The sequence below is a fragment of the Rhizobium subbaraonis genome, assembly GCF_900220975.1.
GTDB classification, from domain to species: Bacteria; Pseudomonadota; Alphaproteobacteria; order Rhizobiales; family Rhizobiaceae; genus Mycoplana; species Mycoplana subbaraonis.
In genome coordinates this window covers 108,795-162,861 of sequence record NZ_OBQD01000013.1, presented here as the reverse complement: position 1 = coordinate 162,861, position 54,067 = coordinate 108,795, and the positions used below count along the sequence as shown (strand labels likewise).

The 54,067-nt window shown below is 62.2% G+C and carries 62 protein-coding genes, 3 tRNA genes, 4 pseudogenes and 1 riboswitch (2 of these 70 only partly in view); of the genes and pseudogenes, 36 read left to right on the top strand and 33 right to left on the bottom strand.

What is annotated here, in order from left to right; translation table 11 throughout:
- On the bottom strand, positions 1–2,472 hold the 5' portion of the coding sequence (locus CRO48_RS20410; protein WP_097141700.1) for a hybrid sensor histidine kinase/response regulator. 915 nt of this gene lie to the left of the window's left edge; only the first 2,472 of its 3,387 coding nucleotides appear in the window; it begins with the start codon at positions 2,470–2,472; its stop codon lies off the left edge, out of view.
- Between the two features lie 84 nt (positions 2,473–2,556).
- Complete coding sequence (locus tag CRO48_RS20405; RefSeq protein ID WP_097141699.1) at positions 2,557–3,435, bottom strand: LysR substrate-binding domain-containing protein; 879 nt, start codon at positions 3,433–3,435, stop codon at positions 2,557–2,559.
- Positions 3,436–3,615: 180 nt separating this feature from the next.
- On the opposite strand from CRO48_RS20405, the gene CRO48_RS20400 reads away from it, so the two are divergent.
- The 18 genes from CRO48_RS20400 to ureG all read left to right on the top strand — a co-directional run bounded on the left by CRO48_RS20400 (position 3,616) and on the right by ureG (position 18,876).
- Complete coding sequence (locus CRO48_RS20400; protein ID WP_097141698.1) at positions 3,616–4,947, top strand: MFS transporter; 1,332 nt, start codon at positions 3,616–3,618, stop codon at positions 4,945–4,947.
- Between the two features lie 219 nt (positions 4,948–5,166).
- Positions 5,167–6,459 carry an urea ABC transporter substrate-binding protein gene (urtA, locus tag CRO48_RS20395; RefSeq protein WP_097141697.1) on the top strand — a complete coding sequence of 431 codons (1,293 nt, stop codon included), beginning with the start codon at positions 5,167–5,169 and terminating at the stop codon, positions 6,457–6,459.
- 149 nt (positions 6,460–6,608) lie between these two features.
- The gene (gene urtB, locus CRO48_RS20390; RefSeq protein ID WP_245423592.1) at positions 6,609–8,240 is read left to right on the top strand and encodes an urea ABC transporter permease subunit UrtB; all 1,632 of its coding nucleotides are present in this window, start codon (positions 6,609–6,611) and stop codon (positions 8,238–8,240) included.
- Complete coding sequence (gene urtC / locus CRO48_RS20385; RefSeq protein WP_097141696.1) at positions 8,237–9,400, top strand: urea ABC transporter permease subunit UrtC; 1,164 nt, start codon at positions 8,237–8,239, stop codon at positions 9,398–9,400. Before urtB ends, urtC begins: the two co-directional genes overlap by 4 nt.
- A 6-nt stretch (positions 9,401–9,406) precedes the next feature.
- Positions 9,407–10,159, top strand: a complete 753-nt coding sequence (urtD, locus tag CRO48_RS20380) for an urea ABC transporter ATP-binding protein UrtD (RefSeq protein WP_097141695.1) — start codon at positions 9,407–9,409, stop codon at positions 10,157–10,159.
- A gap of 190 nt (positions 10,160–10,349) precedes the next feature.
- Positions 10,350–11,045, top strand: a complete 696-nt coding sequence (urtE, locus tag CRO48_RS20375) for an urea ABC transporter ATP-binding subunit UrtE (RefSeq protein ID WP_097141694.1) — start codon at positions 10,350–10,352, stop codon at positions 11,043–11,045.
- A 99-nt stretch (positions 11,046–11,144) separates the two neighbouring features.
- Complete coding sequence (locus CRO48_RS20370) at positions 11,145–11,981, top strand: urease accessory protein UreD (protein ID WP_245423591.1); 837 nt, start codon at positions 11,145–11,147, stop codon at positions 11,979–11,981.
- Between the two features lie 127 nt (positions 11,982–12,108).
- Complete coding sequence (locus CRO48_RS20365; RefSeq protein ID WP_097141692.1) at positions 12,109–12,411, top strand: urease subunit gamma; 303 nt, start codon at positions 12,109–12,111, stop codon at positions 12,409–12,411.
- A gap of 3 nt (positions 12,412–12,414) precedes the next feature.
- Positions 12,415–12,669, top strand: a complete 255-nt coding sequence (locus tag CRO48_RS20360) for a DUF1272 domain-containing protein (RefSeq protein WP_097141691.1) — start codon at positions 12,415–12,417, stop codon at positions 12,667–12,669.
- A 13-nt stretch (positions 12,670–12,682) separates the two neighbouring features.
- Positions 12,683–12,988, top strand: coding sequence for an urease subunit beta (locus CRO48_RS20355; RefSeq protein WP_097141690.1), 306 nt, complete (start codon positions 12,683–12,685; stop codon positions 12,986–12,988).
- A 1-nt stretch (position 12,989) separates the two neighbouring features.
- Positions 12,990–13,346 carry a GFA family protein gene (locus CRO48_RS20350; RefSeq protein ID WP_097141689.1) on the top strand — a complete coding sequence of 119 codons (357 nt, stop codon included), beginning with the start codon at positions 12,990–12,992 and terminating at the stop codon, positions 13,344–13,346.
- Between the two features lie 25 nt (positions 13,347–13,371).
- On the top strand, positions 13,372–13,794 hold the full coding sequence (locus CRO48_RS20345; protein ID WP_097141688.1) for a lysozyme inhibitor LprI family protein: 423 nt from the start codon (positions 13,372–13,374) through the stop codon (positions 13,792–13,794).
- A 28-nt stretch (positions 13,795–13,822) separates the two neighbouring features.
- Positions 13,823–14,470 carry a Urease operon accessory protein gene (locus tag CRO48_RS20340; protein ID WP_176526832.1) on the top strand — a complete coding sequence of 216 codons (648 nt, stop codon included), beginning with the start codon at positions 13,823–13,825 and terminating at the stop codon, positions 14,468–14,470.
- A gap of 3 nt (positions 14,471–14,473) precedes the next feature.
- Positions 14,474–16,183, top strand: coding sequence for an urease subunit alpha (gene ureC / locus CRO48_RS20335; RefSeq protein WP_097141686.1), 1,710 nt, complete (start codon positions 14,474–14,476; stop codon positions 16,181–16,183).
- Between the two features lie 32 nt (positions 16,184–16,215).
- A complete protein-coding gene (locus CRO48_RS20330; protein WP_097141685.1) occupies positions 16,216–16,887 on the top strand; it encodes a TIGR02117 family protein in 672 nt (223 codons plus the stop codon).
- Positions 16,888–16,900: 13 nt separating this feature from the next.
- A complete protein-coding gene (gene ureE, locus CRO48_RS20325) occupies positions 16,901–17,416 on the top strand; it encodes an urease accessory protein UreE (protein ID WP_097141684.1) in 516 nt (171 codons plus the stop codon).
- A 5-nt stretch (positions 17,417–17,421) separates the two neighbouring features.
- The gene (locus CRO48_RS20320; RefSeq protein WP_097141683.1) at positions 17,422–18,093 is read left to right on the top strand and encodes an urease accessory protein UreF; all 672 of its coding nucleotides are present in this window, start codon (positions 17,422–17,424) and stop codon (positions 18,091–18,093) included.
- Between the two features lie 168 nt (positions 18,094–18,261).
- Positions 18,262–18,876 (top strand): urease accessory protein UreG, encoded by a 615-nt coding sequence (ureG, locus tag CRO48_RS20315; RefSeq protein ID WP_097141682.1) that lies wholly within the window; start codon positions 18,262–18,264, stop codon positions 18,874–18,876.
- 285 nt (positions 18,877–19,161) lie between these two features.
- Here ureG and CRO48_RS31625 read toward each other — a convergent pair whose 3' ends face one another.
- Both CRO48_RS31625 and CRO48_RS33500 read right to left on the bottom strand, forming a co-directional pair.
- Positions 19,162–19,809, bottom strand: a complete 648-nt coding sequence (locus CRO48_RS31625) for a M10 family metallopeptidase C-terminal domain-containing protein (protein ID WP_407071944.1) — start codon at positions 19,807–19,809, stop codon at positions 19,162–19,164.
- A gap of 11 nt (positions 19,810–19,820) precedes the next feature.
- A pseudogene (locus CRO48_RS33500) lies at positions 19,821–19,967 on the bottom strand (hypothetical protein); the annotation flags it as partial.
- A 116-nt stretch (positions 19,968–20,083) separates the two neighbouring features.
- Positions 20,084–20,300: riboswitch (cobalamin riboswitch) on the top strand.
- 250 nt (positions 20,301–20,550) lie between these two features.
- Here CRO48_RS33500 and nrdH point away from each other — a divergent pair.
- The 5 genes and pseudogenes from nrdH to CRO48_RS20285 all read left to right on the top strand — a co-directional run.
- On the top strand, positions 20,551–20,772 hold the full coding sequence (nrdH, locus tag CRO48_RS20305; RefSeq protein ID WP_097141681.1) for a glutaredoxin-like protein NrdH: 222 nt from the start codon (positions 20,551–20,553) through the stop codon (positions 20,770–20,772).
- 12 nt (positions 20,773–20,784) lie between these two features.
- Positions 20,785–21,192, top strand: a complete 408-nt coding sequence (nrdI, locus tag CRO48_RS20300; RefSeq protein ID WP_097141736.1) for a class Ib ribonucleoside-diphosphate reductase assembly flavoprotein NrdI — start codon at positions 20,785–20,787, stop codon at positions 21,190–21,192.
- Complete coding sequence (gene nrdE / locus CRO48_RS20295) at positions 21,189–23,393, top strand: class 1b ribonucleoside-diphosphate reductase subunit alpha (RefSeq protein WP_097141735.1); 2,205 nt, start codon at positions 21,189–21,191, stop codon at positions 23,391–23,393. The genes nrdI and nrdE overlap by 4 nt, the downstream gene beginning before the upstream one ends.
- A gap of 14 nt (positions 23,394–23,407) precedes the next feature.
- On the top strand, positions 23,408–24,397 hold the full coding sequence (gene nrdF / locus CRO48_RS20290; RefSeq protein WP_097141680.1) for a class 1b ribonucleoside-diphosphate reductase subunit beta: 990 nt from the start codon (positions 23,408–23,410) through the stop codon (positions 24,395–24,397).
- 66 nt (positions 24,398–24,463) lie between these two features.
- Positions 24,464–24,802, top strand: a pseudogene (locus CRO48_RS20285) (hypothetical protein); the annotation flags it as partial.
- 106 nt (positions 24,803–24,908) lie between these two features.
- Here CRO48_RS20285 and CRO48_RS20280 read toward each other — a convergent pair.
- The 6 genes from CRO48_RS20280 to CRO48_RS20255 all read right to left on the bottom strand — a co-directional run bounded on the left by CRO48_RS20280 (position 24,909) and on the right by CRO48_RS20255 (position 26,699).
- Positions 24,909–25,139, bottom strand: a complete 231-nt coding sequence (locus CRO48_RS20280) for a hypothetical protein (RefSeq protein ID WP_097141679.1) — start codon at positions 25,137–25,139, stop codon at positions 24,909–24,911.
- Positions 25,140–25,241: 102 nt separating this feature from the next.
- Positions 25,242–25,499, bottom strand: a complete 258-nt coding sequence (locus tag CRO48_RS20275; protein ID WP_097141678.1) for a hypothetical protein — start codon at positions 25,497–25,499, stop codon at positions 25,242–25,244.
- Between the two features lie 89 nt (positions 25,500–25,588).
- Positions 25,589–25,810: a hypothetical protein gene (locus CRO48_RS20270; RefSeq protein WP_097141677.1), complete on the bottom strand. Its 222-nt coding sequence runs from the start codon at positions 25,808–25,810 to the stop codon at positions 25,589–25,591.
- 16 nt (positions 25,811–25,826) lie between these two features.
- Positions 25,827–26,069: a 30S ribosomal protein S21 gene (gene rpsU / locus CRO48_RS20265; protein WP_097141676.1), complete on the bottom strand. Its 243-nt coding sequence runs from the start codon at positions 26,067–26,069 to the stop codon at positions 25,827–25,829.
- 25 nt (positions 26,070–26,094) lie between these two features.
- Positions 26,095–26,382, bottom strand: a complete 288-nt coding sequence (locus tag CRO48_RS20260) for a cold-shock protein (RefSeq protein WP_141402083.1) — start codon at positions 26,380–26,382, stop codon at positions 26,095–26,097.
- Positions 26,383–26,489: 107 nt separating this feature from the next.
- A complete protein-coding gene (locus CRO48_RS20255) occupies positions 26,490–26,699 on the bottom strand; it encodes a cold-shock protein (protein ID WP_097141674.1) in 210 nt (69 codons plus the stop codon).
- A 404-nt stretch (positions 26,700–27,103) separates the two neighbouring features.
- Between CRO48_RS20255 and CRO48_RS20250 the strand changes: the two genes are divergently transcribed.
- Entirely contained in the window at positions 27,104–27,448 is a 345-nt protein-coding gene (locus CRO48_RS20250) for a hypothetical protein (protein WP_097141673.1), read from the top strand.
- Between the two features lie 144 nt (positions 27,449–27,592).
- Here the strand turns inward: CRO48_RS20250 and CRO48_RS20245 are convergent.
- The 3 genes and pseudogenes from CRO48_RS20245 to CRO48_RS33265 form a co-directional block, all read right to left on the bottom strand.
- Positions 27,593–27,668, bottom strand: a tRNA-Thr gene (locus tag CRO48_RS20245).
- Positions 27,669–27,719: 51 nt separating this feature from the next.
- Complete coding sequence (locus tag CRO48_RS33270; protein WP_280952685.1) at positions 27,720–27,938, bottom strand: type 2 periplasmic-binding domain-containing protein; 219 nt, start codon at positions 27,936–27,938, stop codon at positions 27,720–27,722.
- 125 nt (positions 27,939–28,063) lie between these two features.
- Positions 28,064–28,666 (bottom strand): annotated as a pseudogene (locus tag CRO48_RS33265) (LysR family transcriptional regulator); the annotation flags it as partial.
- 132 nt (positions 28,667–28,798) lie between these two features.
- Here CRO48_RS33265 and CRO48_RS20235 point away from each other — a divergent pair.
- Positions 28,799–29,422, top strand: coding sequence for an FMN-dependent NADH-azoreductase (locus tag CRO48_RS20235; protein ID WP_097141672.1), 624 nt, complete (start codon positions 28,799–28,801; stop codon positions 29,420–29,422).
- Positions 29,423–29,582: 160 nt separating this feature from the next.
- Positions 29,583–29,858, top strand: coding sequence for a hypothetical protein (locus CRO48_RS20230; protein ID WP_097141671.1), 276 nt, complete (start codon positions 29,583–29,585; stop codon positions 29,856–29,858).
- A 90-nt stretch (positions 29,859–29,948) separates the two neighbouring features.
- On the opposite strand, the gene CRO48_RS20225 is transcribed toward CRO48_RS20230, so the two are convergent.
- Positions 29,949–30,824, bottom strand: a complete 876-nt coding sequence (locus CRO48_RS20225; RefSeq protein WP_097141670.1) for a TrmH family RNA methyltransferase — start codon at positions 30,822–30,824, stop codon at positions 29,949–29,951.
- Positions 30,825–31,041: 217 nt separating this feature from the next.
- Between CRO48_RS20225 and CRO48_RS20220 the strand changes: the two genes are divergently transcribed.
- The 3 genes from CRO48_RS20220 to CRO48_RS20210 all read left to right on the top strand — a co-directional run bounded on the left by CRO48_RS20220 (position 31,042) and on the right by CRO48_RS20210 (position 33,285).
- A tRNA-Tyr gene (locus CRO48_RS20220) sits at positions 31,042–31,126 on the top strand.
- Between the two features lie 26 nt (positions 31,127–31,152).
- Positions 31,153–31,226 (top strand) — tRNA-Gly (locus CRO48_RS20215).
- A 226-nt stretch (positions 31,227–31,452) separates the two neighbouring features.
- On the top strand, positions 31,453–33,285 hold the full coding sequence (locus CRO48_RS20210) for a tyrosine-type recombinase/integrase (protein ID WP_097141669.1): 1,833 nt from the start codon (positions 31,453–31,455) through the stop codon (positions 33,283–33,285).
- A 40-nt stretch (positions 33,286–33,325) separates the two neighbouring features.
- On the opposite strand, the gene CRO48_RS20205 is transcribed toward CRO48_RS20210, so the two are convergent.
- Both CRO48_RS20205 and CRO48_RS20200 read right to left on the bottom strand, forming a co-directional pair.
- The gene (locus tag CRO48_RS20205; RefSeq protein ID WP_210202008.1) at positions 33,326–33,985 is read right to left on the bottom strand and encodes a hypothetical protein; all 660 of its coding nucleotides are present in this window, start codon (positions 33,983–33,985) and stop codon (positions 33,326–33,328) included.
- 86 nt (positions 33,986–34,071) lie between these two features.
- Positions 34,072–34,695 carry a DsbA family protein gene (locus CRO48_RS20200; protein ID WP_176526830.1) on the bottom strand — a complete coding sequence of 208 codons (624 nt, stop codon included), beginning with the start codon at positions 34,693–34,695 and terminating at the stop codon, positions 34,072–34,074.
- 556 nt (positions 34,696–35,251) lie between these two features.
- On the opposite strand from CRO48_RS20200, the gene CRO48_RS32945 reads away from it, so the two are divergent.
- Positions 35,252–35,416 carry a DUF1403 family protein gene (locus CRO48_RS32945; RefSeq protein ID WP_407071943.1) on the top strand — a complete coding sequence of 55 codons (165 nt, stop codon included), beginning with the start codon at positions 35,252–35,254 and terminating at the stop codon, positions 35,414–35,416.
- Positions 35,417–35,565: 149 nt separating this feature from the next.
- Here CRO48_RS32945 and CRO48_RS20190 read toward each other — a convergent pair whose 3' ends face one another.
- The 4 genes from CRO48_RS20190 to CRO48_RS32935 form a co-directional block, all read right to left on the bottom strand.
- On the bottom strand, positions 35,566–36,384 hold the full coding sequence (locus tag CRO48_RS20190) for a DsbA family protein (RefSeq protein WP_245423590.1): 819 nt from the start codon (positions 36,382–36,384) through the stop codon (positions 35,566–35,568).
- A 28-nt stretch (positions 36,385–36,412) separates the two neighbouring features.
- On the bottom strand, positions 36,413–36,898 hold the full coding sequence (lspA, locus tag CRO48_RS20185; protein ID WP_097141666.1) for a signal peptidase II: 486 nt from the start codon (positions 36,896–36,898) through the stop codon (positions 36,413–36,415).
- Positions 36,899–37,025: 127 nt separating this feature from the next.
- Entirely contained in the window at positions 37,026–37,349 is a 324-nt protein-coding gene (locus tag CRO48_RS32940) for a hypothetical protein (protein ID WP_245423589.1), read from the bottom strand.
- Positions 37,319–37,591, bottom strand: a complete 273-nt coding sequence (locus tag CRO48_RS32935) for a hypothetical protein (RefSeq protein WP_245423588.1) — start codon at positions 37,589–37,591, stop codon at positions 37,319–37,321. Before CRO48_RS32935 ends, CRO48_RS32940 begins: the two co-directional genes overlap by 31 nt.
- Before the next feature lie 88 nt (positions 37,592–37,679).
- Here CRO48_RS32935 and CRO48_RS20175 point away from each other — a divergent pair.
- Positions 37,680–37,820, top strand: a pseudogene (locus tag CRO48_RS20175) (L,D-transpeptidase); the annotation flags it as partial.
- Positions 37,821–37,891: 71 nt separating this feature from the next.
- Here CRO48_RS20175 and CRO48_RS20170 read toward each other — a convergent pair.
- The 4 genes from CRO48_RS20170 to CRO48_RS20155 form a co-directional block, all read right to left on the bottom strand.
- Positions 37,892–38,500, bottom strand: coding sequence for an SCO family protein (locus tag CRO48_RS20170; RefSeq protein ID WP_176526829.1), 609 nt, complete (start codon positions 38,498–38,500; stop codon positions 37,892–37,894).
- Complete coding sequence (locus CRO48_RS20165; protein ID WP_245423587.1) at positions 38,484–39,041, bottom strand: copper chaperone PCu(A)C; 558 nt, start codon at positions 39,039–39,041, stop codon at positions 38,484–38,486. The genes CRO48_RS20170 and CRO48_RS20165 overlap by 17 nt, the downstream gene beginning before the upstream one ends.
- Positions 39,042–39,129: 88 nt before the next feature.
- Complete coding sequence (locus CRO48_RS20160) at positions 39,130–40,323, bottom strand: ZIP family metal transporter (RefSeq protein ID WP_097141664.1); 1,194 nt, start codon at positions 40,321–40,323, stop codon at positions 39,130–39,132.
- The gene (locus tag CRO48_RS20155; protein WP_176526828.1) at positions 40,320–41,465 is read right to left on the bottom strand and encodes a multicopper oxidase domain-containing protein; all 1,146 of its coding nucleotides are present in this window, start codon (positions 41,463–41,465) and stop codon (positions 40,320–40,322) included. The genes CRO48_RS20160 and CRO48_RS20155 overlap by 4 nt, the downstream gene beginning before the upstream one ends.
- A 188-nt stretch (positions 41,466–41,653) precedes the next feature.
- Between CRO48_RS20155 and mntR the strand changes: the two genes are divergently transcribed.
- From mntR to CRO48_RS20135, 4 genes are all read left to right on the top strand, one after another.
- Entirely contained in the window at positions 41,654–42,124 is a 471-nt protein-coding gene (gene mntR, locus CRO48_RS20150; RefSeq protein WP_097141663.1) for a manganese-binding transcriptional regulator MntR, read from the top strand.
- 58 nt (positions 42,125–42,182) lie between these two features.
- A complete protein-coding gene (locus CRO48_RS20145) occupies positions 42,183–42,623 on the top strand; it encodes a disulfide bond formation protein B (protein ID WP_097141662.1) in 441 nt (146 codons plus the stop codon).
- Positions 42,620–43,267 (top strand): DsbA family protein, encoded by a 648-nt coding sequence (locus CRO48_RS20140; protein WP_097141661.1) that lies wholly within the window; start codon positions 42,620–42,622, stop codon positions 43,265–43,267. Before CRO48_RS20145 ends, CRO48_RS20140 begins: the two co-directional genes overlap by 4 nt.
- Before the next feature lie 69 nt (positions 43,268–43,336).
- Positions 43,337–43,753, top strand: a complete 417-nt coding sequence (locus CRO48_RS20135; RefSeq protein ID WP_097141660.1) for a MerR family transcriptional regulator — start codon at positions 43,337–43,339, stop codon at positions 43,751–43,753.
- Between the two features lie 261 nt (positions 43,754–44,014).
- Here CRO48_RS20135 and CRO48_RS20130 read toward each other — a convergent pair whose 3' ends face one another.
- Entirely contained in the window at positions 44,015–44,341 is a 327-nt protein-coding gene (locus CRO48_RS20130; protein WP_245423600.1) for a MerR family DNA-binding protein, read from the bottom strand.
- Positions 44,342–44,574: 233 nt separating this feature from the next.
- On the bottom strand, positions 44,575–46,317 hold the full coding sequence (mobH, locus tag CRO48_RS20125; RefSeq protein WP_455363840.1) for a MobH family relaxase: 1,743 nt from the start codon (positions 46,315–46,317) through the stop codon (positions 44,575–44,577).
- 472 nt (positions 46,318–46,789) lie between these two features.
- On the opposite strand from mobH, the gene CRO48_RS20120 reads away from it, so the two are divergent.
- On the top strand, positions 46,790–47,158 hold the full coding sequence (locus tag CRO48_RS20120; RefSeq protein WP_097141658.1) for a DUF3742 family protein: 369 nt from the start codon (positions 46,790–46,792) through the stop codon (positions 47,156–47,158).
- Positions 47,159–47,177: 19 nt separating this feature from the next.
- Here CRO48_RS20120 and CRO48_RS20115 read toward each other — a convergent pair whose 3' ends face one another.
- The 7 genes from CRO48_RS20115 to CRO48_RS20085 all read right to left on the bottom strand — a co-directional run.
- The gene (locus tag CRO48_RS20115) at positions 47,178–48,680 is read right to left on the bottom strand and encodes a conjugal transfer protein TraG N-terminal domain-containing protein (protein ID WP_097141657.1); all 1,503 of its coding nucleotides are present in this window, start codon (positions 48,678–48,680) and stop codon (positions 47,178–47,180) included.
- Positions 48,681–48,693: 13 nt separating this feature from the next.
- A complete protein-coding gene (locus CRO48_RS20110; protein ID WP_097141656.1) occupies positions 48,694–49,044 on the bottom strand; it encodes a hypothetical protein in 351 nt (116 codons plus the stop codon).
- Entirely contained in the window at positions 49,041–50,453 is a 1,413-nt protein-coding gene (locus tag CRO48_RS20105) for an integrating conjugative element protein (protein ID WP_210202007.1), read from the bottom strand. The genes CRO48_RS20110 and CRO48_RS20105 overlap by 4 nt, the downstream gene beginning before the upstream one ends.
- 13 nt (positions 50,454–50,466) lie before the next feature.
- Entirely contained in the window at positions 50,467–51,399 is a 933-nt protein-coding gene (locus CRO48_RS20100; protein ID WP_455363839.1) for a TIGR03756 family integrating conjugative element protein, read from the bottom strand.
- Positions 51,399–51,842, bottom strand: a complete 444-nt coding sequence (locus CRO48_RS20095) for a TIGR03757 family integrating conjugative element protein (RefSeq protein WP_097141654.1) — start codon at positions 51,840–51,842, stop codon at positions 51,399–51,401. The genes CRO48_RS20100 and CRO48_RS20095 overlap by 1 nt, the downstream gene beginning before the upstream one ends.
- A 464-nt stretch (positions 51,843–52,306) precedes the next feature.
- Positions 52,307–54,016, bottom strand: a complete 1,710-nt coding sequence (locus CRO48_RS20090) for an ABC transporter permease (protein ID WP_097141653.1) — start codon at positions 54,014–54,016, stop codon at positions 52,307–52,309.
- A gap of 44 nt (positions 54,017–54,060) precedes the next feature.
- Positions 54,061–54,067 carry the end of a Fe(3+) ABC transporter substrate-binding protein gene (locus CRO48_RS20085; RefSeq protein WP_097141652.1) on the bottom strand. The gene runs 1,016 nt beyond the window's last position, so the window shows 7 of its 1,023 coding nt (coding positions 1,017–1,023); its start codon lies off the right edge, out of view; its stop codon occupies positions 54,061–54,063.

The following is a 54,067-nucleotide window of genomic DNA, read 5'->3' as shown; positions in this document are numbered from 1 at the left end:
GACCTGGCTGCGATAGGCGACGTCGAGGCGGATATGCCCGCTGTCGGTGAATTTCAGCGCGTTGGAGACGAGGTTGACGAGGATCTGCCGCAGCCGCTTTTCGTCGGTGCGGACGAACTGGGGCAGGGAAGGGCTGCGGACATGCTCGAAGGCAACGCCCTTCGCCTGCGCCTGCGGCCGGAACATGTCGACGATCTGGTCGAGGAAATCGTGGATGTTGATCTCGTTGGAATAGACCTGCAGCTTGCCGGCCTCGATCTTCGAAATGTCGAGCAGCCCGTCGATCAGCCCGGAGAGGTGCTCGGCGCTGCGCCGGATCACCTTGATCGCCGACTGGCGCGGCGGGGGGATGCTGTCATCGCGTTCCAGCACCTGCGCATAGCCAAGAACGGCATTCAGCGGCGTGCGCAATTCGTGGCTGAGGCCCACGACGTATCGGCTCTTGGCGCGGTTCGCCGCCTCGGCGGCCTCCTTGGCGTCCTGCAGCGCTGCATCTGTCTTCTTGTGGGCGGCGATCTCCTTCAACAGCAGTGTGTTCTGCCGAGAGGATTCCTCCTCCGCGACCACCCTGCTGTCGTGGGCGAGCACGTAGAACCAGCAGGCGACGCCGGCGACGACGGCAAAGACGAAGAAGACGATCGCGACCGTCTGTTCCACCACCGTCGCAGTCTCCGGCGAAGCGCTGCCGGCCTGGTGCGCGATCATCGCGAGGATGACGCCGATGCAGGCGATCGAGAGCACAGCCGACATCGCGTAGCGGCCCAGACGCGTCGCCAGCTTGGCGATCACGGGTTCGGGCAGGACCGAGCGCGCCACGAAGGCGGCCTGCGCGTGGAAGCGTGCCTTCGGCTTGCACATGTCGTGGCAGCGGCTGTCCAGCGAGCAGCACAGCGAGCAGATCGGCGCGGCATAGGCGGGACACCAGGCCATGTCCTCCGGCTCGAACGGGTGTTCGCAGATCGAGCAGGTGATCGTGCTTTCGAGGTGCCAGTTCCGCCGCGGCTTGCGGGCCAGGTAGTATTTGCCGTCCGTCCACCAGGCGGTCAGCGGCGAGGCGGCGAACGCGGCGAAGGCGGCGATGTAGGGGGCGAGCGAGGCGGCCACATCGCCGAACGCGCCGAAATGGGCGACAAGGGCGATCGTGGCTGAGAATACCATCGCGCCGAGCCCCACGGGATTGATGTCGTAGAGGTGCGCGCGCTTGAACTCGATGCCGGGCGGCGACAGGCCGAGCGGCTTGTTGATGAAGAGATCGGCCGAGATCGTGCACAGCCACGCCATGGCGATGATCGAGAAGATGCCGAGCGTTTCCTCCAGCAGCCGGTAGATCCCCAGTTCCATCAGAAGCAGTGCGATCGCCACATTGAAGACGAGCCAGATGACGCGGCCGGGATGGCTGTGCGTCAGCCGCGAGAAGAAGTTCGACCATGCCAGCGAGCCGGCATAGGCGTTCATCACGTTGATCTTCAGCTGCGACACGACCACGAAGGCGACCATCAGCAGCATCGCCGCCGTCTCCGATGGGATCATGTAGCCGAAGGCGGTGTAGTACATCTGCGCCGGATCTGCCGCCTGCGTGGAGGGGATCCCGGCATTGAGGGCCAGCACCACGAGGAACGATCCCGCGATCAGCTTGGGCGCGCCGACGACGACCCAGCCGGAACCGGCAAGAAAGACGGCGATGCGGTGACGGAGCTTGCGCTGACCGTCCGGCGGCAGGAAGCGCAGGAAGTCGACCTGCTCTCCGATCTGCGCCATCAGCGCGAAGATGACGGCTGAGGCTGCTCCGAACTCGATCAGATGAAAGGGCGCGATCGTGCCGGGCGGTCCGGAGGTGTGATGGATGCCCGCATAGGCGAGCCACTCGCCGAAGCTGTTCCAGTCGGCGAAGGCGATGAAGACGAACGGCAGGATGTTGAGCACGATCCAGAAGGGCTGTGTCACGAGCTGAAACTTCGAAATCAGCCGGACGCCGTAGGTGACGAGCGGGATCACCGCCACGGCGCTGATGATGTATCCCATCCACAGGGGGATGCCGAGCGCCAGTTCGAGCGCGCCCGACATGATCGACGCCTCGATCGCAAAGAGGATGAAGGTGAAGCTCGCATAGATCAGCGAGGTGATTGTGGAGCCGATATAGCCGAAGCTGGCGCCGCGGGTGAGGAGATCGATGTCGACGCCGTGACGAATGGCGTAGCGGCTGATCGGCAGGCCCACCACCAGGATCAGGAGGCTGGCGACAAGGATTGCTGCGATGGCGTTGGTCGTCCCGTAGGACATGGTGATCGCCCCGCCGATCGCCTCCAGCGCCAGGAAGGAAATGGCGCCGATCGCCGTCTGGGATATGCGCTCGGACGAGAACCGGCGAGCGCTCTTGGCGGTGAAGCGCAGCGCATAGTCTTCGAGGGTCTGGTCGGCGACCCATCGATTGTACTGTCGGCGAACCGGAATGATGCGCTGGCGTGCTGTCATGCCTAAAAAATGGCGCCCCTGGTCAGTTGAGCAATCCGCAGGCATCTTTGCCAGAATGCGCCGCTTGGCAAGGGGCAATGCGCCTCAGATCGAACTTGCATACATTTCGTCGGTCAGCCAGCGCTCCAGCGCGACGGCATCCGGGCGGCTCGCAAGATGCTTTGCGACCCACAGAACGATCCGGCGCGGACCGGGCGTGAAGCCGAACGGTGCCACGAGGCGGCCCGAGGAAAGCTGCTCCATCACCAGCATTTTCGGTACGACCGCCATGCCGAGACCGCAGGCTGCCGCCTGGATCAACAGATAGAAGTGGTCGAAGCTCGTGCGTGGCTGCAGCGACAGATGCCCCAGGCCGAAAACGGTTTGCCAGTCCAGCCATGCCTCCGGTCTCGTGCGAGTCGCCAGGAGAGAGGCGCCTTCCAGTTTTTGGGGCGAGACGTCCCGCAGATGCTCCAGATATTCCGGTGCGCAGACCGGGCCGATGTTCTCCACGCCGAGCTGGCGGATGACGGCGTCCTGTGGCGGATCGATGATGCTCGAACGGATCGCCATGCCGATCTTGTCGCGTGCGAAGTCGACCCGATTGTAGTTCATGTTGAACTGCAGTTCGATCTGGGGGTGCTTGTCGTGGAAGTTGCTGATTCTGGGGATAATCCAGCCCATCATGATGGACGACGAGCAGGACAGCGTCAGCGGCTCGGGGCGAACGCGCTCCACGCTTTCCTGAATCAGCTTGAACGCACTTGCCAGCCCCTCGGCCAGCCGCGAGCCTTCCGGCGTCGGTTCCGTCGCCCGTGCGTTCTTGACCAGAAGCTTGACGCCGAGCGTCTCCTCGAGCGCCTTCACCTGTCGGCTCACTGCCCCGTGCGTGACGAAAAGTTCATTGGCTGCGAGCGTCATCGACCGGTGGCGGGCGGCCGCCTCGAAGGCACGCAGGGCGTTCAGGGAGGGGAGGGCTGCCATGCTGGGTTCTTTCGTGTGAGGTTTCCTCACGCGACTAGCAGATTTAATCGATTGCCGAAACCTTGGAAATTTACATAAGCCGACCGTGGAGGCACGCGTCGCAAGACAATTCGGAGGAGCAAAAGGCTCGCCTGGCGCCGCGAGCCGTCGTGTTTCATCGATGCGTGAGGAGGAGGTTTCATGACGCCTGATACGCAGACTACCGAGGTCGAACGTTCGGCCATTCGCAAGGTGACCGTAAGGTTGGTGCCTTTCATCGCCCTGATGTTCTTTATCAACTTCCTCGACCGGACGGCGATCTCGTTTGCCGGCCCGAACGGAATGACAGAAGATCTGGGCATGACCGCAGCCCAGTTCGGTTTCGCTGCCGGCATCTTCTTCTTCGGCTACATCATTCTCGAAGTGCCGAGCAATCTGGCGCTTCACAAATACGGCGCGCGCCGGTGGCTCGCCCGCATCATGGTGACCTGGGGTATCGTCGCGATCCTCTTCACATGGGTCAGCACGATCCCGCAGCTCTACGTCCTGCGCTTCCTGCTCGGCGTGGCCGAAGCGGGCTTCTTCCCGGGCGCCATCCTGTTCCTCAGCTCCTGGGTTCCGCAGCGCCACCGCAGCACGGTGCTCGCGTTCTTCTACCTGGCGCAGCCGCTCACCATCGTCGTCGGCGCGCCGCTGGCCGCATCGCTGATCCAGGCGCACGGCATGTTCGGCCTCGAAGGTTGGCGCATCATGTTCTTCGGCGTCGCTCTTCCCGCGATCATCGTCGGCATCGTCAGTTGGTTCTACCTGACCGACAAGCCGGCAGACGCGAAGTGGCTGACCGCTGAAGAAAAGGCATGGCTGACCGGCGAACTGGCCCGTGAAGACACGGCCAAGGCAACCGCGCATGGCAAGATGACCGGCCTGGCGTTGACCGATCGTCGCGTCTGGCTGTTGTCGGCGCTGTATTTCGGCCTGATCTACGGCCTCTATGCGATCGCCTTCTTCCTTCCCACCATCATCTCGGGTTTCGAGGAGAAGTTCGGCACCAAGTTCGACGTCTTCGACAAGGGCCTGATCACCGCCATCCCGTATCTGCCCGCAGCCGTATCGATCTACCTCTGGAGCAAGTTTGCCGCCAGGAAGGGCGTGAAGGGCTGGCACGTCGGGTTGCCCGCCATCATCGGCGCGATCAGCATTCCGCTTGCGCTGTTCATGGGGTCGCCCGAAACGACGATCCTGATGATCACGATCACCGCCTGCGCGATCTTCTCGGCGCTGCCGAATTTCTGGACCATTCCCTCGCGCTTCCTCACCGGCCCGGCCGCGGCCGCCGGCATCGCGCTGATCAACACCATCGGCAACGTGGCGGGCTTCGCTGCTCCCTACATCACCGGCGTGCTCAAGGACACGACGGGGCTGTACCAGCTGCCGATGTTCGTGGTCGGCGCCTTCATGCTGCTGGCTGGCGTTCTTGCCTTTTCCGTGGACTGGAAGGACCGGGCGTCGACGCCGCAGTTGCGCACGCACTGAGGCAGTCCAGGTCTTTCTGAATTTCGAGGCCGGCGTCACTGACGCCGGCCTTTCCGTTTGCGGTATTCGAGTTTTTTGCGGCCCCGTTGCGCACTCTTCCCCTCCGTCTACGACAAATGACGTATGTGCACTGCAGCGTGAACATCCGATGATCGTTTAAGCAACGGTTAAGAGACAAAACCGTCCCGTTGCCCTTACGAACTAGAGGGGTTCACCGACATGAATATCAAGGCACGCCTGACCGGCGCATTTCTTGCTGCGGTTCTTTCGACCACGGCGCTCAATGGCGCATTCGCGGCCGATGACACGATCAAGGTCGGCATTCTGCACTCGCTGTCCGGCACCATGGCGATCTCGGAAACGACGCTGAAGGACGCCATGCTGATGCTCATCGAGGAGCAGAACAAGAAGGGCGGCCTGCTCGGCAAGAAACTCGAAGCCGTCGTCGTCGACCCGGCCTCCGACTGGCCGCTGTTCGCCGAGAAGGCGCGCGAGCTCATCTCCGTAAACGATGTCTCGGCCGTATTCGGCTGCTGGACGTCGGTTTCGCGCAAGTCGGTGCTTCCGGTCTTCGAGGAACTCAACTCGATCCTGTTCTACCCCGTCCAGTACGAGGGCGAGGAAAGCCAGCGCAACGTCTTCTACACCGGTGCTGCCCCGAACCAGCAGGCGATCCCGGCCGTCGACTACCTGATGGAGAACGAGGGCGTTGAGCGCTGGGTGCTCGCCGGCACCGACTACGTCTATCCGCGCACGACCAACAAGATTCTCGAAGCCTACCTGATTTCCAAGGGTGTGAAGCCCGAGGACATCATGATCAACTACACCCCCTTCGGCCATTCCGACTGGCAGACGATCGTTTCCGACATCAAGGGCTTCGGCTCGGCCGGCAAGAAGACCGCTGTCGTCTCGACCATCAACGGCGACGCCAACGTGCCCTTCTACAAGGAACTCGGCAACCAGGGCGTGAAGGCCGAGGACATCCCGGTCGTCGCCTTCTCCGTCGGTGAGGAAGAACTCGCCGGTCTCGACACCGCACCGCTCGTCGGCCACCTTGCCGCCTGGAACTACTTCCAGTCCGTCGACAACCCGGCCAATGCCGAGTTCATCAAGACCTGGAAGGCCTACACCAAGAACGACAAGCGCGTGACCAACGACCCGATGGAAGCCCACTACATCGGCTTCAACATGTGGCTGAAGGCGGTCGAGAAGGCCGGCACCACCGACACCGACGCCGTGCTCGACGCGATGATCGGCGTCTCGGTGCCCAACCTGTCGGGCGGCTACTCGACCATGATGCCGAACCACCATATCACCAAGCCGGTGCTGATCGGCGAGATCCAGGCCGACGGCCAGTTCGAGACCGTCTGGGAGACCCCCGGCCTCGTGGTCGGCGACGAATGGTCCGACTACCTGCCGGACTCCAAGGATCTGATCTCCGACTGGCGCGCCCCGATGTCCTGCGGCAACTTCAACGTCGCCACTGGCAAGTGCGGCGGCAAGGGTTCCTGATACGCCGGGATCGATCGGACGGCTGCGAAGGTTCGCCTTCGTGGCCGGCCGGAAGCATCCCGTCATCTCCGGTGGCGGGATGCTTCCGAAATCTGAATGCGCACGCCGAGGGCCGAAACGGCCTGAAACGGCCCGGCGAGGATGAACCCATGTTGATGCGGCTAGCCTATCGATCGCTCCAGTCCCTGCTGGTGACGTTTTGCCTTTTCATCACCGTATTTGCGACCGACCTCCGCGCCGAGGACGACTTGCGGGCGATGATCAATGCGCTGGGCGAGGGGAATTTCTCGCAGACCGCGAAACAGGTCGAGGCGCTGGCCAAGACCGGCGATCCGAAGATCGTTCCCGCGCTCGAGGCGCTTGCCGCGGGCGACCTCTATCAGCGCAAGTCCGACAAGCAGGTCTTTCTCACAAAATCCTCCGCCGGCAATCTCGTCCTCATCGATCCGCTGAGCGGCGAGGAGGTCGGCACGGAGGCGTCCGGCGCGCTTGCGAAGATCAAGGTCAACAACAGTCTGCGCCGCACCGTCCGCGCCGCACTCGGCGGGCTGACGCTGATGAGCCCGGATGCCGGCGTCCGCCTGCAGGCCGCGCAAACCCTGCTGCGCGCGCCTTCGGCGGACGCGCTTGAACAGGTCGAGACCGCGCTTGCGGCGGAGACCGACGGCCGCGTGAAGACGGTGCTGGAACGCGCGCGCGCCGCAGCCCTCCTGGTTTCGGACCGTCCGGATGGTGAAAAGAAGGCTGCCATCGCGATCATCGGAAAGGCCGGCGGCCAGGACTCGCTGTCGCTGCTGAGCGCGGCTCTTGCCTCGGCCGACGACACGCTGAAGCCCGACATCGAGGCTGCAATCGCGGACATCCAGGACCGACAGGCCTTGTGGGCCGCCGGCCAGAACGTCTGGTACGGCCTGTCGCTCGGTTCCGTTCTCCTGCTCGCCGCGATCGGGCTTGCCATCACCTTCGGCGTCATGGGCATCATCAACATGGCGCACGGCGAGATGGTGATGCTCGGCGCCTACACCACCTTCGTCGTCCAGGAAGTCATCCGCACCTCGTTCCCGGGCCTGTTCGACTGGTCGCTGGCGATAGCGCTGCCGCTCGCCTTCCTCGTCACCGGCGCGGTCGGCCTTGCGATCGAGCGCGGCATCATCCGCTTCCTCTACGGCCGACCGCTGGAGACCTTGCTCGCCACCTGGGGCATCTCGCTGATCCTGCAGCAGGCCGTACGCACCATCTTCGGCCCGACCAACCGCGAGGTGGGCAACCCGTCCTGGATGTCCGGCGCCTTCGAGCTCGGTGGCCTCACGATTACCTGGAACCGCCTCTGGATCATCGTCTTCGCGCTCGCCGTCTTCGCCGCTCTCCTGTTCCTCCTGAAGAAGACGCCGATGGGCCTGCAGATGCGGGCGGTCACCCAGAACCGCCGCATGGCGTCCTCGATGGGCATCCGCACGCCCTGGGTCGATGCGCTGACCTTCGCGCTCGGCTCCGGCATCGCGGGTATCGCCGGCGTCGCGCTCTCGCAAATCGACAACGTCTCGCCGAACCTCGGCCAGGGCTACATCATCGACAGCTTCATGGTCGTGGTGTTCGGCGGCGTGGGCAATCTCTGGGGCACCCTCGTCGGCGCCTTCACGCTCGGCATCCTCAACAAGTTCCTCGAACCCTATGCGGGCGCGGTGCTCGGCAAGATCCTCGTTCTCGTGCTGATCATCCTCTTCATCCAGAAGCGGCCGCGCGGGCTGTTCGCACTCAAGGGCAGGGCGGTGGAAGCATGATCACCTCGTTTCTCCTCAAATCCTTCGACCGCACGATCGTCATTGCCGTCGCCGTCATCCTCGGGCTGGCTCTGATCGTGCCGGCGCTGAACCTGCTGACGGCCCCGGACCATCCGCTGCACGTGCCGACCTATCTGGTCTCGCTGTTCGGCAAGTACCTGACCTATGCGCTGCTGGCGCTCGCGCTCGACCTCGTCTGGGGCTTCTGTGGCATCCTCTCGCTCGGCCACGCCGCCTTCTTCGCGCTCGGCGGTTATGCCATGGGCATGTACCTCATGCGCCAGATCGGTGCGCGCGGCTCCTACGGCAACCCGCTTCTGCCGGACTTCATGGTCTTCCTCAACTGGAAGGAACTGCCCTGGTTCTGGTACGGCTTCGACATGTTCTGGTTCGCGGCCCTGATGGTGGTGCTGGTGCCGGGCATGCTCGCCTTCGTCTTCGGCTGGTTCGCCTTCCGCTCGCGCGTCAACGGCGTCTATCTGTCGATCATCACCCAGGCGATGACGTTTGCGCTGCTGCTCGCCTTCTTCCGCAACGACATGGGATTCGGCGGCAACAACGGCCTGACCGACTTCAAGGATATCCTCGGCTTCAACATCCAGGCCCAAGGCACCCGTGCCGCGCTGTTTGCTGCGTCCGCCGTGGCGCTGGCGCTCTCGCTGATCCTCACGTCCGGCATGGTCCGCTCCAAATACGGCAAGATCCTCGTCGGCGTCCGCGACGCCGAAAGCCGCACCCGGTTCCTCGGCTACCGCGTCGAGCATTTCAAGCTCTTCGCCTTCACCATTTCTGCGATGATGGCGGGCGTGGCCGGCGCGCTCTACGTGCCGCAGGTCGGCATCATCAACCCCGGGGAGTTCGATCCGGCCAACTCTATCGAAGTGGTCATCTGGACGGCGGTCGGCGGCCGGGGCACGCTGATCGGCCCGATCATCGGCGCGGTCCTCGTCAACGGCGGCAAGAGCGTCTTCACCGCCGCCTTCCCGGAGTTCTGGCTGTTCGCACTCGGCGGCCTGTTCGTCCTCGTCACCCTGTTCCTGCCGAAGGGCATCGTCGGCACGCTGCAGGGATGGCGGGCCAGGCGGAAGGAGTATCGCAAGGCCGCAGCGGACGAGGCGGCAAGAGGCCAGACCGCAGCCGAACCTGTCGCGGCGGAGTGAGGGACCATGAACGAGAAGAAACCGACCAGCCTGCTCTATCTCGACGGCGTCTCCGTCTCCTTCGACGGCTTCAAGGCGCTGAACTCGCTCTCCTTCGTGATCGAGCCCGGCGAACTGCGCGCGATCATCGGCCCGAACGGTGCCGGCAAGACGACGATGATGGACATCATCACCGGCAAGACCCGGCCCGACACGGGCGAAGTGTTCTTCAAGGGCGACATCGACCTGACCAAGCGCGACGAGGCGGAGATCGCCCAGCTCGGCATCGGCCGCAAGTTCCAGAAGCCGACGGTGTTCGAGAGCCACACGGTATGGGACAACCTCGAACTGGCGCTGAACCGCAAGCGCGGCGTCTTCGCCACCCTGTTCTACCGGATGACGCCGGAGGACAACGCCCGCATCGAGGAGATCCTTTCTACGGTGCGCCTGTCGAACCGCCGCAACGACCTCGCCGCCAGCCTCAGCCACGGCCAGAAGCAATGGCTGGAGATCGGCATGCTGCTGGCGCAGGAGCCGGAATTGCTGCTTGTCGACGAGCCGGTCGCCGGCATGACCGACGCCGAGACGGCCGAGACGGCGATCCTTCTGAAGGAGATCGCCAGGACCCGCTCGGTCGTCGTCGTCGAGCACGACATGGGCTTCATCCGTGACCTCGGCGTCAAGGTCACGTGCCTGGCGGAAGGCTCGGTACTGGCGGAAGGCTCGATCGACTTCGTCAGCGCCGATCAGAAGGTGATCGAAAACTATCTGGGGCGGTGAGGGTTCTGCGGACACGAACTTCCGTCACCCTGCCCCTCTCCCGCCTCACTGGGGAGAGGGGGCAGACAAGGGGTACCGCCGGTGTCGCGTCATCGGCGGTGCGTCACTGGGCCTTCTTCTCGTTCGCGGGGAGACGGCAGGCGGATGAGGGGCGGATGTGCCTCCGCAACGGCCATATCGAGGAACGAGCATGCTGACAGTCGAAAAAGCCAATCTCCACTACGGCGCCGCGCAGGCGCTGCGCGGCATCTCGCTGAAAGCCGAGATGGGCAAGATCACCTGCGTGCTCGGCCGCAACGGGGTCGGCAAGTCGAGCCTGCTCCGCGCGGTGACCGGCCAGCATCCGTTGTCGTCGGGCAGCGTCAGCTTCAACGGCGTGGCGCTGAACGGCATGGCCCCCTACAGCCGTGCCAAGCAGGGGATCGGCTACGTGCCGCAGGGGCGCGAGATCTTCCCGCTCCTGACGGTGAAGGAAAATCTCGAGAGCGGCTATGCGCCGCTGAAGCGGGCGGAGCGCTCCATTCCCGATGACATCTTCAGCCTTTTCCCGGTGCTGCAGACCATGCTCGGCCGGCGCGGCGGCGACCTCTCGGGCGGCCAGCAGCAGCAGCTGGCGATCGGCCGGGCACTGGTGACGCGGCCGAAGATCCTCGTGCTCGACGAGCCGACCGAGGGCATACAGCCCTCGATCATCAAGGACATCGGCCGGGCGATCAAATACCTGCGCGATTCCACCGGCATGGCGATCCTGCTTGTGGAACAATACCTTGACTTCTGCCGCGAGCTTGCCGATCACGTCTACATCATGGATCGTGGCGAGATCGTGCACGAAGGCCCGGCCGAGACGCTGGACACGCCGGAGGCGCGGCGGCACTTGACCGTATGATTGAAGCGGCGGCGAGGTCCGGTTGGCCCAGTCATTGCTTCGTCGCTCAGGATGCAGTGGATCGGGCCGGGAATTCAGAGTGCCAAGCGAAAGGCTGACGTGAGCACGCAAGCAATCATCGCCGCCGAAACCCAGGGCCGTCCGCAGCGTGCCCGTGGCGTGGGCCGGCTGAAGGCCAAGGCACGAGCCGGACGGACCCGCCTCGACACCTTCTATCAGGAAGGCTGCGCCAAGATCCGCCTGCCCGAGACCTTCGACGCCGGCATGGAGGCGGTGCTGATCAACACCTCCGGCGGCCTCACCGGCGGCGACGCCGTCGATTGGTCCTTTGAGGCCGGCGAAGGCACGCGGCTCACGCTCACCACCCAAGCCTGCGAGAAGATATACAAGGCAGCCGCCGGCACGGCGACGGTCTCGACGGCCATCACCGTCGGTGCCGGCGCGCGGGCGGACTGGCTGCCGCAGGAGACGATCCTGTTCGACCGTGCCTCGCTGACGCGCAATCTGACTGTCGATCTCGCTGGAGATGCTGAGTTCCTGGCCGTGGAGGCTGTCCTGTTCGGCCGGAAGGCAATGGGAGAGATGATGGCTGCGGGCCTTTTCCGAGACCGTTGGCGCATCCGGCGGCAGGGTCGCCTGGTCCATGCCGAGGAAGCCTGTTTTGAAGGCGAGGTCGCCAAGCTGACGGCACAGCCGGCGGTGCTCGCCGGCAACGGGGCCTTTGCCACGCTCCTCTATTGCGGCCCGCAGGCGGAGGCGCTGCTTGTCCCGGTGCGTGCTTTGCTGGGTGATGCCATGGCCGGCGCAAGTCAATGGCAGGACAAGCTGGTCGCCCGGGTCAGCGCCACCGATGGCTTCGCCTTGCGAAAAATTCTCATCCCCGTCATTTCGCACTTGCGTAACGGCGCAAGCCTGCCGAAAGTCTGGACACTCTAATGGGTGTGGCGAGCCTTCGGATTCGCCCGCTCGCTCGCTTTAGTTCTATGATTTCACGCATGTCTTTGGCGCAGAACCGCTACAAGCTCTTGCGCAACATGCTCAAATTGCAACGGAAGAGTCTTCCATGAACCTGACCCCTCGCGAAAAAGACAAGCTCCTCATCGCCATGGCGGCCATCGTCGCCCGCAGGCGGCTCGAGCGCGGCGTCAAGCTGAACCATCCCGAGGCGATCGCGCTGATCACCGACTTCGTCGTCGAGGGTGCGCGCGACGGCCGCTCCGTCGCCGACCTGATGGAAGCCGGCGCCCATGTCGTCACGCGTGACCAGGTGATGGACGGGATCGCCGAGATGATCCACGATGTCCAGGTCGAGGCGACCTTCCCCGACGGCACCAAGCTCGTAACCGTTCACGAACCGATCCGGTAAGCCATGCTGGAACTTCGTCCCAACTGCGAGTGCTGCGACCGCGACCTGCCGCCGGAGAGCCGCGAAGCGCTGATCTGCACGTTCGAATGCACCTTCTGCGCCGATTGCGCGAGCGGCGTTCTCGAGGGCGTCTGCCCGAACTGCGCCGGCGAACTCGTTCGCCGGCCGGTGCGCACGCCCGCCATGCTGGCGAAGTATCCCGCCGCGACAAAACGCGTGCTGAAGGCCGAGGGCTGCGGCCCGCTGAAGGCAGCCTAGGAGGAGAAACCCGATGATCCCCGGTGAAGTCATTGCCGCAAGCGGCGACATCGAACTGAACGCCGGTCTGCCGGTGATAGAACTGGACGTCGCCAACACCGGCGACAGGCCGATCCAGGTCGGCAGCCACTACCATTTCTACGAGACCAATGCCGGCCTGTCCTTCGACCGCGACAAGGCGCGCGGTCTGCGCCTCGACATTCCGGCCGGCACCGCGGTGCGCTTCGAGCCGGGGCAGACGCGCACGGTGCGGCTGATCCCGTTTGCCGGCAAGCGCGAGATCTACGGTTTCCGCCAGATGGTGATGGGAGGGATTTGAGATGGCGGTCGCGCACTATGGCGGCGGCTGCCAGTGCGGCGCCGTTTCCTTCGAGGCGGATGCCGACCTCGACCAGACGATCATCTGCAACTGCTCGCGCTGCCAGCGCCTCGGCTCGGTGCTGGCCTTCACCGCACGCGAGGCGTTCAACCTGAAGTCGGGCGAGGGCAATCTCTCCGAGTATCTCTTCAACAACCGGAAGGTGCATCACCTCTTCTGCAAGACCTGCGGCATTCAGAGTTTCGCTTATGGCGAGAAGCCGGACGGCTCTTCCATGGTCGCCATCAACGTCAATTGCCTTGACGGCGTGAATCCGCGGGATCTCACCCCGCACGCCTACGACGGCGCGTCCGCTTGACCGGCCGGATTGCGGGGAGACGGAGATGGTGAAGACGGCGCTGCTGACGATGCTGTGCGGCTGCGTCCTGCTGGTGGACGCCCCGAGCGACGAAGTGCTGCCGGTCGATTGCAAGCGTGCGCAGACGCAGAGCGACATGAACGCCTGTGCCGCCGAAGACTACGCGGCAGCCGACAAGGCGCTGAACGAGCAATGGCTGGCGACGAAGAAAGCCGCGACGGTCTGGGACGACCTGATCGAAGCCGACGGCGGGCCGCGCGGCGCCGAGGAGCGGTTGCTCAAGGCCCAGCGCGCCTGGCTTGCCTATCGCGACAGCCAGTGCGAGGCGCTGGGCTTTACCGCGCAGGGCGGGACGATCCAGCCGATGGTCGTTTCCAACTGCCTTGCCGAGCTGACCCGCAAGCGGACCGAAGAACTCGGACAGCTCTCCGACAGCTTCGTGAACTGACGGGCGGGGCGAGATGGGGCGGCGGATCATGATCGTGGGCAACGGGGCGGTGGCGGAAGGAGCGGGCGCGATCATCGACGCCGCCGATTTCGTCGTCCGTTTCAACCTCAGCCGCAACACGGCCCGGTCGGGCCGGCGTACCGATGCCGTCGCCGTCTGCAACACCGGGCGCCCGGCCACCGAAATGCTCGACGGCCCGGAATGGCGCGACAGCGCCCCGGTGCGGGCTGCCTGCGAGATCTGGTCGGTGCGGGATCCCGAGAAATTCGCGTCCCTTCGCCCGCAACTCGCCGTCAGCCACCCCGAACTCGATGATTTCTGTGACGACCGCACGGAAGATTTCGCCCGCTTCGCCGCGGAGAACGGCAAGCGGCACCGGGTCATCCCCGCGCTCGTGCACGCGGCGGCCGATGCAGCACTCGCGCCCCATGCGCCCGGAGCCTATGTGGTGCCGAGCAGTGGTCTCGTCACGCTCTTCCAGGTGCTTACAGAGCCTGAATTCGCAGGCGCGGAGGTCGTTATGGCCGGTTTCAGCCATGAGGGCTGGGACGGCCATCCCTTTGCCGCCGAGCGCCGGCTCGTCGCCTCCCTTGCCGCTGCGGGACGCATCCGCCTGATGGACGCCTCTTCGCCTTCGCTTTTTCCGCCTTCGCTCTCGCCCTCCCAAGGAGCCTGACTCATGTCCTACAAGATGTCCCGCAAGGCTTATGCCTCGATGTTCGGCCCGACCACGGGTGACAAGGTGCGGCTTGCCGATACCGAGCTCTTCATCGAGGTGGAGAAGGACTTCACCACCTATGGCGACGAGGTGAAGTTCGGTGGTGGCAAGGTCATCCGCGACGGCATGGGCCAGAGCCAGGCCACGCGCGGTGAAGGTGCTGTCGATACCGTCATCACCAATGCGCTGATCGTCGATCACACCGGCATCTACAAGGCGGACGTCGGCCTGAAGGACGGTCGCATCCACGCGATCGGCAAGGCCGGCAATCCGGACACGCAGCCGGGCGTGACGATCATCGTCGGCCCCTCGACGGAAGCCATTGCCGGCGAGGGCAAGATCCTGACCGCCGGCGGCATGGACGCGCACATCCACTACATCTGCCCGCAGCAGATCGAGGAGGCGCTGATGTCAGGCGTTACCTGCATGCTCGGCGGCGGCTCCGGCCCGGCGCATGGCACGCTGGCCACCACCTGCACCGGTGCGTGGCATATCGAGCGGATGATCGAGAGCTTCGATGCGTTCCCGATGAACCTTGCGCTCGCCGGCAAGGGCAACGCCTCGCTGCCGGCACCGCTGGAGGAGATGATCCTTGCCGGCGCCTCCTCGCTGAAGCTGCACGAGGACTGGGGCACGACGCCGGCTGCGATCGACAACTGCCTGACGGTTGCCGATGCCTTCGATGTGCAGGTGATGATCCACACCGACACGCTGAACGAGAGCGGCTTCGTCGAGGACACGGTGGCCGCCATCAAGGGCCGCACCATCCATGCCTTCCACACCGAAGGAGCCGGCGGCGGCCATGCGCCCGACATCATCAAGGTCTGCGGCAATCCAAACGTCATCCCGTCTTCGACCAATCCGACGCGGCCCTACACGGTCAATACGCTGGCCGAGCACTTGGACATGCTGATGGTCTGCCATCACCTGTCACCGTCGATCCCCGAGGACATCGCCTTCGCCGAAAGCCGCATCCGCAAGGAAACGATCGCGGCGGAAGACATCCTGCACGATATCGGCGCGTTCTCGATCATCTCGTCCGACAGCCAGGCCATGGGCCGCGTCGGCGAAGTGGCGATCCGCACCTGGCAGACGGCCGACAAGATGAAGCGCCAGCGCGGCAAGCTGAAGGAAGAGACCGGCGACAACGACAATTTCCGCGTCCGCCGCTACATCGCCAAGTATACGATCAACCCGGCGATCGCCCATGGCGTTTCTCACGAGATCGGCTCGGTCGAAGTGGGCAAGCGCGCCGACCTCGTGCTCTGGAGCCCGGCTTTCTTCGGCGTGAAGCCGGAGATGGTGCTGCTCGGCGGCTCGATCGCAGCAGCCCCGATGGGCGATCCGAACGCCTCGATCCCGACGCCGCAGCCGATGCACTACCGGCCGATGTTTGCCGCCTACGGCAAGCTGCGCACCAATTCCTCCGTCACCTTCGTCTCCCAGGCCTCGCTCGACGGCGGGCTGGCGCAGCGGCTCGGCGTCGACAAGAAGCTGGTCGCGGTGAAGAATGTCCGGGGCGGTATCTCCAAGGCGTCGATGATCCACAACAGCCTGACGCCGCACATCGAAGTCGATCCCGAGACCTATGAGGTCCGCGCCGACGGCGAGCTCCTCACCTGCGAGCCGGCGACGGTGTTGCCGATGGCGCAGCGCTATTTCCTGTTTTGAGGCGCAGGTCGGCACGGGATGGAGCCTGATCGTTGAAGAAGGTCGTCTTCGGTTTTCTCGGTCTGATTGCACTGGTCGGGCTTGCCGTCGCCGTCGGGACGTTCGTCCCGCGACCGCTGTTTGAAACGCAGGCCTCGACGGCCCCGGCGGGGTCGACGCGAATCTTGCTGCTGTCCAATCCCATCCACTCCGACATCGCCATTCCGCTCGGGGTCGAAACGCGCACGGCCTTTGGCTTCCTCGGCGGATCGGGCATTCCGGTGGCCGATCCGGGCGCGGAGTGGCTGGTCATCGGCTGGGGCGGTCGTTCCTTCTATCTGGAAACGCCGACCTGGGCAGACCTGAAGCCGATGCCGGTCTTGCGCGCGCTGACGATCGACCGATCGGTGATGCACGTCGATGTTGCCGGTGGGATCGACGAGGCGCACCCGGCCGTGATGTCGCTGGATGTGAGTGCCGCGGATTTCCGTAGGCTTCTCAAGTTCATCGATGAAAGTTTTGCCGAAACCGGAGGCGAGGTGGTCGCCGTGCCGAATGCGGGCTATGGTGGCCATGATCGGTTCTTCGAGGCGAACGGCCACTTCAACGCCTTCGTCGGCTGCAACACCTGGACTGCCGCGGCATTGCGGGCGGCCGGATTGCGTACGGGCCTCTGGAACCCTCTGCCGCAGACGCTTGCCGTCTCCCTCGACGTCTTCAATTGACCGGAGTATCCCCATGCAGCACGTCCATTCCTATCGCCCGGCCGGCGAGGTCTCCGATCCGCCGGCCGACACCGTCACGCTGCCCTCGCACTTGCGCCACCTGCGCCGCAAGGTGCTGCACCTGTCGAACGGCGAGATGATCATGCTCGACCTGAAGGAGGCGGTGCTGTTCCATCACGGCGACCGGCTGGTGCTCGACAACGGCGAGACCGTCGAGATCCAGGCCGCGCCCGAGAAGCTGCTCGAGGTCAAGGCGCGCGACACCCTCCACCTGATCGAGCTCGCCTGGCACCTCGGCAACCGCCACCTGACGGCGCAGATCGAGGAAGGGCGCATCCTCGTTCCGCGCGACCATGTCATCCGCGCGATGCTGGAGGGGCTGGGCGCGACGGTCACCGACGTCGAAGCTGCGTTCCAGCCGGTGCGCGGCGCCTATCACGGCCATGGCGGGCATGATCACGGGCCCACCCACGGGCACGGCCACGATGACCACCATCATCACGGCCACGACCATCATCACCACGACTGAGCGGAATGGCTGAGGGCATCGATACCCGCGCACTGCTGCGGCTGATGGCATGGCTGTCGCCGGCGTTTCCCGTGGGCGGATTCGCCTGGTCCGGCGGGCTGGAGCGCGCGGTCGCCGACCGCATGGTGAGGGACGCGGGCGGCCTCTCTGCATGGCTCGGAACGCTGCTTTCGCATGGTTCGCTCTGGAACGATGCGCTCCTGTTCGCCGAGGCCTGGCGCCGGGTCGACGACGAGGCGGGACTGGCCGAACTGGCCGAGCTCGGGCTGGCGCTCGCCGGCTCGGGCGAACGTCATGCCGAGACGCTGTCGCTCGGTCGCGCCTTCGTCACCGCTGCTTCGGCCTGGCCCGATCCTGTGTTGGCGCGCCTGCCGCAGGACGTTCCCTATCCGGTCGCCGCCGGCGCCGTGGCCGCCGCCCATCGGCTGCCGGTCGTCGAGTCGCTCGCCGCCTACCTGCACGCCGCCCTGTCGCAGTCGGTTTCCGCCGGTATCCGGCTCGGCGTGTGCGGGCAGGCGGAAGGCGTGGCGATCCTGGCGGGGCTGGAGGAGGGGATTGCCGCCGTCTCCGCCTGTGCCGCCGCCAGCACGCTCGATGATCTTGGCGCTGCCACGGTCCACGCCGACATCGCCTCGCTGCGGCACGAGACACAGCATTCGCGGCTGTTCCGGTCTTGACGTCGCGCCAGACGCGCCGGCGGATTGGGGAGAAGTCGTAAACGCGAGCAGAGGGAGTGATCCATCCTTGTCCGCCGTCAGCTGTGCACCTTGCCGCACCCCTCTTCACCATTGCGTCAGCACCCCACCACGCTATTCTCGAACAAAGGCATATCGAAAGGACATCCCATGAAATCGGCAAACGGCCCATTGCGCGTCGGCATCGGCGGCCCAGTGGGCTCGGGCAAGACGGCACTGACGGAGAAGCTGTGCAAGGCGATGCGCGAGCGCTTCTCGGTCGCGGTCGTCACCAACGATATCTATACGCGCGAGGACGCTGAGGCGCTGGTGCGCATGCAGGCGCTGTCGTCCGACCGGATCGTCGGCGTCGAGACCGGCGGCTGCCCGCACACGGCGATCCGCGAGGACGCGACGATCAACCTGCAGGCGATCGCCGACCTCAACCGCCGCTTCCCGGACCTCGACGTCGTCTTCATCGAATCGGGCGGCGACAACCTCGCGGCGACGTTTTCGCCGGATCTCGCAGATATCACCATCTATGTGATCTCCACCTGCCAGGGTGAGGAGATCCCGCGCAAGGGGGGGCCCGGCATCACCCGTTCCGACCTGCTGGTGATCAACAAGAAGGACCTCGCTCCCTATGTCGGCGCCGATCTCGACGTCATGACCCGTGACGCAAACCGCATGCGGGAGCAGAAGCCTTTCGTCTTCACCGACATGAAGCGCGGTGAGGGCGTAGAGCGCATCGTCGACTTCCTGACACTGGAGGGCGGGCTGGCGTAGAGCGCGCCTTGCCTTGCAGACGATCTTCAGGTCGGCCAGCGCCTTTGTCGGCTAGGGCAGGCGGCGCCCGGAATGCAAGATGTGGGCATGGGCCAGGTGCAGGGAGGTCGTTGCGGCAGGAGCCGTGAACGGAGGACCGTCCGGGGCAGGGGCAGGGGCAGGGGCAGGGGCAGGGGCAGGGGCAGGGGCGAGGCCACGTTCTCTGGCAGGAAATGTCACCGGGAGACGAAGCGCGATCCCGGTGACCGTGGCACTTGGCCGAATTCTACAATCCGGCCGACGCCGTCAAAGCAGGAAGTCGCCCTTCTCGAAGGTGTAGAGCTTGTCGACGTGGATGGCGAAGTCGGCCTTCTTGTCACCGTCGACGTCGGCATAGATGGAGGTGCTGCCGTTCTTCTTGCTAAAGCGCAATTCGCCGGCGTCGCCACTGAAACCCTTCGATCCGATGAAGCTGAACGCCTGGTCGCCCCATCCGTAGATGTCCCCGTCGATCGCCTTCAGGTCGATGCGGTCTCCCTTCGAGAAGTCGTAGATCGTGTCGCGGCCGGAAGACTTGACGGTCGAATCTGTCAGTTCCTTGAATACGAAGACGTCCTTGCCCTTGCCGCCATAGAGGGCGTCCGCGCCCTTGCCGCCGATCAGCGTGTCGTTGCCGCGATTGCCCTTGAGCATGTCCTTGCCGACGCCACCGCTCAGGACGTTGGACTTGCTGTCGCCGCTCAGCCTGTCGGTATGGCTGGAGCCGGTCAGGTTCTCGATGGAGTTGTAGGTATCACCCTTGGCGTCGCCCTTGTTGATGGAGGGCTTGGCGAGGCTTGCGTTAACGCCCGCTGATGCGCCTTCGTAGGAAGCCGTGTCCTTGCCCTTGCCGCCGTAGAGCTTGTCTGCGCCCGGGCCGCCGTTGAGGACGTCGTTCCCGGCCTCCCCGTACAGCGGTCCTTTCCGGCGCCGCCATAGGGGAAGTCGCTTCCGCCGCGTCCGTAGAGCTTGTCTGCGCCCTTGGCGCCGAACAGCCAGTCGGTCTTTGAACTGCCCTTCAGCGTAAAGCCGCTGCTGACGGGATTGGAAAACTCGAAGCTGGCCGCGCCCATGAACAGGCCATATCCCTCCACGGCCTTCATGATGAGCGGGACCGTCCGGTTCTCATCGGTTCGTATGAAAACGTTGATAACCAATCATAGTCGTTGACGCATTTTTCACCTCGTCTACTATATGTTGTGTTCGAGGTTCCTTCGATTCGAAAGGATCGAAGGCTAAGACGGGAATCCGGGGCGGCCATGATGGCCGCGACAATCCGGAGCTGCCCCCGCAACTGTACGCGGCGAGCGTTCGTTCAAAAATCCACTGAGGCGCAGAAGCCTTGGGAAGGGGAACGGATGCGGCGACCCGCAAGCCAGGAGACCTGCCTCGCACATGAACGTCCACGGGCGGGGTGTCCGGTTGGCGAGCGTTGGGTTGTGCATGATGCCGCCCGCCGTCTCCCCCGATATCCCGCGGAAATGCCTCGGGGTGAAGCCATGTCGATCCTGTCTCCAATACCTCCGCGCGAGTAAGCGGCGCTCCGCGTCCGGCCGTCCCTAAGGCGGTCGACCATCTCATTGCCATTCGCCGAACGGTCATCGCGGGGTGACCGGCCGACCTGTCATGTCCAATTGCCTGATCAAGAGGAAACCCATGTCCATCACCGTCTATTCCAAGCCCGCCTGCGTTCAGTGCAGCGCGACCACCCGTGCATTCGATCGCCAGGGCATCGACTACAGCGTGGTCGACGTCTCTGAGGATGCGGATGCCTTCGCGCTCGTTCAGGGGCTCGGCTATCGTCAGGTGCCTGTGGTCATCGCCGGGGAGCAGCACTGGTCGGGCTTCCGCCCGGACATGATCCGTGCGCTGGCGTGAAGGCGAATGGCGGTGGGCGGGCTCGTCTATTTTTCCACACGGTCGGAAAACACCCATCGCTTCGTCCAAAAGCTTGGCCTTGCAGCCTGCCGCATTCCCCTTCGCGCCGATGAGACGCTGAAGGCAAAGGCGCCATTTGTGCTCATCGTGCCGACCTATTGCGGCGACGACGGTCATGGGGGCGCCAGGGGTGCCGTCCCCAAACAGGTGATCCGCTTCCTCAACGATGCGGAAAACCGCGGAAACCTTCGCGGCGTGATTGCCGCGGGCAACAGCAACTTCGGCGAGACCTTCGCGATCGCCGGCGACGTCATCTCCGCCAAGTGCGGGGTGCCGTATCTCTATCGCTTCGAGCTTTTGGGGACTGCGGAAGACGTCGCCAATGTCAAAGACGGACTGGAACGATTTTGGACACGATGAATACTTTGGCGCCGCGGGATGCGGGGGAAGAACCGCTTCACACCTTCTCTCATCCCGCGGGCGACAAGTCGGCGAAGACCCCCGAGATCACGGCGCTGGATTACCACGCGCTGAACGCGATGCTGAACCTCTATGACGAGCAGGGAAAGATCCAGCTCGACAAGGACCGCATGGCGGCCAAGCAGTATTTCCTCCAGCACGTCAATCAGAACACCGTCTTCTTCCATAACCTCAGGGAAAAGCTCGATTATCTTGTCTCGGAAGGTTACTACGAGCAGGAGGTGCTCGATCAGTATTCCTTCAATTTCGTACGCGACCTGTTCGACCACGCCTACGACAGGAAGTTCCGCTTCCCGACCTTCCTCGGAGCTTTCAAATACTACACGTCCTATACACTGAAAACCTTCGACGGGAAGCGTTACCTTGAGCGTTACGAAGACCGTGTCTGCATGGTGGCGCTGGCCTTGGCGCGCGGCAACGAGGCGTTTGCGCGCGATCTCGTCGACGAGATCATTTCCGGCCGCTTCCAGCCCGCAACGCCGACCTTCCTCAATGCCGGCAAGAAGCAGCGCGGCGAGCTTGTCTCGTGCTTCCTGCTGCGCTTAGAGGACAACATGGAGAGTATCGGCCGCTCGATCAACTCGGCGCTCCAGCTTTCCAAGCGCGGCGGCGGCGTCGCGCTGTCATTGACGAACCTTCGCGAGATGGGCGCGCCGATCAAGCAGATCGAGAACCAGTCGTCCGGCGTCATTCCGGTGATGAAGCTGCTGGAAGACAGCTTCTCCTACGCCAACCAGCTCGGCGCGCGGCAGGGAGCGGGAGCGGTCTATCTGCACGCCCATCACCCCGACATCATGCGCTTCCTCGACACCAAGCGCGAGAATGCCGACGAAAAGATCCGCATCAAGACGCTGTCGCTCGGCATGGTCATTCCCGACATCACCTTCGAACTCGCCAAGAATAACGAGGACATGTACCTCTTCTCGCCGCACGACGTGGAGCGCGTCTACGGCATGCCCTTCACCGAGATTTCGGTGACGGAAAGGTACCGCGAGATGGTCGAGGACGGCCGCATTCGCAAGAAGAAGATCAAGGCGCGCGACTTCTTCCAGGTCATCGCGGAGATCCAGTTCGAGAGCGGCTACCCCTACATCATGTTCGAGGATACCGTGAACCGGGCGAACCCCATCGCCGGCCGCATTTCCATGAGCAACCTCTGCTCGGAGATCCTTCAGGTCAGCGAGGCGAGCAAGTTCAACGACGACCTCTCCTACGCGAGGATGGGCAAGGACATTTCCTGCAATCTCGGCTCGCTCAACATCGCAGCCGCGATGGACTCACCCGATTTCGGCCAGACGATTGAGACCTCGATCCGCGCGCTGACGGCCGTCTCCGAGATGAGCCACATCTCCTCGGTCCCCTCCGTCGAGAAGGGCAACGACGACAGCCACGCCATCGGCCTCGGCCAGATGAACCTGCACGGCTATCTCGCACGTGAGCGCATCTTCTACGGCTCGGAGGAAGGCATCGATTTCACCAACATCTATTTCTATACGGTGACCTACCACGTCATCCGCGCCTCCAACCGGCTGGCCGTCGAGAAGGGCGTCAGCTTCAAGGGCTTCGAGAACTCGAAATACGCCTCCGGCGAGTACTTCGACAAATACACGGAAGCCAAATGGCTGCCCGCGACGGAGAAGGTGCGCGGCATCTTCGAAGAGGCCGGCATCCACATCCCTACGCAGCAGGACTGGCAGGAGCTGAGGAAGGCGGTCATGGAAGGCGGCCTCTACAACCAGAACCTTCAGGCCGTGCCGCCGACGGGCTCGATCTCCTATATCAACCACTCGACCTCCTCGATCCACCCGATCGTTTCGAAGATCGAGATCCGCAAGGAAGGCAAGATCGGCCGCGTTTACTACCCCGCCGCTTTCATGACCAACGACAATCTCGACTACTACCAGGACGCCTACGAGATCGGGCCGGAGAAGATCATCGACACCTATGCGGCAGCCACCCAGCACGTCGACCAGGGCCTGTCGCTGACGCTGTTCTTCCGCGACACGGCAACGACCCGCGACATCAACCGGGCGCAGATCTACGCATGGAAGAAGGGCATCAAGACCATCTATTACATCCGCCTTCGCCAGATGGCGCTGTCCGGCACGGAAGTGCAGGGCTGCGTGTCGTGCGCGCTGTGACATCGGGGAAGACCATGAACATCCAAATGAAGACCAAAGCTCCGAAGGCGGCCGCCACCGTGCGCGCCATCAACTGGAACCGCATCGAGGACGACAGGGATCTCGAAGTCTGGAACCGCCTCACCGGCAATTTCTGGCTGCCGGAAAAGGTACCGCTGTCCAACGACATTCCCTCCTGGGCGACGCTGAAGCCGGAGGAGCAAAAGCTGACCATCCGCGTCTTCACCGGCCTCACCCTGCTCGACACGATCCAGAACGGCGTCGGTGCGGTCGGACTGATGGCGGATTCCGCCACGCCGCATGAGGAAGCCGTCCTCTCGAACATCGCCTTCATGGAAGCCGTGCACGCACGCTCCTATTCCTCGATCTTCTCCACGCTTTGCTTGACGCCCGACGTCGACGACGCCTATCGCTGGTCTGAGGAAAACGAGTTCCTGCAGAGGAAATCGGCACTGATCATGGAGCAGTACGCTTCGGCCGATCCTCTGAAGAAGAAGGTCGCATCCGTCTTTCTCGAGAGCTTCCTGTTCTACTCCGGCTTCTATCTGCCGATGTACTGGTCAAGCCGCGCCAAGCTCACCAACACTGCGGACATGATCCGCCTCATCATCCGCGACGAGGCCGTGCACGGCTACTATATCGGCTACAAGTTTCAGCGCGGCATCGAGCGTCTGAGTCCCCAAAAGCAGCAGGACCTCAAGGATTTCTCCTTCGATCTGCTGCTGGAGCTCTACGACAACGAGGCGAAATACACCGAGGAGCTCTATGACGGCGTCGGCCTTACCGAGGACGTCAAGAAGTTCCTGCACTACAATGCCAACAAGGCGCTGATGAACCTCGGCTACGAAGCGCTCTTCCCGCCGGAAGCCTGCAAGGTCAACCCGGCGATTCTCTCGGCGCTGTCACCCAATGCAGACGAGAACCACGATTTCTTTTCAGGCTCCGGCTCCTCCTATGTCATCGGCAAGGCGGTGGCGACCGAGGACGAGGACTGGGATTTCTAGGCGGCGTCGCATTTGCCTCCAGCGTGAAGGGGGCAAAGATTTCGGAGGCGCAGTTTCTGTCACCCCGTCGTCCAGCACTATATCGCAGAAGAAGTGTCGCCGACCTATTGCCGAATGAATTCCATCTCCGACAGCTTCACCGCTGCCGGACGCACGCAGGTCAACGTGATCTGGGAACTTGTCGCGGAGGCCATCGAAGGTGGGCGTACGCGCTACACCAACCGCGTGACGTCACATCCGACCGATGCGTTTATGAGCTTCGTAGATCAGCATGGCCAGACCTTCGAGCAGGCGGCGGCCGCCCGCCAGGCAGCCGGCGGAGACCACAATCGCCGGGAGACGCCGATGTTTGCGGCAAGTATCGCCCGCAGGGCACAGGCCCGGTTGCGGGGCAAGGCCGCCTAGTCTCGTCGCAAATCGTCGGCGTGCGGATCAACGGCGGCGCCTTCGCCAATCGAAGGGGCCGCCTTTCCTGGCTGGCGGTCCACCGCCATCCGCGGCAGCGCGCTACCTACCGCCGTTTTCGGCCGATTTTTCCTGTACGCACGGTCTTCTGGTTCTCGTAGGAGGCAAGGATATGATGATCCGCCAGCATGGCAACTGCCGTACACACCTCCACCTCATCCCAGCCCGCCTGCATCGCTTGCCACACGATCTGTTGGAACGGGCCTTCGAGCGCCTCCTCGCATTCGAGAAGCCGGTCTGACGTGCAGTCCTGGTGTGGAGGGGAAATGTGGGCCAATGACGCCTCCTTCTGGGGGAATTCCTTCCTGACCGTCCAAATGGGCTGGATGCGGCGATCTGGTGGCTGTCGCCACCTGGGAAGTTCGTTGACGGCGGCAGGCTATTGCATCGGATCCGGATAACGGCTCGAATAGAACTCGGCATGAAATTCTAGACTGAACTCCGCCAGGATTTCGCCAGTACCATCGTAAATTCGCACCGAATATGGACGCGCCTCGTCGGGAAGGCCGCCCAATGCCATCGCGGCAAGCGCTTTTCTCGCCTGCGTTACGGCCGATCCATAATCCTGCAGATCGCATATGGCATCCGGACCGGACGCGCCATCACAGTCCGTCGTGGCAAACGAGAATTGCGGCATGCGCTCTCCCACTTCTGTTCCATCAGAACGAATGCCTGGGCCCGTCGGTTTCATCGAGCAGCCAGTCTGAGGCGCGTAGATATTCGCTCTTACTTCTTTTTCGACGTGCGCGATTTCGGCTTCTGTGCGACCGGCTCATCCACCCGCTCGCCGGCTTGCGCCTCCCGAAGCAGGCGAAGGCGTTCTGTTTTCAATGCACGTTTCACCGCCTCCGCAGCGATTATGTCCCGGGCGGCGGCGTTCGTCTGAGCAGCTTTCTCTTCCGCCGACGATTTGGTCCGCTTGAAGAATTCCTCTTTGGTGGCGGCCATTCAATCCTCCTTGTCGTCAGCGGCTTGAGGCGCGGGGTTTCTTCTTGGGGGCTGGCAGCAAACCTTCGCGCTGGGCCTTCTTGCGCGCAAGCTTACGGGCACGCCGAACGGCCTCGGCCTTTTCGCGGACTCGCTTCTCGGACGGCTTCTCGAAGGAGCTGCGGGCCTTCATCTCGCGGAAGATGCCCTCGCGCTGCATCCGCTTTTTCAGGACGCGCAATGCTTGTTCGATATTGTTGTCTCTGACGATAACTTGCAAGATATCTCCTGATGCAGTCTGGCTGCTATTTCCTGGTTCTGATCGCGTTGGTCTTGACCCAGCTTCCGATTCCGCCGTTGTCTGCTACGCGGTGGGGCCGGTGCGCAGTTGTTGCCGACACGACCGTATCGATCTCGTCCTGCTCGATGCTGCGCTCAAAATTCTCGCTCGAAAACTGCACCCGATATCGGAGTGAGCCGTTCGTTTCCGGCAGTTGGGATACGATCCGTCCCGTTCCCTGCGGCTGCGTGCTTCCGAGCACTCGGGCTTTCAAAATAACGGTGTCGCCCGGACGATATTGATGTCTTGGCATGAGAACTCCCATTGCCGAAAAATAAAAGGCCGGGCGTTAACCCGACCTCTCAGTTTCACTCATCTACGCTGCCAGTACATCCGTGGTCAGCGCGACCGAGTGATAGTTCAAGCAGCCTGCAGGTTGTCAGCGGAATTCTTTCCGGACTTGCGGTCTTGAACGATGTCGAAGCGAACCTTCTGTCCGTCGACGAGCGAACCAAGACCGGCACGCTCAACCGCGGAGATATGGACAAACACGTCGGTGCTGCCGTTGTCAGGCTCAATGAAGCCGAAGCCCTTGGTGGCGTTGAACCACTTAACTGTACCAGTATTCATAACGATTTCCTTTCGAAGCAATCGCTGTTGTTCCCGACATGCCTTGCGGGATTAGATCGATGTGTTGAGAGGAAATCCGACGGGAGCGAAGCTCTGGACCGGCGTCACAAGCAATGGTCGATGGCCAATATATAAACTCAATTTGGAATATTACAATGGTGCCATCGCCTTTTATTGGGAAGCTTCGCCGCGAAAGGTTTGTAAGATCTTGGTTTTGTGAAGAAGTTTATTTCCCAGAACGCTCGCGCAGGCCCTCGCGCGCTGGACGAGGGCCACGCCGGAAGCGTCGGAAAGAAAGACCGGCGTGAATGCCGCCGACTCACCGCCGGCATGGGCACGCGCCGCTTGACGTGATCACGCATTTGGCTTGTTCTGTGGTTTCCGGCAAACCGGAGGGACACTGAATGGGCTACAGCGAGCAGGAGCGTGAAAGAGCGTTGCGCGAAGTGCCGATTTCCGTTCCAGACCCCGAGGAATGGCCCGAAGGGATTCGCCAAATCGGCATATCGGAGTTGAACAATCTCGGGATCGACAGGAAAGGCGCGTTCTATTGGAATGGTCGGTTGCTCAAGGTTCAGAAATTGCTCGTCCTGTCCTGGTGGCAGAAGGCTTCTGCTGTCATCGTGACGGTCACGGCCGCGCTTGTCGCCTTGAGCACAATCATTCAGGGGGTTGCCGCTTACAACGCTTGGGCATGCACCGTCGGATGGCTGGCGGTTTGCCCGGCCGTTCCGCCAGTTCCGAGTTGAGCCCGCTTCCCATCACTGGACGCGGGCTTTTCTGCGCCATGGAACGGCCGGAAATTCAGGAGAATCCCCGAAAAACAAGGTAATTGCGGAAAGTGATGGCGCATGAAAAAGGGGCTAGGGCTCACCCTAACCCCTTGAAATTGTTGGTGCCCCCACCAGGACTCGAACCCGGGACCCCCTGATTACAAATCAGGTGCTCTACCAACTGAGCTATAAGGGCACTCGGGGAGGGAGTAGCATATTCTTTCCGGCTGTAAAGCGAAAAATGCCCTCAGATCGTCCAGTCGAGACTGGCCGGCGTCGGCGAAACGGTTTCCTTGCACATTTGGACGGTGTGGGGCAGCGTTTCGGCGAGGAAGTCGATCAGGGCGCGGACCGCCGGCAGCATTCCGTGACGGGAGGTGAAGGCGGCATGCATGCTCGACTGCGGGGAACCCCATCGGGGGAGAACGGGGGTGAGCACGCCGGCGCGGAAACCTCTTTCGGCGATGGTGTCCGGCAGCAGCCCGACGCCGATACCTTCGATCGCTGCGCGTTCGAGGATGCCGAATCGATGCAGGAGAGGACCGGATTATGGGCGACGTCGCGAAAGGCGCCGGCGTCGTCGACGAGCGTCCAGATGGCGCGGCCCGGATTTTCCTGCATCGCGATCGTCGGCATCTGCGCCAGGTTTTCGAAAGTGATCGGGCCATGGCGCGCGATGAATGCCGGGCTTGCCGCCAATAGCTGGCGCGTGTCGCCGAATTTGCGAACCACGATCGACTGGTCGCCGTCATAGCTGGCCCGCACCCTCAGCGCGACGTCGACACGCTCCTCGATCAGATCGACGGGGCGATTGGTCATCAGGATCGCCAGGCGGATATCGGGAAAGCGCTTGAGAAACGTCGGCAGGATGTTTGCAAGGATCGGTGCAAAGCCAGGTGGCATCGCCAGCCGTACCGGACCGGCCGGTTCCGACTTGGCTGCGGCGATGACAGCTTCCGCCGCGTCCACTCCGGCAAGTATCGTCTCGCAGCGCTCGTAGAACGTCTGGCCGATATCGGTCACGCGCAGCTTGCGGGTCGAGCGCTCCAGCAGACGCACGCCGAGCTGCTCCTCAAGCTGTGCAACACGCTTGGAGATTTTGGATTTCGGCACGCCGAGGGCATTGGCGGCAGCCGTGAACCCCCTGTGCTTCACGACGGCGGCGAAAAGGGCGAGGTCGTTCAGGTCCTGCATGGGGCTTCCTTTCGGGCGATCGCCATTATTGTTTCTGCAGGGAAACAGTCAATTGGATTTGGGCCGGCTAATCGGCTGATTGTTTTCGCGACATATAGGTGTCAACCGAATTCAACACAGAGGCACCACATCATGAACGTCCTCCATATCGACTCCGGCATTCTCGGAGACCACTCCGTGTCCCGTCGCCTGACGGCAGCGATCGTGGCGCAGATCAAGGCCGACGATCCGTCCGCAACCGTCACTTATCGCGACCTCGTCGCCGAGGCGCTTCCGCACCTGACCGGCGCCCATCTGATGGCCGCCAACGCCAAGCCTGGCGAACTGGATGCGCAGGTTGCAGCCGACGTGAGGAACAGCGCCATCGTCCTCGATGAGTTCCTCGCCGCCGATACGATTGTCGTCGGCGCGCCGATGTACAATTTCTCGCTGCCGAGCCAGCTGAAGGCATGGATCGATCGCATTGCCGTGGCGGGAAAGACCTTCCGCTACACCGCGAATGGTCCGGAGGGACTTGCCACCGGCAAGAAGGTGATCGTCGTCTCCACCCGCGGCGGCCACTACAGCAGCGGGCCGGCCGCGGCCATGGACCATCAGGAAAGCTACCTGACGGCGGTGTTCGGCTTCATCGGCATCACCGACGTCGAGTTCGTCCGTGCGGAGGGCCTGAACCTCGGCGCCGACCAGAAGGCGACGGCCATTTCCGAGGCCGAAGCGACGATCTCCGGCCTCGGCTCGCTGAAGCTGGCAGGCTGAGAACTGCCGGACTGAACGCGTCGAGCGGAATTTTAGGGCCCGTGGGACAGTCGTCCGGCGGGCCTGTTGCCGTGTTCCGAGACGCGCGGCGGCTCGTTGTCTCGACAGCCGCGGGAAAGGGGCTACACTGTCGGGTGGAGAGGGTACGCGGAGGCGATCGATGCGGCTCTTGCTTTGCCTGCTGGTATTTCTGCTTGCTTTGGTGGACGCTGCCGCGTGGGCGGCGGATGCGGCGCAGCACACCGGCTGCACCTGTCGCAACCGCGATGGCAGCCGCCATCAGCTGGGAGCGGTGGCGTGCCTCAATGTCGATGGCCGGCGCTATCTCGCCCGCTGCGAGATGGCGCTGAACGTCCCCAACTGGAAGAAGGTGCAGGACGAATGCCCCGCGGCGGCTACCACGGGGCAGCCCGCGGCTACGCCTGCTGCCTTGTGAGTCCGGTTGCGTGACGCCCGCCGCTCCCACGCGAATGCGTCGGCGACGCGTATACGCTGGTCGGTCTATCCTCTGGTCGCAGGGCGGGGACTATTTTGCCAGAAACTGTCGCGCCGCATAGAGTGCGATGGCCGCGGCGTTCGAAACGTTCAGCGACTTGATCGCGCCCGGCATGTCGAGGCGGGCCAGCGCCTTGCAGGTTGCTCTCGTCTTCTGCCGCAAGCCCTTGCCCTCCGATCCGAGCACCAGCGCGACCTTGTCGCCTGAAAGCGTGGCCTCGAACGGCGCCGGTCCTTCCGAATCTAGACCGATCGACGTGAAGCCGAGCGCGTGCAGTTCCTCCAGAGCGTCCGCAAGGTTGGTGATCTGGATGTAAGGGATCAGTTCGAGCGCGCCGGAGGCCGATTTTGCGAGCACGCCCGATTCGGTGGGGGAGTGGCGCATGGTGGTGATGACGGCGCCGGCGCCAAAGGCAACCGCCGTGCGCAGGATCGCGCCGACATTGTGCGGATCCGTCACCTGATCGAGCACGAGGATCAGCGGGCTCTCCTTGAGCGCGCCAAGCCTGCGAACCGGCAGCGGTCGGGTCTCGAGCATCACGCCTTGATGGATCGCCTCCGGCCCGAGGATCTTGTCGATATCGGACGGCAAGACGTTTTCCACAGGATAGGGAAGTGTTGCCGGGTCGGGCAGGTCGAGGCGCTGGGCGGCATTCTGCGTGACCGAAAGGCGGATGATCTGCCGTTCCGGATTGTCGAGTGCGGCACGCACCGTATGAAGGCCATAGAGAAACACCTGGTCGGGCGCGAGCGCCGGCGCCTTCCAGCCTTCCGCCTGCTTGTGGCGGCGGTCGCTCTTCGGCGTCGGTATTTCGCCACGTTCGCGCTTCTGGTCGCGATGCGCGCGCCGAAGCTTTGCGTAATGGGTGTCTTTGGCGCTCTTGCCGCCAGCGTCATCTTTGCTCATAGCGCCTTATAGCTGCCGGTGCGGATTGCGCAATTCCATTGATCGTGCCGGGGGCGGGGAAGGCGATGCATTTTTTCCCAACTTTTTCCAAGGCACTGTGTTGACAGGAAGAAACGGGGCGGTCATATACCCGGCGCAGATTGAGGGGGCGCACTGCTCCGGCAGAAACAAGACTTCGATCTGAACATACTTGGTCGCTTGATCCCGACGGAATAATGGAGGGATGCCCGAGTGGTTAAAGGGGACGGACTGTAAATCCGTTGGCTCAGCCTACGTTGGTTCAAATCCAACTCCCTCCACCATTCTGTCACGAGGATCGGACCACGCCGCGGGTATAGCTCAATGGTAGAGCAGCAGCCTTCCAAGCTGAATACGCGGGTTCGATTCCCGCTACCCGCTCCATCATGGCTTCCGCCGAATTCCATGGAATTCTGCAAGCCATTGAAATTGGAAGGATAATCGCCTTATTGCAGTCCAGTGACGTCCACCGGAAACCACCCACAGCCACCCCAAAATGGTACATTAGATGGTACATCAAAGCGGGCGCTGACGGTTCCGGATTGTTGCTGGAGGTGTGAGGCGAGCGAGCCAAAAATCCGGCCCTGACCTAAAAATCAGGAGTTGGAACATGGCACTTACCGACGTCGTCATTCGACAGGCTAAGAAATCCGCCAAGGGCTACACGATCAACGATTCGGACGGTCTGTCTCTGTTCGTTGCGGCGAACGGCGTGAAATCGTGGCACTATCGCTACATCTGGGCCGACAGGCGCAGGCGTCTTTCACTCGGGACCTATCCCGAACTCAGCCTTCAGCAGGCGCGCGCTCTCCGTGACGAAGCCAACGCGGTCCTCGCGGGGGGAAACGATCCGCAGGTTCATCGCGAAGAAAAAAGGCGCGCGCTCTCAAGTTCCGATAGCAATACCTTCCGGGTCGTCTATCAACGATGGTTCGAGCGCCGGTCGCTTGCGCTCAAGGAAGGGCGTCAAACGACGCTGACCCAAATCCGGCGCATCTTCGCGAAGGACGTCCTGCCCAAGCTCGGCAAGCGGCCGATCCGCGAGATCAGGCGGCATGACCTTCTTGCCGTTGTCGACCGTATCGAGCGCCGCAAGAGTTTCTCCGTCGCGGACAAGGTACGGACATGGCTGAACCAGATGTTCCGCTATGCGCTCGTCGTGGTGCCGGATATGGAAAACAACCCCGCATCGGATCTCGATGCCGTTGCCGCTCCTCAGCCGCCGGTGCGGCACAACCCCTATCTGCGGATGGAAGAGCTTCCCGCCTTCCTGCGCATGGTGCGAAACTATCCCGGTGCGCTGCCGACACAGTTGGGCCTGCGGCTCCTGATGCTGACGGGCGTCAGAACCGGGGAGTTGCGGCTGGCGACCCCGGACCAGTTCGATCTCGGCAAGGGATTGTGGATCATCCCGCCGGAGATCGTGAAGCAGCTGCAACTGGAAATGCGCAAGCGCCGGAAGAGCCCCCGCGATGTTCCGCCCTACATCGTGCCGCTGTCGGTGCAGGCGATCGAGGTCGTCAGGCATATGCTGAAACTTGCCGCGCCAGCGCAGCGCTATCTGTTCTCCCATGCCTGGAATCCGCGAAAGCAGATGAGCGAAAACACGCTCAACGCGGCACTGAAACGCCTTGGCTATCAGGATCGACTGACCGGACACGGCATCAGGGCGACTATCTCGACAGCCCTCAACGAAATCGGCTATCCGAAAATCTGGGTCGACGCGCAGCTTTCCCATGCCGATCCCGACAAGGTCAGTTCCGCCTATAATCACGCCGAATATGTCGACCAACGCCGGCGCATGATGCAGGACTGGGCGGATCGGCTGGACCTGTTCGAGCAGGGCAGGGTCGAACAGGCGAGCCGGAACCTTCCTGGCGCGCTTGTTCTTTCCGCCCAAAAGGGATCCGATATCGTGCTGACGGGTGAGGATCCGGTATTCGCAAGCACAGCGGCTGGAAACGAACGAGACGACAGCGCTCCGACGATCAGCCGGCTCCCGGCGGTTCCGCCGCAAAAGCCTGCTCTCGGGGAGGCAATCACTGACGTCCAGCGAGAACGTCTTGAGATGCTGGAAATATTCAACGCCCCTCAGAACCTGTCGGTGGTGGATTTTGCCAAGGCAGTCGGCAAGGCCAGGCAGTCGGTCAACTACGATGTCCGGGCGGGCAAACTCCTTGCCCTCACTTTGGGCAATCTTGGCCGTCGAATTCCGGATTGGCATCTTGATCCGCTCAAGGACAGGTTCATACAGGCGATTCTGACGCACGGATGGAATTTGGATAGCTGGCAGGTCTACCACTTACTGGCGCGCCCCTGTGACGACTTGGACGGGGTTTCTCCGATCGAGGCGGTGACGCATGCGAACTTCCACGACGCGGTCATGGCCGTGTGCCTTGCGATGAGGCAGGACCAGGGGAAGAGCCTCGCCCGGACAGGATGACTGGTATCGATGCGGGAGCCGTTGGCTCCCGCAACTTTTATTATTGACCCCTGGACAAAAGGGCTACTCGCGCGTGCTCGCGCCAGAACGGATCGACCAATTGTCCCTCAAGGTTATCGGCATCAAGGTGAAGGTGCCTAGCTGTCGTGAAATTGTCCCATCCTGACTGGAAGGATCCCTCGCTGTGGAGGGTGGAGGACTGCTTGATGATGTCTCGCGCCTCTTGTTCCGAGGAGACGGGACGGCACCAGTCGATACGGCTGCCGCGCGTCCGGCCGGCAAGGACGAGCCGCTTCTGCTCGTCGCGAATATAAATCATATCGGGTGAAAAGCCGACGGCGTCCTCGGGAAGATCGAAGCTGTGTTCCCGAATGCGGGTTTCCGCCAAAGTCATGGCATCGCCGATAAGGCCGCGCTCGCCGAGGAAAAAGCCGTAGCTTATCTGCCATGTTCCGAAGATCGGATTGTCTTCCATGAATGACAGTTCTCCCGAACATGAGATGCGAAATTGCCGCCAGAAGGCGTCCTCGCGGATATAGGTGCCTTTCTGGTAGGGGGTGACGATATGCGGAACACCCTGGAAATTGATGATTTGCAAGCTCATGATATGCGCTCCTGAATATGCCGGAAGACGCATTTGCCCGAAAGGCGTGCTCCCGGGCGGTTGATGATCGATGGTTGACGAGTCTGCATCCTCCATCTTGCGATGGCGTTCGCCGGGCGGATGCTGTGCGAACGGGGTCGATCAGCGCCGAGGGGCCGGCGCCGAAGCCTTGAAGATCGCGGCTACCTGGGCTCGCCGACGATGTCGGCAGGCAGTTTTTCGCCGGCGCGCGCCGATATCTCGTCCGCCGAAACCAGATCTAACGCGGAGAGCAGTGCATCGCCGTCGACGGGGCCGGGCAGGAGCAGGGATTTCCCCGTTTCGCTGTCGCGTATCTTGACCGTCGGCGTCGCGTCGATCTTCTCGGCTGCGGCTGCTTGCATCTGGGCACGAACGACGGATTTGGCGCGGTCGCTGGTTACGCAGGCTTTGACGGTGGGCGTGATACCAGAATAGGTGACGCCGGGCGGCAGGCCGCGGCCATCGCTGCGGGTATGGCGATAAATCCATGTAGCCGCGTCCCAGAAGGCCGCGTGACCTTCAGCTTCGCCGACACATTCGGCCATGAGAGCGAGTTCAGTCGCCGCCGGCTCATGAATGGGTAGCGGCAGGTGGCTCCACTCCAGCATCGTGTCCGGATGTTTGTCGATCCAGGACTTGAGGAGAGGGAAGTAGGTCTTGCAGTAGGGGCATTCCAGATCGGCATGGAGGGTCAGCGTATACCGAGCACCGGCTTTCCCGTAGAGCCAGGGCGGTCCGGGGGGAAATACTCCAAAACCACGACCTGTATCTGCAAGCAGGCTCAACTGCGATGCCGGCCGATCGGCAAGGTGCCAAGCCAGGAGCCCAAGGGGTGCAAGTAGAATTACGCCAAGCAAGACTGCTCCCCAGCCAAAGGGTTGGTGCGACGGTAGAGGATTTGGCATGATCGGCTCCCAAGATGGGTCGCAGCGGGGCGAGACAGCCCACGCATCGAGATCAATGGAGCATGTCAGTCCGTGGCGCGGGACAAACAATCCGGATCGCGTCGCGTCCGAATTGTTTGGATGGAAGCCATTTTCAGTCTCAGGCCCGAGCCAGTGACAGGCCGCTTGCTCGCTTCACAAAGCGCTCGACCGACGATTTGCATGTAGATTCCGGGTGAAGCAGGTAGGTTGTGAGATAGCGCCGGGATCTTCGTAATTTCACTATAGTCAGTGAAATGAATGATAATGCATTATCGGATGTTTTATGTGGGGGGCATGACGTGCGGTTTTCTGTGATATCGGTAGCCTAAACCGCGCACGTAATCTGTGCTCCTTCGTGTGGAGTTGCTCGCTCCTTCCGCGCCAATGACCCTGACTTGGTCACCCGCCCACCAGGGTGGGCAGGTTCGAACCGCCTCGATACGGATCAATCCGACACTGCGTCTTTACTGGTATTGCGCTGAAATCGCTTGACGATCTGATCCGTGCTGATCCGCCATGGCTTGGCTGCTGGCGTGATCGCCTCGCCCTCAAATCTGCCGCGAACGTTTCTGCACGATGACGGAATTTCACCGGTGAGGGGCTCGATGTCTTTGGTCGACCCTGGAGGCGGACCCGAGTGCTGCCGCTTATCCTTGGCGCCCGGCGCGATGCGCAATCCAGGACAAGCGCTGGCTGAGTGGGGTCGATCGCAGTGAAGGTAGTGAACTTTTACTTTCGCACAGCCTTTATCGCCCCTCTGAGGGGGGCTACTCCGACCGCCCCCTGTATGACGCTATCTCCCACGATAAAGGTTGGTGTGCCGGTGAGGCCGAGACGCTGTGCGAGCGCGAGATTCTTGGCAATGATCGCCTCGACTTCCTTGCCAGCCGCCTCATCTTCCAGCCGCCGGCGATCCGCCCCTAACTCCTGCGCCAGTTCCATGGCGCGCCGACCGTCAGCGCGTCCCTGCAGGCCAATCAGTTTCTTGTGGAACTCTCCTGCGACGGTCGCGCCCATCAACCGCTTCACCGCAAGTCCCACTTTCGCAGCCTCGACAGACTGTTCGCCCAGGATCGGAAAATCCTTCAACACAACACGCAGGTTCGGATCGCTCGCGACCAGAGCCTGGACATCGGGTGCGGCGCGTTTGCAGTAGCCGCAATTGAAGTCGAAGAATTCCACCAGCGTCACGTCACCATCGGGATTTCCCATCACCAAATCGTTTTCCGACTGAAACAGAGCATTTTGCTCTGCAGCGACGGCGGAAGCTCGAGCCTTGGCTTCAGCCTCCTGTGCTCGTGTTTGCAGGACCCCCAAAGCCTCTTCGATTATCTCGGGGTTCTCAAGAATGTAATCTCGAACGATCTGCTCGATCTGCGACTTGTCGGCCGGGTCGGCGACTGCCAGCGAGTGGGATACTATCAAAGCTGCGATGAGCGTGAAGGTAAAGCGAAGCAAGCGCATCAGCCTGCGTACCGTGTGGGTTAACGAGAATGCCTTCGGGTAAAGTCCAGCGCGCGAGAAGGCTCCATTGATCAGGTGGGGCATTCGGTTCTCCCTTCGTAGATTGTAGCGGCTAGCCGGGCGAAACATCGCGGCCATCGCGCTTCACATGGTTTTCAAAGATGAGGCTCTCAACCAGCAACAGCACGGCGCCGCAAACGACGCCGACATCGGCCATGTTGAAAGCTGGCCAGTGCCATTCGCCGAGATAGAAATCCAGAAAATCCGTAACGCCGCCATGGCGCAGCCGATCGACGACATTTCCGGCGGCCCCTCCAGAAATAAGGCCAAGCGCTACGCCAGACACGCGTGATTCCGCGCGCCGCATCCAGATGAGCAACATGGTTACGATAGCCGCCGCGATGGCGACGAGCAACCACGGCGACGCATCGCCCAATAATCCGAAGCTGACGCCTGTGTTTCGACCGAGAACGATGTTGAAAAAGCTGGTAATCGGGATCACCCGTGGCGGATGCATCAGATGGGTGACGATCCACCATTTCGTCACCTGATCGACCACAAACCATATGAAGCAAACCGACAGTCCAAGACGCATCATGTTCTCATTTTTCCCTAGGAATCGCTCGCGCAATCTTGCTCGGTCTGGAATCGGCCGGCATGGTGGATGCCCCTCAGCTGGCAGGACGGAGTTTTGCTGGCATCGCCAATGCATCAGGCTTTCTCCGTCAGGCATGTGACGCTTGCGGCCATTTCATACGGTAGAGACCCCACCACGCCGCGGGAATGAGCGGCACGACGGTCGCCATACCGGGGAAATAGCCGTAGGGGCGGTCCTCAAAAGTCGGGAAGACGAAGTGTGCCAACTCTATCAGACCCGTAGAGGCGAAGAACGTCCAGGCCAGGTATTCCCCGAGAGGATTGCGCCATCGCAGCAAGATTGGGACCAATAGCCAAGCTGCCGCAAGCGCATAGAGCAGAAGGGAGAGTGGAGAGCCTTCCTCAGGCGTGGCAACACCAGTCAGACGAGAGAATGCGGGAAAAAAATCCATCTCGCGTTCTTCGATTTTGTGCAGAACAAAAAAACCAAGGTTAGGAAGTAGGGTAGGCGGATTCTCCGGAATCCGATCCCTTCGGGCGCTGCCAGCCAGAATACCAGTCCGATCACAAAGCCAATCGCAAACAGCGCCATGCCCGCAAATCCGAGCAGGATGTACCCCAGCGAAACGATAGTGAGCGTATGGGCGATTGCGATCGCCAAAAGGATTTTGTCTTTCCGCATCACCTGCGCCAAACGAGTTCTCCAATCGGCTTCGGATTGGGGAGGCTGCACTCTATAGCTGTTACAGAGTCAAGCGCCCACGATAATCGTCTGCTGCTCAACACCTTACCGACTGCACGGTACGCGCGAGTGGAGTTCAATCGGGAAGTCTGTTTCTTCCGGCTGTGTCCGACTGATCAATCAGGACGTCATGGACCTTTACACCCGCGTTCCTTCCAAGGCACGAATCGTGGTCCGCTAAAGCCTGCGAGCCCGACAGCTGCAAGCTGTTGCTGTTCCGCGGCGCGCCGCCTTATTGTCCCTGATTTCGTTCTACTCACTGATAAGCCGCCGAATCTTCTGCAACCTGACATCGGCCGTCTCGTGGCTGTCCAGCGTGCCGAAGAAGCGACCATCGGCCCTCACAAGCTGGATGCCGGCGGTATGCTCCATCTCGTAGCTCTCGCCGCTGCCGACCTTCTTGTAAAAGACGAAGCGTGCCTTGGTCATCGCGCGCAGCTGTTCTTCGGTTCCTGTGAGCGCCACGATGCGCTCGTCGAAATAGGCCACGTAGTCCTTCAGTAGCGCCGGCGTATCACGCTGCGGATCGACGCTGACGAAGACGACCGTCAGCCTGTTCGCGTCCGACCCGAGTTCCTTGAGGGCCTGGGCCATTTCGGCAAGCGCTGTCGGACAGACGTCCGGACAATGGGTGAAACCGAAGAACCAGGCGGACGGCGTCCCGAGGAACGTCTGTTCGGTGACGGTCTTTCCGCTCTGGTCGGTCAACTCGAACGGCGTCGCGTAGGGCTTGACCTCAGCCGGCTTCAGCAATTCCTTCTGCGCCCAGGCGAAAGAGAGGATCGCAACGACGAGGACAACCAGCGCCCAACATGCCCAGCGGATCGTCCGCAGAAGCGGCCACTTACTGCTGGTGGTCATGACGTTCGTTCTTCTGCGCCGAGCGCTTTTCGACATTGAACACGACCGGCACGCGGCCGGCCTTTTCGAAGACGAGGACGGCCTCGATTTTCTCGCCTTCCTTGAGTTGCTTCGTGAGGTCCATGAACATGGCGTGCGTGCCGTCCTCACCGAGACCGACGGTCTTGCCGGCGGGAAGAGGCAGGCCACCTTCCATGGGCTTCATGCTGGCGATGCCGTCGATGATCTTCGACGCGTGCATCTCGATGCGCGGGATGCCCGCGCTCTCGATGGCGACAAGGCGGTCGTCTGCCTGGCCCTGGTTGACGACGGTGAGATACCCGGCGGCGACCTTGGCGCCAGGCGGCGTTTCGATCACTTTGGGATGATCGATCAGCAGGCTTTCGGCCTTGAATTCGTGGGCGAGTGCGGTGACCGGCAAAAGGAAGAGAAGACTTGCGATGAGGTTGCGCGTGAGCGCATTCACGATTCTTGAGACGCAGCTCGCGCCGTCCATTCCACCGATGCGGTAGTTGATCCTGGTTGCCTGTTCTGTCGCCATGGTATGCCACTCGTGTTCAAGAGAGACCCTCTCTAGACCCTGTAGGAACTACAGGCTCAAGGCGCAAATTGACGCGGCGCCGGTCCGCTTAGATCTTCACGAGCATCGCCGTCACGTACATGAGCGCGATGCCAAGGGCGAGGCCGCCCATGACGCCCTTCGAAAAAAGGATGTCCGCGCGGCCCTCGTCGTTTCGGATCATGAAGAGAATCACCTCGATGATGACCTGCAGGATGGCGCCAGCGCCGACCGCGAGGGCAAGCGCCGACCAGTGCGGGGCATAGGCAAGGCTTCCGATCCACATGCCAAGCACAGCCGGGCCGCCGGCGATGAGCGTCAAGAGCACGAACTGCCGGAAGGTGGGTCTGATCTTGAGAAGTGGAGCGGCGATGCCGATGCCTTCTGTGATGTTGTGTAGCGTGAAGCCCATGACGAGGAAGGCGCCGAGTCCGGCGGAGCCGGCTGCGAAGGCGCCGCCGATCGCAAGGCCCTCACCCATATTGTGCAGGCCGATGCCGATGGCGATATAGGTCGCCAGCGCCATCCCGCCGGGCTTTCCGCCACGCCGCGAGACGGCCATCAACAACAGAAAGGACGCGGACGCGGCAAAGACCACCATCGCGCCACCTTGGAAGACGGGGGCGGATTTGCCGGCGAGTTCGAAGGATTCCGCCACCGCATCCACGAGGAGGAACGCGAGAAGGCCGACCGTCAGGGCGAGCAGGAACCGCATGGCCCCCGGACCCGCGCCGCGCAGCGCCGGAAAGAACATCAGGCCGATGGCGACGGGCAAGATGCCGACGAAGGCGCCGAGAATGCCTTGCGACAGAAGGCTGCCCGATGTCACCTCCGGCGTGGGAACCGCAACGGGGATTTCGTGCTCGAAGGTAGCGCCCGTGCCGGTGACGACGGTGACGCGGTGCGCCTCGCCGAGAACCCAAGGAAACGGGATTGCGATCCACGCCGTCTGCCCGCGCGCGAGCGGGCCGGGTGGATCGAGCGTGAACTGCCAGTAGGCGGCATCGACCTGGACCTGCGCGATCTTCAACGGCTCCGAGCCGCCAGCGCGTATAAGAAGGCGCAGCCCGGCATTGTCGAGGATCGTGCGCTCATAGGTGAGGTTTTCCACCGGTGGCGCGCCGTTCTCGAAACTGCGGAGGGGGTTGGTGGCAAAAAGCCAGGAAATAGCTGCCGCCAGCACGAGGAACGGGATGACAGCCCAGAGGAGGGCAAAGCGCTTGATCGGCGACGCGGACTGGTTCGATGCGGTTTCGTCGGTCATGCCACGTCCTCCACAACTTCGAACATTCCCATCCAGCCGAGTTCCGTGAACTCGGACTGGTGCGCGTGAAACATGTAGAGGCCCGGTTCATGGTCTGCATGTTCGCCGAAGGTGAACTCGAGAATGCCGCGCTGCGCCTGGCACTGCACGATGAGATCGACGGTCTTCAGCGTGGGCGTCAGCGTCGTGCCCTGATCGTAATAGTCGAAGAAGTTACCGTGGAGGTGGAAGGAGTTGATCGGGTCGAACTCTGTCAGATTTGCAAGGTAAATCCGAACCGGGCGGCTCTTTGCGATGCGGATCGGCTTCTTGGCGTAGCAGTGGGCGATGGTGTTGCAGGCGTAGAATTCGTTCTCGCCGTCGAAATTCGTGTCGAAGGCGTTCATCACCATGGCGAGTTCCTGCCATCTGGCATTCTCGGGGGAGCCGCGCAGCCGGCCGAGTGCGACATCGCGGAACTCCGGATGCTTTTCCGGATCGGGATCGATCACGAAGAGGCCGTACATGCCCTTATGAATGTGCCGGGCGAGCGGCAGGGCATGGCAATGATAGAGATGACAGCCGAAGGGGCGGGCGTCGAACTCGTAGACGAACTCTTCGCCGGGTCCGATGACGCCGGCGCCCGGAACGCCGTCCATGCGTGCGGCATGAATGCCGTGGAAATGCATGGAATGGGGGTGAGAACCGTAGTTGCGCAGGATGATGCGCAGCCGATCACCCTCCATGGCGCGCAATGAAGGTCCGGGAACGCGTCCGTTGAAGGTCCAGGCCGGGAACATGACGCCCGGCGCAATCTCGATCTCCTTGTCCTCCACTTCGACTTCGTATGTCCGCAGCCGACGGCCATCGGGCAGGGTGGAAAGCGTCCCGAGGTCCCAGTCGGTCAGCATCGCCGTCGGGTCGAAACCGTTGCGCGCATCGTCGACGTCGCCGACCGTGATCATCGCGCCATGCGCCTGCATGTGCAGTGGTGCGGCGTCGCCCGTACCGTTGGCCGTTGCGGGCATCTGGTGCCCTTGGTGCTGGGAGGAGACGTCCTGGCTCAACGCCGATCGAGCAGCAATAGCCGCCCCGCCGGCCGCAGCCAGTCCTGCGCCGAGGAGCTTTCGGCGGCCCAGATCGAATGGCAGCCAGTTTCGCATGGTTTCGTCCCTCTTTTTGATAATAGTTCGCAATAGCAATTACAGCATAAGCTTTTAGTTATAGCAATGGCTATGTTCCGGACTTGCTGCTGCTAGGCTACCCGCGAGATCCGCCTCGCTGCCTGGGGAAATTCATAGCAATGGCTATGCTTTCGGACTAAGAAGGATAAAAGTTCAGGAAAGGCATGATGGCATCAGGCAAAGGGAAACCTTCAGGCAAGCCCTCGCTGGTCGATGCCGATACGCATGTCGAGAGTTTTCGCCAAACGCGGACCAACCGGCGCACCGAACTCGTCGAGGACTATGTCGAACTGATCGACGATCTCATCCTCGATGGTGGAGAGGCGCGGCAAGTCGATATCGTTCAGAGACTAGGCGTGGCGCAGCCGACAGTCGCCAAAATGCTCAAGCGTCTCGTCAACGATGGCTTCATCCAACAGAAGCGGTATCGCGGCATTTTCCTGACAGAGGCGGGCAAGGCGCTTGCGGCCAAGAGCCGGGAACGGCATCGGATCGTCGAAAGGTTTCTGCGTGCGGTCGGCGTCAGCGAGGAGGCTGCGCGCATCGACGCAGAGGGGATTGAGCACCACGTCGGCGACGAGACGCTTTCCGTCTTCAAGGCATTTGTCGAGAGGAACGGGAGGGGCGACAACACTTGACCCTCTAGGGGCTAGAGGGTTCATACAAGTTCGAATCGTTGCATTCGATAGGCCCTGGATGAACACGCCGGATACACGACAACGCGAGCACGGCTGGTTGCAGATCTTTGTTGCATGGATGATCGCGCTTGCAAGCTCGCTTGGTGCGCTCTTCATAGGGGAGGTGATGGGCCAGACGCCCTGTCTTCTGTGCTGGTATCAGCGCGCTTTCATGTTTCCGCTCGCGCTGGTCCTTGCCGTCGCTGCGATTCGGGCCGATCGGGACGCCTGGATTTATGGCCTGCCTCTGAGCGCCTCCGGCCTTTCGATCGCCCTCTATCACGTCCTTCTTTATTACGGTTTCATCTCGCAAGCTGTCGTACCCTGCGGTCAGGGGCCGTCCTGTACGGATGCGAAGATGACCATCTTCGATGTCTTGCCGCTTCCTGTGCTGTCCGTATTGGCCTTTGCTGCAATCTCCATCCTGCTTTTCGCCGCCCGGAGGAAAAACGCACCATGAACCGTCGCCTTGTCGTGGGCCTCACCGCCCTCCTTGCGCTAGCTGCCTTCGGCGGCGGCGCCTACTATTACAGTGAGCAGAAGGCGCAGGAGGCGGCCTCGGTCACTCCCGCCGAGAGTACGCTGATGCGGGCACATTCGCCGATCCTCGGGCGGGTCGACGCACCGGTGACGATCGTCGAATTCATGGATCCGTCGTGTGAAGCCTGCCGGGCTTTCTATCCCCTCGTGAAGGAGATCCTGGCTACCTTTCCACAGGATGTGCGCGTGGTAATACGTTACACTGTCTTCCACGAAGGATCCGACGAGGCCGTGCGCATACTGGAAGCGGCGCGGAAGCAGGACAAGTTTGAGCCGGTGCTGACCGCGCTTATGGATAGGCAGCCGGAATGGGCGGTACACGGCCAGCCCGATCTGAAGCTGGCATGGGATATCGCGGGCGATGCGGGCCTCGAACTCATGGGCGGACGTCTCGACAGCGTCAAGCCGGAAGTCGATCAGGTGTTGCAGGCAGATATGGCGGATGTGAAGACCAACAAGGTCGAGCAAACGCCGACCTTCTTCGTCAACGGTAAGCCGCTCGTCGACTTCAGCCGCGAAGGCTTCATCAACCTGGTCAAAAGCGAGGTCGAGAAGGTGAAATAAGCCAGCCTCGACAAGCGCGCCTATTCGCATTAGGACGGCAAAACACCGTAGCAACTATAGGGTTTTGCCGTGGAGCCGAAAGTTCTGACCATCGGGCGCCTCGCCCAGGCGACCGGAACAAACGTCGAAACCATTCGCTTTTACGAGAAGATCGGCATCCTGGCGCCGCCAGCACGAACCGACGGCAACTACCGTTCCTATAATCTCGCCGATCTGAATCGACTGAGCTTCATACGTCGCGCCCGCGATCTCGGCTTTTCGCTCGATCAGGTGAAAGCGCTACTGCTCCTTTCCGACGACCGGTCGCGATCGTGCGCGGCCGTGGACGATATCGCCAAGCTCCACCGCGATGAGGTGGAGCGAAAGATCCGTGACCTTCAGGCGATGAAGGCCGAGCTGGATCGCATCATCGACACCTGCAAATGCGGAACCGTGGCCGAATGCCGGATCATCGAGACGTTGTCGCCGGCAGAGTGCTGCCGATGAGACTGCCTAACATTCAACTTGCTGGTTGCCATTGATGCCTCTTCCTGGGGGGGGGGGGCCTCTCGCCCCCCGAGCGTCGGCTCGGCGGAGCCTATGTCCGGCTGTTTCTCAAAGCCCCAGATTTCCAACAGACCAGGATCGCAGGCTCGGCGTATCTACATAAGACACGAGTTGCTCACGCGATCTTGTTGTCGAACGTCGCTGCAGCCTTTTGACGAGCAGCAACCGCTACCCGGCGGGTTCGCAAGATCCTTGAAGACATCACGCAATCCTGACCAGTGCCTCCAGCATAACCTCACTGCAGCGCTGGATGAACCCAGCGAGCCGTTTATCCTGCGCGTGACGTTCCGTCAGCTTGGAGCGCACCTCATCAAGGCGAGCCTGGGTGATGTCTCTCGCTTCGACGCCGTCTCTGTCCGCGCTGGTCGAAAGATTTATCAGGAGGCGTACCTTATCGATGCTGAACTCGAAATCGCGGCACCGGCGAACAAATGTCACACGGCAGAGATCGGGCGCGTCGTAACTTCTCCGCCCTATGGCAGTTCGGCCCGGCCGGGGGAGAAGGCCGATGTCTTCGTAGTAGCGAATGGTCGGGTGTTTTACGCCGGCGGGCTTCGCTAAGGCTCCGATCGTCGAGCCAAAATGAGTGCATAGTCACCGAAATGGCATTTTGAGAGTTCGCTTTTAAAACTGTTAGGCTTAGCAACGTGCCTCGTGCGCCACATGCTGTGCCTTCAGCATTGTGCCGGTGCTGGCCTCAAAGCGGGAGAGGTTGGTCTCTTCGATGTGCCGCGCGGGCCGAGCGCGCAAGGTATCTGGAACTATCCAATCAACAGATACGGATTGTTCGGTGGCATTTCATAGAAGATTTGGCTTGGATCGTGCAGCAGGTAGCCGTGCAGGCGGCGTGATTTGCGCGGGCCTGTGACCTTGCAGGTCCAGATGTTTAGCCCGCTGTGCTGCTTGCGATGGACGTGCAGCTTCTCGAAGCGCTTCTGAATCCATTGCCATTCCGCGATACCCTCCTGCCTTGCGATGATGCCCGTCCGGGGATGTTCCTGGGCATAGCGCTGAAACAGGCCAGGACTGACCAGATAGACTGTATCGGCCGTCGTATGCACGAGCGCCTTTGCGTCGTTGATAACGATCTTCTTGCCGGCGATGCTGTCACGCAGCCAGATCATGAAATGCTCCCCGGAGGGGTCTGAATGGCCGGGAGCGGGCGATGGTTGCGTGGCGGCGGCTGGGCTTGGCGACGCGAATGATTGTTCCGCGTGCGGGACCATTTGATCCGGCTGATCCATGGACGATCCGGCATCGTCGTTGGCAGGTGAGGTTTCGAACAGGTTGAGCAAATCATCGACCGCATCGGTCGACCGGGTAGGTGCTGGCTCTCCCGTATGTGGAAGCGGGGAGGGCGGCGAAGCGTTTGCGACAGGCACGAGATCTGTCTGCGTTTGCGGCACGGAGACAGCAGCCTCTGTGCCGTCGGCATTCTCCTGGACCAGCTCGACAGACCCGGCAAAGGGGTCTGGCCGCTCATTGCTCTCCCAGATCAAAGCAGGGGACAGCTTCAGCAAGGTGAACGTGTGCGACCATCCCTGGTCGCTTGTAACCGTGGCCTTCCAGATCGCTTTGCCTTCGGCGCTCGCTTGCAGGATTCCATGATCCTGCAACACGGTGAACACAGCGGTATTGTTTGCCGGAATGCCCTCGATGCCCTGTGACAGCAGATGTGCCCGCAGCTTGTCGGAAACCGTCTTGCTGACCAGCCAGAGGGCGTCGTCGGTCAACCATCCGTCCGACCCTTGAGGCCTATTGAGCTTCAGTTCCTCCTTGAGCAGGTAGCGGAGACCTTCCAGCAGCTTGCGTTGCAGCGAGTGTTTCGGCGCGGTCATGGCGCGGGCTGGATCGCCGCCGAGTTCCTGCGCCACGGAGGCGCGGTCCGCCTGGATGACCAGTTCGCCCAGCGTGCCGGCATGCTCGTATTGACCGGCCATCACATAGAGCAGGGAAGCCCAAGCCCGCTGATAGCTACTGAGCCAGTCGAAAATCTTTCCGTCGAGCAGATGGTAGCAGAGAAGGCCTGCCGCAGCGTTGTGCAAGCGATAGTCGCGATCCTTGCGATGGCGGAAGCGATAGGCCTCACGAAGCGGGCCGTGCCATGGATGCCAGATCGTGCCGTCGGCCAGTTCGACGTGGAGATCGACGGCGATCTTGCCGATATCGTGTAGCAGCGCAGCATAGGCCGTCGCCGCAGTCCATGCCTCGGATTGCTCCGCCTGGTCCTCCGGCGTGGTGCCGGACGGCAGCAGGCGAGATTGCCGGAGCTTGAGGGCGTAGGCGACGATTTCCAGGCCATGATCCAGCATGCCGCCGGGATAAGCGTGGTGATGGCTTTCGGAGGCGGGGAAGTGCTGCACCAATTCCGCATAGCGTTCGAGCGGTGCCCGGTACAGGAGATCAAACTGCGCCCGCGACAGCGAGGTGCGTTGCCAGATGTGCTCCAGAAGCTTTTGCCGGCGCCGCGTGGCAAGCAGATTGGCGGCCTTTTCCGGTCGCATCAGCCCTTTGCCTTTTTCGGCTGGCCATGCTGTTGGCGTTGCCAGCGCTTGCGGCGTCGTGATGCGTTTTCGTTTGAGCAATGTGAGCATGGCGTAACCTGATGACCGGTTGGGGCATGGCCTTTTCCGTTTCCGGATAGGCCCATTCCCCTTGGGTTCCATTCCCTTATCTCTTGTCGCCTTTTCCCTTTACCGGGAACCCTTTCATGCCGCTTTTGGGCCAACCCGCGCGAGCGGGAATACGGTGTGGGATCAAACCGTTCTCTCGCGAGACGACGCGCCTCGGCCGCTTGTCAGCTTGCAAGGACCGAGGATTTTCGCATCCTGAACTGGTGATAGTGACGGCGAGGCGTGTTGCTGCTATTATGAAGACAGTGGCAGTTCAAAATTCGACTGCGACGTGCCGCCAGCGCACCGATCTCAATCAGGTGAGGACGAGGCCTCCTCCGACCGGGAAATCCCGAGGTGGACCATGGCAGCACAAAGTTTCACAGCAGAAATCGTCTATATTCTGGGGCGGGGCGCTCGGAGTGTTGCCCGTGGTTGGGCACATTGCGAGCATCATGTGGCAGGTTGGCTCGTGGCGAATGGTGTTGCGCCGTCCGCCGCGCAGCTACTGCTTGATGGCGTGAAGTTCGCTGCTCTTGGCACATTCTTCTTCGCGGCGTCCTGGCTTGCGGCGCTGGTCCTATTTGTGATTGCCGTAGCGTGGATTGTCCCGCTTGCCCGCTGGCAAGACAATGAAGAGCCCGAATGGCGCATGGGGTGGAGTGGATATGGCCTATATCGTGGGGAGGATCGAATTGATCCAGGCGACCCATACGATGATGCAGATTTCTGATCGTCTGTTCCATATGCGACTAGACTATTGCTCCTCCCTTGGAACCGGCTAATTTTGCTCCATCGCTTCCCGAAGCCATCATTTGAGCAATGTTGCCGGTTCGCACGCCCACCCATCCCAATGCCGCTACCCAGAACCCGGGTAGGATAATGAACATCGTCGCCATGACGAAGTTCAGCAGCATGTCGGCATAGCCGTTGTTCAGGCCCATGAGCGGATCGAAGTTCGAATGGGGATTGCTGGAGAACCAGCCGGAGCCATAAAGCGCGTTCAGGATCGTGCTGTCGACCCAGCGGGCGAACTGGAACCAGAAGTCCACGAAGAACAGCGCGAACTGCACGCAACTGACGGTCACCAGCATCTTCAGATCATAGGTGCCGATCACCAGCACGATGGGGATGCAGATCACCAAAGCGGTCTTCAGCAGCGAGAGCGCCATCGGCAGCGCCTGCCGCACGGCATCCATCGCCGGGAAGAAGCCGAGCGCGCCAACGGACATTCCGACATTCCTCACGCCGCGCGTGATCTCGTTCGCCGGCGTCATATCAACCTGGCCGCCATAGTCGGAATAGACCTGCCCCTGATTGATCGTCTGGTTGCGCGGCGCGGCGATCGCGCGGATCACAGAATTGTCCAGATCCTCCTTCGAGATGAAGCCGGCCCAATTGGCCATGCGGGACATGAGGCCGGCATCGACCTGCCCCAGCAGACGATCGTGAAGGCCGCTTCCTGAATCACCCCACCATTCGCGGCAACTCGGATAGCCGGCGCCGCTCTCCACCTCGGACAGGCCGGCATCGCGGGTGCTGTCATAGGCCCAGCCGTCACGCGGCGTGGCGGAGCGATAGGTGTCATAATAGCCAGGCGTATCGACGAAGAAGGCCGAGCCGATCCAGCTCACATCGTTCATCTGCTCCTCGGTCAGTTCCGGACGCGACATGAACAGCTTTGCGCGTGCCGGCCCGTAGCAGTTCTGCGAGAAATCCCGCACCTCCTGAGATAGGAGCGGATCGTCGATGCGCGTGGCGTCGATCTCCATGCGCATCTGCCTGAGGTCCGTGCCGCAGGGGATCGCGGCAACGGCCGCGCCGGTGATTGCCCGCGAAATCGAATGCATGAAGAACCACCAGACCGGCACCTTGGCTGATTGGCTGTTCAGCGTCGTGAACGACTGCGACCAGCCGGTGTCGCTCGGCTGCGGTGCGTTCACCTGGCATTGCGTCGAGCGGCTGCTGTCGAACTGGACGGTGTTGAGATCTACGTCGATGAACGGGATGCCGGCGAACATGATGACAGCGATCGCCACAAAGACACGGTTTTCGATCCGCATGGAGGACAGCACGCCCTTGTTGCCCTCGTCGGCACCCTCGGCGCGGGCGCGCAGCCATTCTTGTATGATGATGGCGAGGAAGGGGAGCGCGAACATGCCGCTGGCGACCAGCACCGACCAGATCCCGTTATGAACGATCCAGGCGACGAGGGTGAGGTAATACTCCAGATAATCGGTGGTGTAGAGCGTCATGAGGCACCCGGACCTAGTTGGATTGCAACAGCAGGCTTGCTTCGAGCACGACGAATGCGGCCATGGCGGCGATCTCCAGCCGCCGCAGGCGCTGGCCGGTTGTGCTGTCAGGTTCACGGGCCAACACTCTCCTGCGCATCCAGATCCAGCCGGTGGCGATCCCGGCATAGAGCGCGAGACGCCAGATCAGGAACCAAAGCGAGTGCCGGCGCAGCCATTGCTCCCAGGCCACTACGTCGCCCGCCATGCGGATGCCGATCAGATTGGCGCCGACGGCCGCTCCGAGAAACAGCAAGACGCATACCATGGCGATGCCGGTCCGCTTGAGGAACAGCCGCCCCTTGCGGAGCTGAAACTGCCTCATGGATTGGTCCCGCCGGATTTCTGCTGCTGCAGCTCGATGAGACGGTTGCGGATCGGATCGCCCTGATAGACCCCTTCGGAAACCGCATTGCGCTCGAGCTGGCGCTTGAGGACGAACCAGGGCGAATTGTTCGACAGTTCCCGGCGCAGCTCGAACTCGGTCTTGAGGTTCTGGATCTCCCGGTCGAGATTGTCGCTCTCCCGCCCGATCGCTTCCTGAGCCAGCTTGTTGGCTGCGATGTTCGGTTCCTTGCGTCCGGTGAGCAAGGTGCGCTGAAGAAGGAGGGCTTTTTCCAGTGTCCTTGCAAGGGCAGCTTCTGAAGCGAGCCTTCGGGACAGGATATCCTTGTCGGGCTCGTCGCGCAGCGCCTCGACCAGGCCACGGGTGACGGGCAACGATGCGCTGCCGACGGCCTGAAGGTTCTCGAAGCTGGGCTCCTTGCTGCCGTCGACCAATTCCTGCATCGGCCCCCAGCGTGCGTCGAATTCCTCCTGAACCATCGGTGTCAATCCGACGCCGGGCGTGCTTTCGGTCTTGGTGCAGCTTTCGCAGGTGCGCTGGACTTGTTCGCCGAGAACCCGCGTCGCCCAATCGACGGCCTCCTGCGGCGAGTTCCAGGTCTGGCAGGAAACGCGATCGCTGCAATTGGAGGAATCGATCGCGGATGTGTCCTCGACATCCCGGCCGTTGACGAGGTTGTAGCCGGCGCGCGTCACGTCGGCGACGATCTTGATCGGCTCCTGGCCCTCTCCGCCGGCATTGTCGCCGCCGACCCATGGCACGCCTTCGTTGCCCTTGCTGTTCTCCGCTTCCTCGACGGCCGAGACGGCGTCGGTGCTCTGAACGGCCTTCTTGAGGACGAGGCCCTCGGCGATCTGGTCCCAGCCGAGTTGGCCGCCGGCGATATCGGCCATGCGGTTGGCGATCGCCCGGCAGGTCAGCTTGGACCGGTCGAAATCGAGCCGCGCCTGCAGCACGCCGTTGGTCAGCAGATTATAGAGGGCGGGATCGGCGCGCTGGATGATCAGGGCGGGCAGGGAGGCGACCGCTGACGTGGCATTCTGCACCACGTTGGACATGATCTGCTGAAAACCCTTCGTGATGCCGTTCAGCTGGTTCTTGAGCGTGGTGGTCAGGCTCATGTTGCCGCAGATGAGATTGCTGTTCCAGCCGACCCCGACGCCGATGGAGTACATGCTGGCTGCGCCCGTCATGGTCACGGCCCGGCCGCCGCCGATGTTGTAGAGCACGGTGTCGTCCAGGGTCTTGCCCTGATGCTGGAAGCTGTAACGGCTGTTGCTCTGCGCACCAGCAGGCGCGCAAACGAGGATGACCGCGGCACCGGCGAGGAGTCCGGTGCGAAGGCGACTGGCAATACGAGTGCGGGAGGTGGATGAGGAAGTCGTCACGGTATCGGTCCTCTCAGTCGAAGTTCATGCTGCCGAGGAACACCTGGCCGCGCCGCTGGCAGCAGCTGTAAGGTCGCCACAGCGCCCAGGCGAAATCGCCCTTCCGCGCCTGGACGCGGGTGTTGGTGTTCGGGAAGACGGCGCAGGTGTTTTTGAGCGTAGGGGTGAGTTCCTGCCATTTGCCGGTCGAGGCGTCGCCCTCTACGAGTGCGCCAGCCGACCAGTAGCCGTCGCGGGGATTGGCGAGCAGCGGCTGATAGACATGCGGCTGGCCGCGGCGGGTAACGACGTCGCCGGCGCGCTGGGCGATCACGGCGGCGCCCTTGTGGTCGTCGGCCTGGTGCTGGAAGCCGCCGCGCGGATAGACGGCGCCCCAAAGGCTCATGGAGGTCCGGGAGCCGATCTCGCGCCGGCCGGGAATGAGCGCTTCCGGGTAAACCGCTTCCGGCAGGTTGTAGCGCCAGGCGACGGTATCGAGCGTCGAGAGGAAGTAGGGGATCAGCGGCTTGCCGGCGCCCTCGCAGGTATAGCCGAAGCTGCCGGCAAAACCGCTGAACGCGACGCTGGCCGGATGTCCGATGACGTCGGCGTTCTTGAATTTCTGAAGGTTGTTCTCGTGCGGCTCGCCCGTCGTGCCGTCGCCGCCGCTGAGCGCGGTCGGGTTGGCGATGCTCATGAGGCGAACCTCCACCCAAGGATTCTCGCCGGTGTTGGAATAGCTAGAAACGACCGCGTCGGGGACGTAGTGGCGGATTTTGACGGAGGTGCGCACCGAGCAGCCGAAGGTGCCGCATCTCAACCAGTAGCAGATCCCGACGACACGGTATTCGAGGCAGTCGGGGGAGAGCGCCGACGCGGCGATGGTTGCGGTATCGAGCGCGGCGGCCGAGGAGGCGCAGCACAGCATGAAGCCGGCGACGCCGGCGCGCACACGGTTCGAGAGCATCATTCCCGCTCCCTCCGGTACGTCTCGATGCCCGCCACGGCCTTGGCGACGTCGGGTTCGCCATAGACAACATAGCGACGGTTGACGACGACGGCGGGAAGTGTGGTGATGCCGAGGCGCCAGGCATTGGCGACGCCCTGCCAGGCGGCGGCCAGTTCACGCTGAAGCGTCTCGCCGCCTTCCTGCAATCGCTGCCGTGCGACAGTTTCCGCTTTGTCTTGACTGGAGGGAAGACCGGCCGATAGCCGTCCCTCGATCGTGCCGGCGTCATCCAGATAGACCACCGTGACGTGTTCCGACGCGGATATGGAAATCGCGCGGGTCGCATAGACCCTGATATCCGCGGCCATCGCGCCCTGAGTGGCGAACGCCCAGAGAAGTACGCCAAGTGTTGCGGCCGGAAAGCCACTCGACCGAGGTCCATAAAAAAGAGAATGAGGCATCTAATACTCCGGAAAACGGCTCTTCGTTCTGGAGCTTTGAATTTGGCCTCTAACCGCAAGCTGGTCAGTCAACAATCGGAACGCCAGCCCTACCGGATTTCGGCGAAATACCCATTGCGGGTATGGTCTCTCATGATGAGACTTTCCTTGGCCACTCAGCATAGGCGTCGATCCGACTGAATTAACGGCTATGGTAGTTGGTGAAACGGGATGGCGGCTTTCGGATAGCTACTCGGAAAAAGTTGCCCCTTCACTGGGCGAACGAGCCTCGGTGGCGGCGCCGCATCTTCTGCCGTTCCACGATCGAACTGGCTAAGTGCAGTAGTAGGCTCATCAGCCCCTAGCGATCGGAAGAGTCCTCTCAGGGCTGGGCCGGCCCTGTCGTCATGTCATCGTTCACAGAGAACTGTTTCGTGCTGAAGGCAAGAAACAATAATTGCGCAATTGCCCAGTCGCAGGCCGGCTCACGAGAGCACGCCCGCCGAGCCGATCGCTGGCTGCGAGGCCCGGCTGCGCCCCACGCGGGACAGCAATATCACCGGTAGAATGCTGATCGCGACAATCGCGAGGGCCGCAATAGAGGCCTCTTCATATGTCCCTCGGGCCGCTTCGCCATAAAGGTGGGTGGCAAAGGTTTCCACATTGAGGGGACGCAACAGGAGTGTTGCGGGCAATTCCTTCACGCAGTCCACGAAAACCAGAAGCGCCGCGGCGGAAATCGCGGCTTTCGAAAGCGGCAGGTGGACATGCCAGAACGTCCCCGAGGTGGATTGCCCGAGGGTTCGTGACGCCTGATCCAGTGATCCGGGAATCCGCGAGAGACCGGCTTCGATACCGCCTGCGGAAATGGCGAGGAATCGGACGACGAGGGCATAGACCACCGCGGCGCCCGATCCTATGAACAGCAGGCCGGTGGAAATGCCGAACCAGGCTGTCGCCGACCTGTCGATAAACCTGTCGAGCCCGGCAAGCACGATCAGCACGCCGATCGCGACGACGGTGCCGGGCGCGGCGTAGCCCAGCGTCGAGAACCGCAGCAGCCAGGAGGATTTCGCGCCGGGCCGCACACGGGTGGCATAGGCAACGACGAGGCCGAAACCGACGGTCGCGACAGTCGCGATCGTTGCAATCGTGACCGTGCTCACGGCCTCGCTGAGAATACGCGGCGAGAGGCCGGCGAACTGGTATCGCTTCCAGGCTTCCGTCACCAGATAGACCGCAGGCGCGCCGAAGCCGAGCAGCACGGGCAGGGCGCCGGCGCAAAGGAGCAGGGCGCCCTTCCAGGCGGGAACCCGTTGCAGGACGAGCTGCGGGCTTCGCCGGGCGTCGCTGGCATAACGCTGCCTGCGCCGGGCCCAACGCTCCAGCGCGACCAGCGCCACGACGATCAGCAGGAGCGCCAGTGCGATCTGCGAGGCGCCCGGCAGATCGGAGCGGGTGATCCAGGTCGTGTAGATCGAAACCGTCATCGTGCGCACGCCGAGGAATTCGGCGGCGCCCACATCGTTCAGCGTTTCCATCAGGGCAAGGCTGATGCCTACGGCGACGGCCGGGCGCGCCAGCGGCAGCGCGACGCGCCAGAAGACCGCGCGGCGGGAGACGCCGAGCGTACGGGCCGCATCGATGAGGTTTGCCGACTGCGTGAGGAACATCGCCCGCGTCGGAATATAGACATAGGGATAGAGCACGAAGCCCAGGAGCAGGATGCAGCCGGTCATCGACCGGATATCGGGCAGGCGGAACTGGCGCGGGCTGTCATAGCCCAGCATCCACCGGATCGCTCCCTGCACGGAGCCGATCGGGTGAAGCATGTCGAGATAGGCATAGGCTATGATGTAGGTGGGCACGGCAAGCGGCAGCAGCAGCGCCCATTCCAGCACGCGCCGGCCCGTGAAATCATAGGCCGTCACCAGCCAGGCTGTGGTGGTGCCGATCACCGCCGTAACGAAGCCGACACCGGCCAGCAGGATGACGGTATCCGTCATCGCGGCCGGCAGGATCGTGGAAAAGAGATGGCCCCAGAGCCCCGAAGATCCCTTGACGGCTTCAAGCAGCAGCTCGGCAATCGGCAGGAGGACGACAAGCGCGATCACGCCCGAAAACGTCAGCCAGCCGCTGCCTGGGCGTTTCGCAGATCGGTCAATCTTTGGGCTTATTGAGGCCGGCTGATCCATGCTGTGCGGAAAGAAGGCGCCCGATGGGCGCCTTCTTCGTTTCCTTAGTTG

Coding starts and splice junctions, on each gene's coding strand:
- CRO48_RS20210 (WP_097141669.1), top strand. CDS start 31,453: ATGGCACTTACCGACGTCGTCATTCGACAGGCTAAGAAATCCGCCAAG.
- CRO48_RS20190 (WP_245423590.1), bottom strand. CDS start 36,384: ATGCCCCACCTGATCAATGGAGCCTTCTCGCGCGCTGGACTTTACCCG.
- mobH (WP_455363840.1), bottom strand. CDS start 46,317: ATGCGACCGGAAAAGGCCGCCAATCTGCTTGCCACGCGGCGCCGGCAA.
- ureE (WP_097141684.1), top strand. CDS start 16,901: ATGCAGCACGTCCATTCCTATCGCCCGGCCGGCGAGGTCTCCGATCCG.
- CRO48_RS20145 (WP_097141662.1), top strand. CDS start 42,183: ATGAACACGCCGGATACACGACAACGCGAGCACGGCTGGTTGCAGATC.
- CRO48_RS20270 (WP_097141677.1), bottom strand. CDS start 25,810: ATGGCCGCCACCAAAGAGGAATTCTTCAAGCGGACCAAATCGTCGGCG.
- CRO48_RS20340 (WP_176526832.1), top strand. CDS start 13,823: ATGATCGTGGGCAACGGGGCGGTGGCGGAAGGAGCGGGCGCGATCATC.
- CRO48_RS20225 (WP_097141670.1), bottom strand. CDS start 30,824: ATGAGCAAAGATGACGCTGGCGGCAAGAGCGCCAAAGACACCCATTAC.
- CRO48_RS20160 (WP_097141664.1), bottom strand. CDS start 40,323: ATGACCGACGAAACCGCATCGAACCAGTCCGCGTCGCCGATCAAGCGC.
- CRO48_RS20115 (WP_097141657.1), bottom strand. CDS start 48,680: ATGACGCTCTACACCACCGATTATCTGGAGTATTACCTCACCCTCGTC.
- CRO48_RS20260 (WP_141402083.1), bottom strand. CDS start 26,382: ATGCCAAGACATCAATATCGTCCGGGCGACACCGTTATTTTGAAAGCC.
- urtA (WP_097141697.1), top strand. CDS start 5,167: ATGAATATCAAGGCACGCCTGACCGGCGCATTTCTTGCTGCGGTTCTT.
- CRO48_RS20165 (WP_245423587.1), bottom strand. CDS start 39,041: ATGGCGACAGAACAGGCAACCAGGATCAACTACCGCATCGGTGGAATG.
- CRO48_RS20275 (WP_097141678.1), bottom strand. CDS start 25,499: ATGCCGCAATTCTCGTTTGCCACGACGGACTGTGATGGCGCGTCCGGT.
- CRO48_RS20360 (WP_097141691.1), top strand. CDS start 12,415: ATGCTGGAACTTCGTCCCAACTGCGAGTGCTGCGACCGCGACCTGCCG.
- nrdE (WP_097141735.1), top strand. CDS start 21,189: ATGAATACTTTGGCGCCGCGGGATGCGGGGGAAGAACCGCTTCACACC.
- CRO48_RS20090 (WP_097141653.1), bottom strand. CDS start 54,016: ATGGATCAGCCGGCCTCAATAAGCCCAAAGATTGACCGATCTGCGAAA.
- ureC (WP_097141686.1), top strand. CDS start 14,474: ATGTCCTACAAGATGTCCCGCAAGGCTTATGCCTCGATGTTCGGCCCG.
- ureG (WP_097141682.1), top strand. CDS start 18,262: ATGAAATCGGCAAACGGCCCATTGCGCGTCGGCATCGGCGGCCCAGTG.
- CRO48_RS20350 (WP_097141689.1), top strand. CDS start 12,990: ATGGCGGTCGCGCACTATGGCGGCGGCTGCCAGTGCGGCGCCGTTTCC.
- nrdH (WP_097141681.1), top strand. CDS start 20,551: ATGTCCATCACCGTCTATTCCAAGCCCGCCTGCGTTCAGTGCAGCGCG.
- CRO48_RS20120 (WP_097141658.1), top strand. CDS start 46,790: ATGGCAGCACAAAGTTTCACAGCAGAAATCGTCTATATTCTGGGGCGG.
- CRO48_RS20110 (WP_097141656.1), bottom strand. CDS start 49,044: ATGAGGCAGTTTCAGCTCCGCAAGGGGCGGCTGTTCCTCAAGCGGACC.
- urtD (WP_097141695.1), top strand. CDS start 9,407: ATGAACGAGAAGAAACCGACCAGCCTGCTCTATCTCGACGGCGTCTCC.
- CRO48_RS20345 (WP_097141688.1), top strand. CDS start 13,372: ATGGTGAAGACGGCGCTGCTGACGATGCTGTGCGGCTGCGTCCTGCTG.
- urtC (WP_097141696.1), top strand. CDS start 8,237: ATGATCACCTCGTTTCTCCTCAAATCCTTCGACCGCACGATCGTCATT.
- CRO48_RS20355 (WP_097141690.1), top strand. CDS start 12,683: ATGATCCCCGGTGAAGTCATTGCCGCAAGCGGCGACATCGAACTGAAC.
- CRO48_RS20365 (WP_097141692.1), top strand. CDS start 12,109: ATGAACCTGACCCCTCGCGAAAAAGACAAGCTCCTCATCGCCATGGCG.
- CRO48_RS20405 (WP_097141699.1), bottom strand. CDS start 3,435: ATGGCAGCCCTCCCCTCCCTGAACGCCCTGCGTGCCTTCGAGGCGGCC.
- CRO48_RS20095 (WP_097141654.1), bottom strand. CDS start 51,842: ATGCCTCATTCTCTTTTTTATGGACCTCGGTCGAGTGGCTTTCCGGCC.
- CRO48_RS20155 (WP_176526828.1), bottom strand. CDS start 41,465: ATGCGAAACTGGCTGCCATTCGATCTGGGCCGCCGAAAGCTCCTCGGC.
- urtE (WP_097141694.1), top strand. CDS start 10,350: ATGCTGACAGTCGAAAAAGCCAATCTCCACTACGGCGCCGCGCAGGCG.
- urtB (WP_245423592.1), top strand. CDS start 6,609: ATGTTGATGCGGCTAGCCTATCGATCGCTCCAGTCCCTGCTGGTGACG.
- CRO48_RS20320 (WP_097141683.1), top strand. CDS start 17,422: ATGGCTGAGGGCATCGATACCCGCGCACTGCTGCGGCTGATGGCATGG.
- nrdF (WP_097141680.1), top strand. CDS start 23,408: ATGAACATCCAAATGAAGACCAAAGCTCCGAAGGCGGCCGCCACCGTG.
- CRO48_RS20100 (WP_455363839.1), bottom strand. CDS start 51,399: ATGCTCTCGAACCGTGTGCGCGCCGGCGTCGCCGGCTTCATGCTGTGC.
- mntR (WP_097141663.1), top strand. CDS start 41,654: ATGGCATCAGGCAAAGGGAAACCTTCAGGCAAGCCCTCGCTGGTCGAT.
- CRO48_RS20235 (WP_097141672.1), top strand. CDS start 28,799: ATGAACGTCCTCCATATCGACTCCGGCATTCTCGGAGACCACTCCGTG.
- CRO48_RS20250 (WP_097141673.1), top strand. CDS start 27,104: ATGGGCTACAGCGAGCAGGAGCGTGAAAGAGCGTTGCGCGAAGTGCCG.
- lspA (WP_097141666.1), bottom strand. CDS start 36,898: ATGATGCGTCTTGGACTGTCGGTTTGCTTCATATGGTTTGTGGTCGAT.
- CRO48_RS20230 (WP_097141671.1), top strand. CDS start 29,583: ATGCGGCTCTTGCTTTGCCTGCTGGTATTTCTGCTTGCTTTGGTGGAC.
- CRO48_RS32940 (WP_245423589.1), bottom strand. CDS start 37,349: ATGGATTTTTTTCCCGCATTCTCTCGTCTGACTGGTGTTGCCACGCCT.
- CRO48_RS20205 (WP_210202008.1), bottom strand. CDS start 33,985: ATGGAGGATGCAGACTCGTCAACCATCGATCATCAACCGCCCGGGAGC.
- CRO48_RS20255 (WP_097141674.1), bottom strand. CDS start 26,699: ATGAATACTGGTACAGTTAAGTGGTTCAACGCCACCAAGGGCTTCGGC.
- CRO48_RS20400 (WP_097141698.1), top strand. CDS start 3,616: ATGACGCCTGATACGCAGACTACCGAGGTCGAACGTTCGGCCATTCGC.
- CRO48_RS20140 (WP_097141661.1), top strand. CDS start 42,620: ATGAACCGTCGCCTTGTCGTGGGCCTCACCGCCCTCCTTGCGCTAGCT.
- CRO48_RS20170 (WP_176526829.1), bottom strand. CDS start 38,500: ATGACCACCAGCAGTAAGTGGCCGCTTCTGCGGACGATCCGCTGGGCA.